At 52.3% G+C, this 57671-nt stretch carries 35 protein-coding genes and 2 tRNA genes; 12 read left to right on the forward strand and 25 right to left on the reverse strand.

Features of this window, described 5'->3' with window-relative positions:
- From LOC67_RS22820 to LOC67_RS27805, 4 genes are all read right to left on the reverse strand, one after another.
- A partial coding sequence (locus tag LOC67_RS22820) for a hypothetical protein (protein ID WP_230265150.1) occupies nucleotides 1–1778 on the reverse strand: 1778 nt, incomplete at its 3' end.
- Nucleotides 1779–2062: 284 nt separating this feature from the next.
- Nucleotides 2063–3088 (reverse strand): hypothetical protein, encoded by a 1026-nt coding sequence (locus tag LOC67_RS22825; protein ID WP_230265151.1) that lies wholly within the window; start codon nucleotides 3086–3088, stop codon nucleotides 2063–2065.
- 119 nt (nucleotides 3089–3207) lie between these two features.
- Nucleotides 3208–4425: a hypothetical protein gene (locus LOC67_RS22830; protein ID WP_230265152.1), complete on the reverse strand. Its 1218-nt coding sequence runs from the start codon at nucleotides 4423–4425 to the stop codon at nucleotides 3208–3210.
- A 692-nt stretch (nucleotides 4426–5117) separates the two neighbouring features.
- Complete coding sequence (locus LOC67_RS27805; protein ID WP_410001170.1) at nucleotides 5118–5432, reverse strand: dockerin type I domain-containing protein; 315 nt, start codon at nucleotides 5430–5432, stop codon at nucleotides 5118–5120.
- A 363-nt stretch (nucleotides 5433–5795) separates the two neighbouring features.
- On the opposite strand from LOC67_RS27805, the gene LOC67_RS22835 reads away from it, so the two are divergent.
- From LOC67_RS22835 to LOC67_RS22850, 4 genes are all read left to right on the forward strand, one after another.
- Nucleotides 5796–8771, forward strand: coding sequence for a kelch repeat-containing protein (locus LOC67_RS22835; protein ID WP_230265153.1), 2976 nt, complete (start codon nucleotides 5796–5798; stop codon nucleotides 8769–8771).
- A gap of 107 nt (nucleotides 8772–8878) precedes the next feature.
- Nucleotides 8879–9610 (forward strand): PEP-CTERM sorting domain-containing protein, encoded by a 732-nt coding sequence (locus LOC67_RS22840; protein ID WP_230265154.1) that lies wholly within the window; start codon nucleotides 8879–8881, stop codon nucleotides 9608–9610.
- Between the two features lie 129 nt (nucleotides 9611–9739).
- A complete protein-coding gene (locus tag LOC67_RS22845; RefSeq protein WP_261367085.1) occupies nucleotides 9740–10783 on the forward strand; it encodes a dockerin type I domain-containing protein in 1044 nt (347 codons plus the stop codon).
- 143 nt (nucleotides 10784–10926) lie between these two features.
- Nucleotides 10927–13101, forward strand: coding sequence for a dockerin type I domain-containing protein (locus tag LOC67_RS22850; RefSeq protein WP_230265156.1), 2175 nt, complete (start codon nucleotides 10927–10929; stop codon nucleotides 13099–13101).
- A 16-nt stretch (nucleotides 13102–13117) separates the two neighbouring features.
- Here LOC67_RS22850 and LOC67_RS22855 read toward each other — a convergent pair whose 3' ends face one another.
- The 5 genes from LOC67_RS22855 to LOC67_RS22875 form a co-directional block, all read right to left on the reverse strand.
- Nucleotides 13118–16222: a serine/threonine-protein kinase gene (locus tag LOC67_RS22855; protein WP_230265157.1), complete on the reverse strand. Its 3105-nt coding sequence runs from the start codon at nucleotides 16220–16222 to the stop codon at nucleotides 13118–13120.
- Nucleotides 16219–16794 (reverse strand): RNA polymerase sigma factor, encoded by a 576-nt coding sequence (locus tag LOC67_RS22860; RefSeq protein WP_230265158.1) that lies wholly within the window; start codon nucleotides 16792–16794, stop codon nucleotides 16219–16221. The genes LOC67_RS22855 and LOC67_RS22860 overlap by 4 nt, the downstream gene beginning before the upstream one ends.
- 669 nt (nucleotides 16795–17463) lie before the next feature.
- Nucleotides 17464–19284 carry a LamG domain-containing protein gene (locus tag LOC67_RS22865; RefSeq protein ID WP_230265159.1) on the reverse strand — a complete coding sequence of 607 codons (1821 nt, stop codon included), beginning with the start codon at nucleotides 19282–19284 and terminating at the stop codon, nucleotides 17464–17466.
- A gap of 283 nt (nucleotides 19285–19567) precedes the next feature.
- Nucleotides 19568–22885 carry a protein kinase domain-containing protein gene (locus tag LOC67_RS22870; RefSeq protein ID WP_230265160.1) on the reverse strand — a complete coding sequence of 1106 codons (3318 nt, stop codon included), beginning with the start codon at nucleotides 22883–22885 and terminating at the stop codon, nucleotides 19568–19570.
- Between the two features lie 188 nt (nucleotides 22886–23073).
- Nucleotides 23074–23679, reverse strand: coding sequence for a sigma-70 family RNA polymerase sigma factor (locus LOC67_RS22875; protein ID WP_230265161.1), 606 nt, complete (start codon nucleotides 23677–23679; stop codon nucleotides 23074–23076).
- 703 nt (nucleotides 23680–24382) lie between these two features.
- Between LOC67_RS22875 and LOC67_RS22880 the strand changes: the two genes are divergently transcribed.
- The 4 genes from LOC67_RS22880 to LOC67_RS22895 all read left to right on the forward strand — a co-directional run bounded on the left by LOC67_RS22880 (nucleotide 24383) and on the right by LOC67_RS22895 (nucleotide 28753).
- Complete coding sequence (locus LOC67_RS22880; RefSeq protein ID WP_230265162.1) at nucleotides 24383–24979, forward strand: hypothetical protein; 597 nt, start codon at nucleotides 24383–24385, stop codon at nucleotides 24977–24979.
- A 546-nt stretch (nucleotides 24980–25525) separates the two neighbouring features.
- Entirely contained in the window at nucleotides 25526–26746 is a 1221-nt protein-coding gene (locus tag LOC67_RS22885; RefSeq protein WP_230265163.1) for a hypothetical protein, read from the forward strand.
- A gap of 240 nt (nucleotides 26747–26986) precedes the next feature.
- Nucleotides 26987–27802: a hypothetical protein gene (locus tag LOC67_RS22890; RefSeq protein ID WP_230265164.1), complete on the forward strand. Its 816-nt coding sequence runs from the start codon at nucleotides 26987–26989 to the stop codon at nucleotides 27800–27802.
- 249 nt (nucleotides 27803–28051) lie between these two features.
- Nucleotides 28052–28753, forward strand: a complete 702-nt coding sequence (locus LOC67_RS22895; RefSeq protein WP_230265165.1) for a PEP-CTERM sorting domain-containing protein — start codon at nucleotides 28052–28054, stop codon at nucleotides 28751–28753.
- Between the two features lie 359 nt (nucleotides 28754–29112).
- Here the strand turns inward: LOC67_RS22895 and LOC67_RS22900 are convergent.
- The 6 genes from LOC67_RS22900 to mutS form a co-directional block, all read right to left on the reverse strand.
- Nucleotides 29113–29197: transfer RNA gene (locus tag LOC67_RS22900), tRNA-Leu, on the reverse strand.
- 177 nt (nucleotides 29198–29374) lie between these two features.
- The gene (locus LOC67_RS22905) at nucleotides 29375–30343 is read right to left on the reverse strand and encodes a hypothetical protein (RefSeq protein ID WP_230265166.1); all 969 of its coding nucleotides are present in this window, start codon (nucleotides 30341–30343) and stop codon (nucleotides 29375–29377) included.
- 325 nt (nucleotides 30344–30668) lie between these two features.
- On the reverse strand, nucleotides 30669–31718 hold the full coding sequence (locus LOC67_RS22910; RefSeq protein ID WP_230265167.1) for a potassium channel family protein: 1050 nt from the start codon (nucleotides 31716–31718) through the stop codon (nucleotides 30669–30671).
- Nucleotides 31719–31996: 278 nt separating this feature from the next.
- Nucleotides 31997–32215 carry a hypothetical protein gene (locus LOC67_RS22915; protein ID WP_230265168.1) on the reverse strand — a complete coding sequence of 73 codons (219 nt, stop codon included), beginning with the start codon at nucleotides 32213–32215 and terminating at the stop codon, nucleotides 31997–31999.
- A 653-nt stretch (nucleotides 32216–32868) separates the two neighbouring features.
- Nucleotides 32869–33684, reverse strand: a complete 816-nt coding sequence (locus LOC67_RS22920) for a hypothetical protein (protein WP_230265169.1) — start codon at nucleotides 33682–33684, stop codon at nucleotides 32869–32871.
- A 1039-nt stretch (nucleotides 33685–34723) separates the two neighbouring features.
- Nucleotides 34724–37357, reverse strand: coding sequence for a DNA mismatch repair protein MutS (mutS, locus tag LOC67_RS22925; RefSeq protein WP_230265170.1), 2634 nt, complete (start codon nucleotides 37355–37357; stop codon nucleotides 34724–34726).
- A gap of 340 nt (nucleotides 37358–37697) precedes the next feature.
- Here mutS and LOC67_RS22930 point away from each other — a divergent pair, with 340 nt between their 5' ends.
- Nucleotides 37698–39203, forward strand: a complete 1506-nt coding sequence (locus LOC67_RS22930) for a DUF5685 family protein (protein WP_230265171.1) — start codon at nucleotides 37698–37700, stop codon at nucleotides 39201–39203.
- 215 nt (nucleotides 39204–39418) lie between these two features.
- Nucleotides 39419–39492, forward strand: a tRNA-Arg gene (locus LOC67_RS22935).
- Here LOC67_RS22935 and LOC67_RS22940 read toward each other — a convergent pair.
- The 5 genes from LOC67_RS22940 to LOC67_RS27810 all read right to left on the reverse strand — a co-directional run bounded on the left by LOC67_RS22940 (nucleotide 39466) and on the right by LOC67_RS27810 (nucleotide 42662).
- Nucleotides 39466–39762: a hypothetical protein gene (locus LOC67_RS22940; protein ID WP_230265172.1), complete on the reverse strand. Its 297-nt coding sequence runs from the start codon at nucleotides 39760–39762 to the stop codon at nucleotides 39466–39468. The two genes, LOC67_RS22935 and LOC67_RS22940, sit on opposite strands and share 27 nt — an antisense overlap.
- A gap of 262 nt (nucleotides 39763–40024) precedes the next feature.
- The gene (locus LOC67_RS22945; RefSeq protein WP_230265173.1) at nucleotides 40025–40801 is read right to left on the reverse strand and encodes a PEP_CTERM-anchored TLD domain-containing protein; all 777 of its coding nucleotides are present in this window, start codon (nucleotides 40799–40801) and stop codon (nucleotides 40025–40027) included.
- A gap of 282 nt (nucleotides 40802–41083) precedes the next feature.
- On the reverse strand, nucleotides 41084–41620 hold the full coding sequence (locus tag LOC67_RS22950; protein ID WP_230265174.1) for a hypothetical protein: 537 nt from the start codon (nucleotides 41618–41620) through the stop codon (nucleotides 41084–41086).
- 131 nt (nucleotides 41621–41751) lie between these two features.
- On the reverse strand, nucleotides 41752–42243 hold the full coding sequence (locus tag LOC67_RS22955; RefSeq protein WP_230265175.1) for a terminase gpA endonuclease subunit: 492 nt from the start codon (nucleotides 42241–42243) through the stop codon (nucleotides 41752–41754).
- 41 nt (nucleotides 42244–42284) lie between these two features.
- Complete coding sequence (locus tag LOC67_RS27810; protein WP_410001171.1) at nucleotides 42285–42662, reverse strand: tyrosine-type recombinase/integrase; 378 nt, start codon at nucleotides 42660–42662, stop codon at nucleotides 42285–42287.
- A 765-nt stretch (nucleotides 42663–43427) separates the two neighbouring features.
- Between LOC67_RS27810 and LOC67_RS22965 the strand changes: the two genes are divergently transcribed.
- Both LOC67_RS22965 and LOC67_RS22970 read left to right on the forward strand, forming a co-directional pair.
- Complete coding sequence (locus LOC67_RS22965) at nucleotides 43428–45908, forward strand: ATP-dependent nuclease (protein ID WP_230265177.1); 2481 nt, start codon at nucleotides 43428–43430, stop codon at nucleotides 45906–45908.
- A 1192-nt stretch (nucleotides 45909–47100) separates the two neighbouring features.
- Entirely contained in the window at nucleotides 47101–47355 is a 255-nt protein-coding gene (locus LOC67_RS22970; RefSeq protein ID WP_230265178.1) for a hypothetical protein, read from the forward strand.
- Between the two features lie 650 nt (nucleotides 47356–48005).
- Here the strand turns inward: LOC67_RS22970 and LOC67_RS22975 are convergent.
- The 5 genes from LOC67_RS22975 to LOC67_RS22995 all read right to left on the reverse strand — a co-directional run bounded on the left by LOC67_RS22975 (nucleotide 48006) and on the right by LOC67_RS22995 (nucleotide 57269).
- Nucleotides 48006–49148 carry a hypothetical protein gene (locus LOC67_RS22975; RefSeq protein WP_230265179.1) on the reverse strand — a complete coding sequence of 381 codons (1143 nt, stop codon included), beginning with the start codon at nucleotides 49146–49148 and terminating at the stop codon, nucleotides 48006–48008.
- 194 nt (nucleotides 49149–49342) lie between these two features.
- Nucleotides 49343–49864, reverse strand: coding sequence for a hypothetical protein (locus LOC67_RS22980; RefSeq protein ID WP_230265180.1), 522 nt, complete (start codon nucleotides 49862–49864; stop codon nucleotides 49343–49345).
- Nucleotides 49865–49989: 125 nt separating this feature from the next.
- Nucleotides 49990–50802, reverse strand: coding sequence for a hypothetical protein (locus tag LOC67_RS22985; RefSeq protein WP_230265181.1), 813 nt, complete (start codon nucleotides 50800–50802; stop codon nucleotides 49990–49992).
- Nucleotides 50803–50955: 153 nt separating this feature from the next.
- A complete protein-coding gene (locus tag LOC67_RS22990) occupies nucleotides 50956–55071 on the reverse strand; it encodes an SHD1 domain-containing protein (protein ID WP_230265182.1) in 4116 nt (1371 codons plus the stop codon).
- A 386-nt stretch (nucleotides 55072–55457) separates the two neighbouring features.
- Nucleotides 55458–57269: a methyl-accepting chemotaxis protein gene (locus tag LOC67_RS22995; RefSeq protein ID WP_230265183.1), complete on the reverse strand. Its 1812-nt coding sequence runs from the start codon at nucleotides 57267–57269 to the stop codon at nucleotides 55458–55460.
- Nucleotides 57270–57671 lie beyond the last annotated feature (402 nt).

Below are 57671 nucleotides of genomic sequence, written 5' to 3' on the forward strand. Positions count from 1 at the left end.
GTTGTTACCGATGGAATCTCGATGCTCACTCCACCGCTTACATAAAACGATGCACCATCGATCGATTCAACTGAGTCAAGATTCAAATCACGACCGTCAATCGTAAACACCGCGTGATCAGCATCACGTAGATTCGACAGGTCAATATCCGGGCCAGAAGTGACAAAGTCCGTCGAATATCCGGACTCTAGTGCGCTCAAATCAACCGATCGTCCCGCTTCCACAAGCCCATGAGACAGACTCGTGATCGTGGATAAATCTATTGTCCCCAATGCGTCCACCGGGAAATAAACACCGCGAACCGTGGAGAGAGCACCAAGGTTTACAAGACCACCTTGGGTTGCGTGTAGTCGCGAGTACTCACCGTCACTATCACTTGTTGCATATCCTGCGTAGTCAACGAAGTTCTGCAGCGATGACAAGTCAACCTCGCTGCCTACTCCTTCTGCTTTTACCTGAACCGAACGTTGACGCAAGTCACCTGAATTGGGGTCGATGATCTCTGTCACCCTACCAAGGTCCAGCTTGCCACCTTGAAGCGACTCTAAAAACGCATCCCAATTCCGACCCGTACCATTATTTACTGACGTTAGGTTCGGAAAACTCAGTACACTTCCCGAACCGGTCACGCGCCAGTACACGTCGCCATAGGTGTTGCTTACCGTTGTTACCGATGGAATCTCGATGCTCACTCCACCGCTTACATAAAACGATGCACCATCGATCGATTCAACTGAGTCAAGATTCAAATCACGACCGTCAATCGTAAACACCGCGTGATCAGCATCATGTAGATTCGACAGGTCAATATCCGGGCCAGAAGTGACAAAGTCCGTCGAATATCCGGACTCGAGTGCGCTCAAATTAACCGATCGCCCCGCTTCCACAAGCCCATGAGACAGACTCGTGATCGTGGATAAATCTATCGTCCCGGTTGAGTCCACCGGAAAGTAGACACCACGAACAATTGAAAGCTCGCTCAGTTTTATATGCCCTCCTAGGGTCGCATGTAGTCGCGAGTACTCACCGTCACTATCACTTGTTGCATATCCTGCGTAGTCAACGAAATTCTGCAGCGATGACAAGTCAACCTCGCTGCCTACTCCTTCTGCTTTGACCTGAACCGAACGTTGACGCAAGTCACCTGAATTGGGATCGATGATCTCTGTCACTGCACCAAGATCTAACTTTCCACCCTGGAAAGACTCTAAAAACGTATCCCAGTTACGCCCCGTACCGTTGTTGATCGTTTTCAAGTCTGGAAAGCTTAGAACGCTTCCTGCCCCCGTGGCACGCCAGTACATATCGCCAAAGGTGTTACTGACGGTTGTCACTGATCCAACGGTCAGCATCCCATTCGAACTAGCGACAAAGTTCGCACCATCAATTGCCGTCGCTGCGTTCGCTACAAATTCGGAATTTGCACCTTCAACTACCAATGTAGATCCAGGCGCAATAGCAAAGCCTTCAGTGAACAAGCGTGCATTTTCGATTTGAAGATCACTATTGAGATCAATTGAACGCACCGAATGTGTGCCTGACCGAATCTCAATTGCTTCGTTACCAGCGTCGATTGATACATCGTCGGATGCTGTAGGCAAGCGATCGGATGACCAATTCAATGAGTTACTCCAGCGAAGGTCCCCACCACCGCCATCCCACGAAATCGCTGCGAGCATATTTCGGTCTTCGAGCGATTCAGCCAACAACCGCCGAAGTTTTCGAAGTCGTGATTTGGCTTTTGCTTTCTTAACCTTTTGACCACCGATCAAACGCATCGCAGTATCCCTCCGTTCAGCAAGAACACGCCCCAAGCAGCCAGGATGGTACCACACCTAGCGTGGGGAGTGTGAACGCAAGAAACTCGGTAGTTCTTATCAACAAGAACCGAGCGAGAACACACCGTTTCCCATTGACGTAGGGGCTGCAGCTGCGCCTTAGCTGTGATTTTGCAGCGCGAAAAATGGGATGTCTAGCAAAGCGAAGTTTTGGAGACTCGCGTGAAACAAAGGAGCATCCGTCGCTAATGCGGCGGGTCGCTTTACCAAGAAAAGCCTCTGCCTTAAGGCCGTTCCCAACTGATCGGGGCGAGGTAGATTCCGCGTGGGTCGCGGCCTCGCCATTGGTAGGCGACTAGATAATCTTGGCCGTCGTGACTGACGATCTCTGGGGCTAATCGCTTCAGCGGGTCCCTTGGTGCCAAACGCGCGATCGGCGGCCCTTCCCACCGCAGCGGATCCGTCGATGCAAACACTTCCAGCTGCTCAAACCGATAGTAGGTACCGCTGCGTTTGATCACAAAAGGACTTTCCGCGTAGACGAAAGTGTAACCTTCCGCTGGCGGAGTAATTGGCGGGATCTCGATCGCATCATCACTCCATGGCCCTTCCAACTTCGACGCCGTTCGCGCTCGTATCGTATGGTCCCTGGTGGCTGGGTTGATACCCTTTTCTGGTGACGTGTAGTAGGCAATCCATTTTCCGGACGCTTCACGATCATCAAGAATGCAGACGTCTCGTCCCATTGGAAAGATTGCCTTCTTGCCGACCGGTGAAAACGTCAAACCGTCTTCGCTGGTTAAGAGGTGCCCGCCTCGACTGTTATAAAACAAGTAGTGCTTGCCTGCATCTTTGACGTAAAAAGGCGCCTGCACAGTGCCTTCGGCGTGATCTAAGTCAGCTTGCGATGACAGGAAGATTCCTTCTGGATCCCAGTTGTCTTTCGTGAGCGAATCACTCGACCAACGGTACAGCAAACGTGTTCCACCAGGGTGCGTCGTATGGCGGATACAAGAGATCAGTTGCCATCGTCCGTCATCAGCTTGGAAGACTGTGAAATCCACGGGTTCCGCCTTCTCCGAAGCCCACTTCTCCAGCGGAGGACGGCCAACCAACTTGATCCAGTCGCCTTGGATCTTCGGCACTAAAAAACTTTTCGCAGGATCATCTCCTTCGGTTGAACTTTCGGAAGTCCCGCGAGCACGCTGAACATCTTCCTGCGCAGCAACCTCGATGCCTGAGCAAATACACAATGCGACCACAATGGCCAGTCGCCACGGGAGTCTTGATTGACATTTCAGATCATTCATCGATTCGACTGTGCAGGCTAGATTTACGGGGAAAAGGAAGACACCAAACAGGTTTATCATAATCCGTTCTTGCTTTCCAAATTTAAAAGCTCAACCGCAGTTTGATTTCGGTCCAGTGATTACTCGTCTCCTGCGGGAGCTGTTCGCAGCGAATTGTTCCAGCGCGACCATGACGACCAATTGCCATCTCGATCACATTGCCTGACTCGAGCCGCGTAGACTTTGTCAGGCTGAAGGCTTTTCATACCGAGATGGCTTCCCGAAAATTTTCCACGCGATGAATCGACGCGAACTTCTAACCCTTGGCCCTCGATCAATCCGGAACTCCAAACCACGTCAACGCCTCTCGTATCGGTTGCAAGCTGAAGCTCCCATCCGGATTGGATATCGTTGTCATCTGCGTCAGCGAACTCTGTTTTCCATACGGTCGGGTTCGGCGGCGACTTTGCGAGCCCGATCGGCGAGGTACTGATAACGAAGTCGTCAAAAAAACGTTCTTGTTCAACAGGACTTCCGGAGTTCCAGTAATTCTCAAGAAACACCGCATTGATACCGTACTCGCCATAGCTGTAAACCCAGTTCAGATTTTCATGGCTGGCTTCAACTTGCCCATCAATGTAGAGCCGAAAGATCCCGTCAGATTTACCTGGAGTATTAAGTCTGACGTAGCCCTCCACGCAAACCCAGCGGCCCGTTTCCGCCGAATCAAAAACACGAGTCTTCCCTTGCTTGAGCCCGAGCCATTTGAAGTTATCGAAGTCGTTGTACCTGTGGGTGACGACTTGCGAATTTGAGTTCACACCGCGAACGGGATCAATCGCCAAGTTTCGTTGGTGTCCGCCCCAAATATGCGCAATCATCGCTTGCGACCAATCGCTTCCTGCAAAGCATGTTGCTCGACTTAGCTTCGCAGGGTTACCGACCCATCCGTTCTGATGTTTGACATAGTGACGCCAATAGACCTCACGAAAATCCTCACCTTTGCGGACAGCGTGCCCACCATAGTCCATCGGATTGCGACCAAAGGTCTGCTTCAGCCCACCGGCTCCGACTTCGCCTTTCTGAAATCGAGCTCGAACGCTGTAGCCAGAATGACCGAGAGACTCGGCGTCCGTTACTGCAAAGTCACCACCATCATCGCCAACTTCCAAGTACTTGGACGTCAGTGGCTTCGAAACGTCAAAGTCGTCACACCAGATGACATTTGGATCCCGATCCCAACCTTGGTTCTCCGACAGTTCGACTGTATCGATCCGTGGTGCGTTCGGTGGTGATCCGCTAGCGCACTCAGTGACGAAAGCCAGTGACGCAAGAGAAAAAAGAACGGTGAATTTCATACGGCTGTCCAACGACATTGGAACGTTCAGGCGACAGGAAATCCGGCAAGTGGCTGGGCAACCAAACTGGGCAACCAAACTGGGCAACCAAACTGGGCAACCCAAATTGTAGCGTCCGAACTCTCCAACGTGGCTTCTGAGCGATGATAGACCAAACCGCGAGTATGCCTGCTTCGCCATCCAGTTGCGGACCAATGAGCTGACAGCGATCTGGTTGCTAGAAGAACAGAAAGAATTTAAACACGGAGTAACCGAGGGCACAGAGTTCATAGCTGACGATCAGCCACCTGATATCACCACATTGAACGGGAACTGCAAATGATTTCCCGACCGCTCCAAACAAAAGCTCTGTGTCCACTGTGCCTCTGTGCTTAAAACTGCCCAGATTCCCCTCTGCTACTCACCGATTGCAGTTTCCTTTCCAGGACCAGCACCCTTGCGACGCTGCATCAGTCAGATGAAGCCCTAAATTCGCCTCGGCAGCGGTGATGACCAACGACAATGACATGTACTCCCCATGCTGCCTTTGCGATGCAGATCTTGCCTTCGAAGCGCTTTTTGCATTCAGTGACTAAGTTTGCCAAGTTTGCAGAAACAGTCATATGGTCACTCACACTTAAGCGCAGAACGAGCGAACACGGAAGGTAAAATGAAAGATGCAGCCATTTGCTCGTCCCACCTGTGTACTGCCATCAGTTCAATCCAATCAAGCTCTTCGATAGAATCGATTGCCCCCGCTTCGAACCAGCCACTGAAAGCCGAGTCGGTTTTCCGAGTCGGTTCTCTTCCTGCGTCAAATGTTTGATGACCAGCAGGGCATCGTTTTGTGCAACAACATCATCCCCCGAGACGTCAAAACGAACTCGATCAGAATCCGACACAGTAATTTTCGAATGTGAAGCAAGATGATTCAGTATTAGCAAGACATCTAGAGGAGTAGTGTCTGTGTCGCCAGAGCCATCAAAAAAGTCAAGAGACTTTCGATTGATCGTGACTTGTGAATCCAATTGTGTCGCCGCGAAGAAAAGAACTCGATCATCTGCCGATTCAAGGATTGGCCAGTATCTTTCCAGCCATCCCCTAATTTGGACAGCAACTATCCACAGGTCTGATCAACGCGACTTGATGAAAGTAGCGTTTCACTGGGCGAGGCCAAGATAAACCCTCGAAAGCGGGCATTGGCACGGCGCGTGCTTGCAGCTGCGGGCGTCAAGCACATCAAAACGAAGCAAACCGCGGCGGCTGGGCGGTAAGACAGAAAGTCAACAGAAATGCAGACTTTGCTGGCGGCTGAGGACAATGAATTCCACTCCTTATCTCGTCCGTCGTCTTTTCATTAAGACTGTTCCGCTTTGCCCTGCGGCCGAGATATGATGAAATCGATCCCTTTTCTAAAGTCATCACGCAAGCGAACTCGCAAAACAGGCAAGCGAGTCTTTCGTAGGAATTTGTCTACGGAGCGGCTTGAAAATCGTGCCCTACTAGCGGGAATCGTTTGGTCCGAAGGCCCGACACTACTGGAGCCTAGAGCGGAAGCCGTTGCGGTACAAACGGGTACCGATCGAACCTACTTACTTGGAGGAGGACTCAGTACAGTCGAAGTCCTTTCGAGTGCGACCGATCACTGGATCGCGGCACAGGGTTCCCCTAAGAACCCGACTGGCCCCGCTGCCACGTTTGTCGGCGGCAACGTTCTTGTTTTTGGTGGTCGATACGGCGATCAGGCGACCGAAGAAGCCTTCGACTACGACTATCTTGCCGGTGATAGCGAAGACATCGCAAACTTGCCAACTCCGCGGTATGACCACGCATTTGCGACCGATGGCCTAGGAGGCGCATTCGCGATCGGTGGCATCGAACGCTCCGGTGAACCGGTATTTGACATCGTCGAACGCTACGATTTGGCAGCAGACACTTGGACAGAAACGGCTCCTTTGCCTGAGCCACGAGTCAATGCGGTTGCAACCTATGATGGCAACGGCCACATCCTAGTCTTCGGCGGTTCGAGCGATGAAGCGGGCACAGCGCTGCAGTCCTCCGTTATTTCGTATGACGTCACGTCCGACCAGTGGACCACGCGAACATCGATGCCGGTCCCAACGACCGAAAGCGCGATCGCGGTAGATTCCGACGGGGTGATTTATCTGGTCGGAGGAAAGGATGCATCGGGTCCGACGGGAATCGTCCAAGTCTACGATCCACTCTCCAATTCCTGGAGCACTGAAACTGCGCTTCCGGCCCCGATCTACTCGGCAGCCGCCATGGTGGATTCGGATGACCGGCTCAATGTTATCGGCGGCTATTCTGATGACGGAACGACTCTCGGCGATACCTGGCGATCCCAACCGTTGCACCTGCCTGATGAAGTTCCCGTCATCACCACTCATGCGAAAACGTTCGGAGCTGCAGACCAAAGCTACGTCTACGACGTGAACGCCACAGGCAATCCCCCGCCAACCTACGCGCTGGTCTCTGCACCTGCAGGAATGAGCATTGATGGTCAAACGGGAATAATCACCTGGGCGCCGACCGATGCTCAGGTCGGAACACAATCCGTGATCGTTAGAGCGGAAAACCGAGCTGGCAGTTTCGACCAATCCTACGACATCAATGTGGCAGGCGATACAACAGCCCCGACGGTGCCGCAAAGTTTCCAAGTCACCAATGTTTCCGAAACAACAGCGGATCTTACTTGGGACGCGTCGTTCGATGCAAAAGGCGTCGACCACTACACAATCTATGTCGGGTACCGGTGCGGCTGGCGTGGTCGCAATACCTGCTACCGCGTCTTCGAAGATAACGTCATCGGAACCGGAATGACGCTTGCCGATCTAACCGGTTCATACAAACTGCGAGTCGCCGCATTTGATGCTGCCGGGAACAAATCCGGACTTTCAAGTCTAGTTGCCTTTAGCATGCAGACGCCTCCGCGATTGCTAAAGTACGATGTTCCAGGCTATCGAACCGCAGCCGATGCGACTGCCAACTTCGAGATGCGAACGCGGATCTATACGTCCGGCAATCCAGCCCCAACAATGCGTCTGGTGTCTGGACCAGAGAATCTTACTTTCGATCCCGCGACGGGACTGGTCAGTTGGACGCCGACTGCGACGCAACTTGGAACACATGAAGCGATCATCGAAGCAACAAATGAAGTCTCGACCGTTTCGTTGTCTCTGCCGATTACGGTAACAGCTGACTTGCCCGTTCTGAGCTTTTCAGCGTCTCCCGCTAGTGGTGTTGGTAGCATCGTCCCCAGAGAACCTGTCGTCATAACAACATTCGATGCCAGCAGAACGCCGTCAACATTCGAGATTCTGTCAGGGTCGACCGGTGCTGTGATTGACCCGCTAACCGGAGCCATCACCTGGACTCCGGAGTATGGAGACGTCGGCGTCACATCCATTGAAGTAAAGGCAACCAACGCCGCCGGTTCAACGATCAGCAATGCGTTGGTACATACTTCCTTCGTTTCGGAACCGACGAGTATCACCATTGCGGGCGATATGACGTTAGAGCCAACGGTGAGTTGGAATGCCCCGTCCGCAGGCGCCGTCGAGGAGATCGCAGGCTACAAAATTTTGCTCTATCGCCGCTACCGCTGGGGGCGTGCTTGGCGAACCGAACAAATAACAATTGACTCTGCAGGCACTTCAACGACAGCAGCTTTAACCGGAATGAAAGAGAATGTTCCGTATAAAGTTTATGTAACGCCATACGACGCTTTGGGCAACAATGGCATTCGAAGCAGCGAAGCTATCACGTTTTCTTATACGCCATCACTTCCTCGTCTGACGTACTCCATTGCCGGGTTCAATGATACGACATCAGTCGTGGCGCTACAGCCGATGACCATTCAGATCAGTGATATTAACCCAATGTCGGTGGGAACAACCTTTGAACTGGTGGCGGGCCCTTCCGGGCTTGCCGTTGACCGAACCACTGGGTTGGTCAACTGGACACCTGACCTCAGTGCATCGGGAACCACCATTAACGCGACAATTCGCGCTACGAACACGCTGGGCTCGCGAACCATCACCATTCCGGTCAACGTGCTCTTTTCTGGCTCGGTACTCAACCTGAGTGCTGTCCGTGACGGGAACACCGTGCATGCCTCATGGGATCCTCCGTCAACAAACGCGGATCCGGTAGCCTCGTACCGAATCACCAGATACTACCGCTGGAGCAGTCGTCGGCGATCAGTGACGTGGACGGTTCCCGCGACAACCACTTCGTTAGATTTCTCGCTGTATCCGACGGGTGCGGTTTGGCACACAGGGATGAGTGTCACGCCAATCCGAGCTGATGGCGCAGCAGGAATCGGCGTCAAAGTTTCATACATATGATCGAGCCGTTTCACTCCTCGCAACACGAAGTCATCCTGCCAAAATCTTATCCGATAAAAATTTCAGAACACCGCCGCTAAACAAACAATCTACCTGACACATTTCAAATGACTTTTCGCGTTCTATCCCTCGGAATTGCAATTCTGGGATCCTTCATTGCAAATGATTCGACCGCTGACGTGGTATTCAGTACTTTCGGTGAAGGTTCCCAATATGGAAACGACGGAGTTGTCGTTGGTGGCCCTTCATCGACCTTTTATGATCGATATGCCGAGCAGTTCTTCCTTGACGAAACAGGTTCAGATTACCTCCTCGAGACAGTCACGTTTGCTGTCCTTGGAGACACACCGAATATGAACGCGATTGTTTCAATTCTTGAAGACAATGGTGATTTCCCTGACACCTCTGCGGGGATTGTCGCCCAAATCGAAGTCGACCTTCCATTGAATGAAATTAGCAATCAGGCGATCGTCGTAGCGGACTTCAATGAACCGACCGCATTTTTCAGCGACATTGGTCTGCTTTCCAAGGGGCAGTCCTACTGGTTGACGATCGAAGCGAAAGGCTCAGACGAGTTTATGTGGGCAGACACGACAGACTTCTCCAAAGAAGGCTTTCAAGGTGTCAGTCAGGACGGTGGCCCCTGGCAGGTTCTATTCCGCGACGCCTCGGGACCGTTTCCATTGGCTGCCTATTCCATCAGCGGAGTAACGGTCATCCCAGAGCCAAGTGGAGCACTCGCAATCTTTCTGGGTGTCGCGATGTTTTCTTGCCGTCGCCATCGCCGTCGATGCCCCCGACAACGCGAGCTGAAGGTCGATAAATACTATTCGGAATAACTTCACGAAACGAAGATTTCGGTGGCGTACACGCGGGCACCTTTCCACTCACAACGGTGAGGACAAATTTGAACAGGATGAGCCGAAAGGCGTCATCCCTTCAGTGCACCGAAAACTAGACGAGCCAAGATGAGACACCGTCGCACCAGATTGTATCGTTTTGAAACGATGGAAAACCGTCTGCTTCTGTCCGCTGATGCGGGACACAATTTTCTGCTTCCAGCTGATGTGAATAATGATCACCTCGTAAAACCAACCGATGCGCTAGCGGTCATTAACCAGCTATCTCAAGAAGAAGTCAAGCAGGAACAGAACGTCTCAAGCGATGTAAGAACCGCTGACCAAAGCATTCTGGAAATGTTCTATGACGTCAACGACGATGGAATGGTTTCTCCCAGCGACGCCTTAGCAATCATTAACCAATTGGCAAACGATTTCGGGTCCGAACATTCGAGCACACTGTTGTCGAGCGAACTCGGATTTCAAGCACGTGCGGAATTGGAACGACGCGATAGCGGATCGGTAACATTTGAAGTTCGAATTGTCGGTGCACCTGCAGGTGCGCAATACGACGTGATGATTGCCGAGGAACCTCTGGGAACAATGCGAATCAATTCGCGAGGTCAAGGCGAGTTTGAAAGAACGTACGCTGCAACGGACGTACCTGCCGCATTGCTAGCCGCAGACACATCAACAAGTATCTCGATAGGCGATCTGGTTTCGAGCCCTCTTGGTGAGCTTGCCCAGATGGAGTGGTCCAGCGATACAGCTGTGAACGATTCTCATGAAGAAACCGAGGATGAACCAGAGCATCGACATGGCCACCGTGAAGATCAGTTTGAGGATGAACTCGAACACGACGATGACTCCGGGTCCGATTCAGTTCAAAACCATTTGTCATCCCGTTTGGAGATCGAATTCAATCTGTCGCTGTCGGAAAAGTTAGAGCTGCACGTGCAAGGTGGACCGGAAAACGACTTACTGGACGTTACCGTGAGCGGCAATACGATCGGCCAGCTCGCTACCAATGCTTTCGGGAATGGTGAACTTGAACTAGAATTTGATGATGAAAATGCCCCCTTGCCGGAAGTACTTTCGAACGTGAGCGACTTGACCAGCATCACTATCGAAAATGTTTTCGAAGGAACGCTTGGCGAGTTACGATCTCGCTAAATCGGGCGGCGTGAGAGATTGAAATACCTGAGACGTTGGTTAAGACAAGCGTTTGCCAATGTTCATTGGACTGACATGCGAGGTAACCGCATGCAACGTAAAAACAGATAACGTACAGATAGATACTGTACCGACGATCTCGAATGAGCCCCATGTTTAGCAAGCGACGACTTCCTAATCATTCACCACGCAGTACTTGGCGCCGCAAACTGCGGTTGGAGTCGTTATGCGCGAGGGTCGTTTTCGATGGGGCCGGGTTAGGCGTTTCAGATCCTCTTCCTTGGTTCGATCCAGGAACATTGACGTTTAGTTATGCCCCTGACGGTACGGAAGTCGCCGGCCAACAAAATAGCCTGTTTGCGACACTCGCTGGTCTAGCAACCGAATCGGTTTGGAAGCAGGAATTCGAATCTGCGTTCGCAGCCTGGCTTGATCCATTGGGAGCACATTTGTCGGAGTCTGCTGATTCGGGTGAGTCATTCGGGATAGCCGGCCGAACTCAGGGTGATACACGATTTGGCGATATTCGCATCGCCGCGGTTCCTCTTTCTAACAGTGTGTTAGCGACTTCGGTTCCGCACAGCGCGATCGCTCAAGGAACATGGGCGGGAGACATCCTGCTCAATTCCGATGCTCAGTGGGATAACTTGGAAACCCTTTTCACCGTTGTTCTTCATGAGATGGGACACGTCTTAGGGCTTCCTCATAGCTCAGATCCTGACTCTGTCATGTTCCGCCATGGTATTCAAAATGTGTCCGCGCCCTCACAAGCCGATATCGATTGGCTGCGCGATCTATATGCCGGCGTCAAATTTGAAGACGCTGAAGGCAACGAGACCGACTCAGAAGCGTCCACGGTAACCTTCACTGATACGACAGGTGCCTTCGATCCGTCGTCTGCAATTGTTCTGGCCCCAGCGGTCAGTTCCGCTATCCGATACTCGGCCAACGGAAACGTCGTCGACTTAGAGACGCCTGTGGTATTTCGGCTCGCCCCCACACCGAACCCGGCAAAGGATTTAGAGAATCTGACAATTACGCTACATCCGACTTCCAAGAGTCGTCTAGTCGCTGACATCAAAGTGCTTGATGCTTCAGGCCGAACGGTGGAATCACAAGTATTGCATCATAGCCACGGCGATGTTGTTGTTCAGGCACAAGGTATCGAGGATGACCAACCCTACTATATTGTGGTAAATCAGTCGCAGACAATTCATGATGTTGCAACAGGTGGTGCATTTGAATTGATCGTGGACCTGTCACCTGAATTGCGGCGCTCTCGCCATGCGGGCGATGTCGAACTTGATCACGAGACACCTATTCTAGAGCAGTCATTTAGCGTGCCTACACCACGTTTATTGCACGTCCATCTTGTCTCCGAAGGAAATATTAATCTCGACAATTCGATCGTCGCACAATTGGTCGATCACACAGATCAAGTTCTCTCACAAACATGGGTTAATTCAGGTGAATCACGATCGGCGCCACTAACTTTTTTGCCAGCCGGCGACTACCGAATCCGATTTATTCACGTTGGTGGAGACTCTGAATCCTCGTCGGTAGCGGCGAGTGTCTATTTGGATGATTTGTCACTCGACGTCGGCCCCCCAGTCGTCGATCCAACTGGAACCCCGTATCTTCCATGCGATGAACCGGGCGCCGATCCTCTCTATTGCTATTCCTACGGTCCGGTTTCAACCTATCCGCCCTATCAGCCCATTGATCCGGTCTCCTTCTACCCTGAAAGCTATCCTTGGTGGTACGAATACGACTTTGCTTGCAGCGACTATGCCGGGCAAGACCTAGAGAATGCCCAGACGCAAGATCCACTATGGTGGGAGTTTTATCTGGGGCAGTGTGCAGACCCCGGGATGCCGCCAAGCCAACAACCCACGCTACCCACCGATCCTGGCAACGATCCAAGTAACTCCGGTTCGACAAATGGTGCTACAACCGGATCAGGCCCGACCGAAAATGGGACACCAATTCAACAAGGTAGCCCACTGCAGAACTCTGTTTATCCCTTTGACGTCTCAGGTGACAACGTTGTTTCACCCTCCGATGCTCTTCTAGTGATCAATGAAATCTCACTTCACGGATCAAGGAACGCCGAAGTCATCAATGCCTTCACCAGCTACTATGTTGACGTCAATGGCGATCTCTTCATCACGCCGATTGATGCACTACTGATCATAAATTCTTTGGCCAGACAACTTAATTTGCCCGAAGGTGAATCGGCACCGCTCAGTCGAACGCAAGCTGATCTTTCTATCGGGTTGAACCAGAACCTCGACGTCGCGATCGGTCAGCTTTTTTGATTCAGGACTGTTTATCTTAAGGTCGATTGCTATTGGCGTGAATTAGCATCGAAATCTCGATCATCGGTCGGAACCTTCGGTCGTTTTTCAGCGGCTCGAGGTCTGGATCATTTCGGGCTAGAAGCACAATCGCGATATCCGATTTGAGCGACTTTGAAAGCCATGAAAAAGCGCGATCGACATTCACTTCACGGTCCAAATGCTGGCTCGTGAGAGCAAAGATGCCCGCAATTTGCAACTCTTCTCGTGCACCAATTTCTATCAACGTCGCAGCGTGGGCATCCTCCATGGCCAGTTTTGTTTGGCCCTGTCGGGCGTAGAGAATCCCGCGTGATGTAATCGCTGACGCTAGGTTCGGGCGATGATGGATTAGCTGTGTCAACGTACCAATCGCATTTTCTGGTTGATCGAGAATTGCAGAATAGACATGTGCCGCGTTCATTGAAGCCTCAGCATTCGAACCATCAATTCGCAGCGCCGCTTCGAAGTCGTCTAACGCCCCCTGGGGATCGTTGCCCAACCTTGACACGCCTCTAGAATTCCAATCATTCGCATCGCGAGGTGGAACACTCCTCGCTAAGTGCCGATCCACCTTTGCCAATTCGATTTCCCCCAGCTCATCGAGCACTTTGGCACGCATCAAATAAATCCGTGTCCTGACATTTCCGTCGTCAATTAGCCGATTCAAATCCTGACGAGCTTCCTCTAGCTTTCCCATCCGATCATAGGCAGCGGCACGGTTGAATCTCGGCACCATCATTCCAGGGTTCATCGATAGACAGGCTGAAAAATCGGCAACCGCGCGTGTCAAATCACCTATTTTCATTTGGTGAATTCCGCGGTTCAATAGAATTGCGACTGAATCGGGCCGCAAGCGATTTGCGATATCGAAGCGGGAAATAGCGGCGGCGTCATTGCCAAGACGCGAATACGCAAACGCGAGGTTTACCCAGTAACTCACATTTGTGGGTTGTCTTTGAAGTTGTCGTTCAGTCAACCTAATCCATTGCTCAGCATCTGCTGACTTGCTTGCCCATGTGGTCGCAAGCCGCATGTCTTCCTTCCAATTATCAGGCAGAGCGATTCGGACTCTAGTTTCCTCGGTGTCTCCAGACAACATGTCGAATTGCAATTTAGCCAGCGGTGCGAGACCATAATCTAGCTGAGTTGCAAGTTGATTTAGCGACTTCGCACGTTCAAGCATTCGACCAGATAGTTCGGATGAACTCTGCCGAGCGACATGAAAGCTCGCGTCTGCCATTTGAAATGCAAGCAGTCCAAGATCCCGTCGAAGCTTTAACCGAGCCTCCGCACTAAGTCCTTGAACTTCGACATTGGCGTCCCAATTCGTTTCTCGGGCATGCCAAGCATCTAACAACTGGTTTCCTTGCTCAAGCCCGTTGAGCAAAAGTTCGGATTCTCGTCCTGGAGAAGTCAAATTGATGGTGACCAGCGGAAGCTCTCGATCCAATTCTGCAACTTTTGCTTCCAGACTCATCTTGGCGATCCTGCCGGAGCGTTGCCAAAGCATGATCAATGCCGCCAAAAGCAAAATGGCGGCCAATGTCGCGACGGTAGAAGTAGAATAAATGACAGGATGCCGTCGCGTCAGTTTTTGAATCCGTTCGGCAGTCGATCGCTCCGGCGCGTACTTCAGTTTTTGATTCTTCTGATGGGCCTGCAAATCTTCGAGTAACTCTCCCGCATTCTGATAACGACCGCTTGGCTTAGCGACCAAACAATGAAAAACGATCGATTCCAGTCCCGGAGATACATTGGCATTGAACTTGCGAATTGACGGTGGAGCAGTCTCACGTTCCTTTGCCAGAAATTGCAAACTGATTTCTTTCTCGAAGGTTGGTGACCGAAATGGCAAATGCCCTGTCAACAACTCGTACAGAATGACTCCCATTGAAAAGACATCGTCACTGAAATCGGCTTCCGCGCCAGACTCAAGAGACTGCAACTGTTGCGGCGACATGTACGGCAATGTCCCGCCAACAATGCGAGACCTACTTTCCAACTTCGAAACCGCGAGGTTAAAGTCCAGAAGGACCGGGTTCCCGTCGTTGGTTACAAGGATGTTTGCCGGTTTGAGATCGCGATGGACGATACCACGTTGGTGTGCGTAAGCGAGCCCATCGACCGCCTCCGTTACCAAGCTAACCAGCGCGTCAACATAGGTTAGCCCAAGATAGCGTCTCAGCTCATCGTTGGGTCCATATTCGGTCGCCTCCGGCCAACTTCGTTTCGCATCAGTTTCGGAACTGACATCCCGTGTTGAATGGTTCAATTCTTGGATCGAACGAATTGTTGAATAGCGTTTTTCTAAAATGGTCGAAACCAACTCTTGAGCAACTCCGTTTTTCGAAGCCCACTCATTTCCGCACGTGGTTAGATCTGCCAGCGTGGTCGCTCCGAGATAAGGCATGCAAATACCAAAGAGATTTCCATCTCGATGGATCGAAAAGACGGGAACAATCGCAGAGTGCTGCAGTGACGCAAGCCGATCTGACTCACGGTTCGGAGACTGAGTTACTTTCAACACGACGTAGCGTTCCGCCAAGTCCGGCTGTCGCGCTAAAAAGACCTTCGAAAACGCGCCTTCTCCCAATTGAGAAACGATGCGATAACCGGCGAAAGTGTCTTGCACACGGGGAAAGTTATCTTTCGGAACTTGATTGAGACCTCTTTGCTCGAGCGTTTGAACTGAGCCTTGCAGCCTAAATCCGCTATCGGTTCCGACTGGCAATTCTGGCCAATGGCTTCCATCGACGCTATACCTTTCACCAACGGCGTTCTTTGAAATGTCGTCTCCACGTCGACGTCGCAACCGATACTCTTCAAACGCGACCTGCGTCCGCCAATGCAAGTCTTCGTAGACCTCTGGAAACTGGTCAATGTACTGCTGGGCTATCGGTACCAAACCTTCATTGAACCGATGCTCCAAATCGATACGGGACAACTCGGTTACGACCGAAGCATAGCTTTCTGCTTCTTTGTCGGGCACATAGTCGATCAAGGAAACAGGCCCTTCGTTCCGAGCAGTTTCGAAACGTTCCAACAGCAACTCAATTTCGTGTGTCGCGTCGGACGTGATGGAATAATGATTCTCGTTCACGGGAGATTCAGCACTTTTTGTAGTCGCTTCCGAAAGGTTTGCAATATTCTCTCAACGCTTCGCTGAGATACCGAAACTCGTTTTGAAATTTCCGCGATCTCATGTCCATCGATTCGTGCTCGGATCGTCTGCTGATGCGATTCCGGCAATGTTGACAACAGATCATCGATGGTCATGCGGAGGATTTCGATCGACGTTTCAGCAGCAGGGACCTCGGAGTTCGGAAACCGCTGTGTCTGGCTGACATCTCGTTTTCCGGCCCGGTGGTATTCGGCCACCATACGGACCTTATTTAGCGCTATGACCAACAACAATTTCCACAGCTCATCTCCCTCCGGAACGAGGTAGTGACCATCGTTGACTCGTCTGAAAAACGTACGAAATACCGACTGAACGATGTCCTCCGGGGCAATCCGAGGTGCAAGGTCGTCACCACTTGCTCGCTGCGCTACACCGAGCAACCTTTGCGCATAGCGTGCGTAGAGCGCAGTCGCAGCGTCTTCTTCACCCGCTTGGAAACGGACGAGAAGCGAGGAATCACTTGATGCTATCGGACGGGGATCGTTTTTCATTTCCGGACGCCTACTCTCGTCTTAAGGAGTGGGAAAACGCCACGCGACACGCCAAAAAAGTTCGGGAATCATGATTCCCCATGGCTGCCGTCTTTCCCATTAGAACAGACAGCCAGAAGTTCACGAACTGGTAAGGCTATGTCCTCAGTCGGCACCCGAAACACCCGAAACACCTGAAATATGATAGTCGACAAGAATTCGTCGCGGCCCCGACGAACACTGACAATTCGGAACCGATGGCTCGTAACGCGAATCCGCTGAGATCTCACCTCCGTTCGAATATGAAAATCCAGACTTTGAAGAGCATTGGCAAGGCTGCGCGCGGCACTGGTGCATCAATCAAGTTGTGTGTCTATCTGCCCACCAGCGCGAGGCTGCAAAGACTGAAAAGAAATTGAAACACAGAGTAACCGAGGGCGCGGAGTGCGTAGTCGATAGCAAGCCAACTGACCGGATCGCATTGAACTGCAAAGACCAAAATTTTTCCGAACGGAACCCAATGAAAAGCTCTGTGGCCTCGGTGCCTCTGTGTTTAAAGCCGTCTTCTCCTCGACGCCACCTACATCAAACGACTTTAAAATCGTTTTGAGAGTCGATGGCTATGTCCGACACGGCTGAAAAACGCGTTCGTGGTGCTCTGAATTTGAGTAGCGTGTGGTTGATTGCGGGTTAGCGATCGTTGCTCAATGAAGCGGAATCGTTTTTCTTCAATGCCGCAATCGTCTGCTGAAACTCCGCTGCTGTCATCGTGCCTTTCAAGATTGTCAATTCATCGACCAGACCGTAGAACATATTGGCGTACGAATAATTCGTAAACGTCCACTTCTTGTCGCTTTCTGCGTATTTCGTATTCGCCACCTCGAACTGGAAGCCCGTCGGAAGTCGGAACACTTCTGCGCGATTCTTGTCGACAACGACCGCAACAATCCCCTTTTGGACATCAACGGCGCACGCGATCTGATGCCAGCGTCCCGGGTACAACTTAAGATTCTTAAACGTATGAGTGACGCGTTGATTGTTTAGCTCGATGTGCACAGCGTTGCCCTGACCGACGCCGATGTTAAACCAACGAGAAGATGTGCCACCGCAAAGAATCGTTCGGTTGCGATCAGAAAACGCTTGTGCTTTGAATCGAATCGCAAACGTGAACGATTGGTAATTCTGGTCTGGCGTTGACGCAATAGCCCGAAACCCGGTCCCTCCGTGAGAACGGTCGTACTGCCCGTTCAGCACAAGCGATCCGTTGTAGAACTGCGTATTCTCTAAGTCGAATGCAGATCCGGTTCCGTTTAGTTCGTTGGCATTGCCATTAAACTCGTAGTGAGCGATGACATTCGGATGCCGATGATCGCTCGCCTTGGCGCCAACGTCGGAGGACACCTGCTCGCCAGGTTCGACCTTTCCATCAATCTCCACATGAAACAGCACGGCGTGCTTCCAATGCTGCTGGTTCAGCAAGTATACGTTCCCCGAAGTGACTTTCATGTCTCGAGGAGAGTCCTTCGCGGCTTCCGGCAGAGCATCAAGGTGATCGTCCAACGTTCCGGGACCGAGATCCTTGATTCGACAGGGAGCGTACGAATAAGCAAACTTTACTTTGCCTTCCGATTGAGTGAATTCAAGGTCCCACCCGTAAATGTCCGGAGTGGCCTTCCAGCGATGACCCGCGGGAAAGGTCTTTACGATTTCCTCGCTGTCAGCGAATGTGCCCTCGCCTGTATCAAGTACCCGATAAGTGATCTTGATTTTCTGAGGCAACTCCAAGCGGACAGGTCCAAAATCGGCGTCCTCTCCGGCCTTCACCGTCACCCGGCGACTTGCGCTGACATAGCCTTTGGCCATTAGACTAATGTAGTAGTCACCTTCGCTTACAGGCTCGGACTGGAGTGTTCCGTCCCGACCGACTTTCATCGTCATCGTCCTATACTTTCGGCCAACACCCTCGGAACCATTCGACGGCGTATTCGGCCGAGGAGTTCTGAGTGTGATACTGATTCTGGCGGCACGAGCATCGTCCGTCGCTTCCATCGACAAGTTTCCAGAAATGCGACCCTTGTCGGCCGCCGAGGCCTTGGACATCCTCACGATTCCTACATCGACAATGCCATTTTCGACTTGCGGGGCATCGTTCGGAATTGTGAAATCCAAAGGTTTGTAGTCGAAGTGCCGGAAGCCAATCGGAATGTTCAAATCACGGATCACTTCTACAAAGAATCCTTCTTCCACGATGATCATTTGCGATATGACAGTTTCCGGATCATCGTTTCCGTGCAGCTGTACCCGACCAACAATCAAGTGAGCGTCGCGGTTCGCGTCGCGATAGCGATCACGTTCCGCAATCGCGCGTTCCATGCGTTTCTGAAACGCCTTTTGCGCTGACGGATACCGCTTCAATGCGTCCATCGTTGGCATTTGTCCGATAGCGACGGCAGGCAAAATGGCTGCGAAAATCAATACGGCGCGAGCAAAGATGTAAAACTGGGGAATCATGGCGTTTGAAGTCCTGCCGAATAGTTGAAATGAGATCTCCACAGTTATCCCTGAACCGTTTTGCGACCAACGCGTCAGGAAATCTCAAAGATTCGGCTCGAGAAGATGAATTGCCATGATCACGCACAATTCTGATGCTCGATCTAGGATTCTCGCATTGGACGAAAACGCAATGAAACGATTGCGACAAGAATTGGGATCTGGAAAAGTCACAGCGCATTGAATGCTCTATAAAGCACTCGTTGCCCTGCGTTTTGCCGACCCTCTATCACTCGGGAAAGCTCTAGCGAACTTCCGCGTTTTCAAAAGTGTTTGAAATGGAATCTCCGCAGCCCTGCGTGTTCCAGATGTAGACGGTTCCCTCTGCCGACGTGGACCACAGCTCTGAATCGTTTCTTGAAAAGCACAGGTCCGTCACCGAATCGGTATGCCGATCGAGCAGCAGTTGCTTTTCCCCGCTAAGCGTGTCCCAAATCGCGATCCTGTGGTCTGCACTTCCGCTGGCCAGCGTTTCACCATCGTGGCTGAGCGTCAAAGTCAGGACTCGGCCCTGGTGTCCCGACATTTGTCCGCGAAGCTTGCCTTGGAAGTCAAAAACCCGAATCACGCCGGACGCCATTCCGCTGTAGATCAGAGATTCTTCGCGATTGACTGCTAGTGAGTAAATGCGCCCTGCCCCGGCCCGCCACGACTGATTGATCGATCCATCGCTGACGTTGATGAGGCGGATTCGACCGTCCGCTCCGCCGCACAAGATTCCCTCAGATGCCGCAGCCATTGAAAGACAAGCCGATTCTCCATCAAGCTGCCTACAACGATGAAGGATCTTTCCGGTCAGCGCATCAGCTGTAAACAACTCTCCATTGCGAAGCGCCACCAGAAGCACTTCTTCACCTTTGGAAAAGCACAACGATGTGACGTTGGCGTTGCATTCGATTTCGAAACAAGGCTTCGGAGCAAGGCAGACCGGCCCCGTGGATCCTGACAACTGTTCTGAAGACAGCTCCCGATCGCTGAAGCCTCCGTCCTCGCGTCTTTGGATAGCGACAACCTTGCTTGCAGGAGTTCGAAAGCCCAGAACGGCCATCTGTTGTCTATGTGAATAGGCGAGCCTCGAAAACTGGGAGTGGCTAACCTGAAACCCTTCTTTGATTTGGCAGGTCTTTCCATCGACCACAGCGCACCAGCCTTCTCGATGACAAACGAGTGTTTCACCCGATTCTGCCAATTGGACGGTACGCACTGGGGGCCCATACCCAAGATCGACTCCAGCAAACGTTTGTAACTTTCGTATCGTATCGTTTGGGTCACGGATACGCCTTGCAAACAGCTTGCCCTTGCTACCACCAGTAGCAATCCATCGGTTATCAGAAGAAACAGCCGCAGCAAGAACGCTATCCGTTGCCGGACCGATCGCTTCCTGATCCGAGGGATTTAATACGGAGAACAGAAGCCCACCGCGACCGTCCGGAACGACGCATTGCGATCGCGGCCTAAATGCAAAATGGTTCGTTAGCGGCGAGGATCGTGCGATCAGTGACAACCTTCGTTGCTGGTCGGGCCATGTGGCAATTGCTAATCCGTTGTCGAGTCCAAGAACAAGACAAAAGCCAAAATCCATTTCATAATTTGCTTCCGCTGCCCTTACCATTTGGGTCCCTGATCCGGTATTGATGAACTCTGGATCGAGGGTATCCAAAACATTGCTTCGCTGCATTTCGTCGAGCGACTTTGCGTCCCAACGATGCCAAACTCCTTTTCGGGTCACACAATGGAGGACTTTGTCATCTGGAGTGAGCCACAAACCGGCGGGGATTCCTTCAATCGGATCTCGTCCATTCACAGCCGTTCCCGAAGACAAATCAAGTCGAAATGGATCTCCATCTTTGGTAATCCCATAGATTTTGTCGCCCACCGATGATAACGCCATCCTTGCGCGGGTTATCAATGGCAACTCGATCCGGCGTAGGACTTCACCGGAATCCCAGGAGATCTCTAACAGATTGCCACCAGAATCCTGGCAGAAAAAACTCGTCAACGCAGCGTGAGAAAGCAGGGTTCCGGCAAGCCGGACATTACAGGGAATGACCTTTCGTGTTTGATCGAAAATGTCGACGAGTGAAAGGCATCTTGGCTTGCTACAGACGATCAGTTTTCTGTTGTCAGGCGAGAACTTGACTTGGTGTATCCCACCAAATCCGACACCCAACTCGGACAAGTCAAACGAATCGTTGGTCACCTCCGAATGCAGAAATCTCCATGCGAAACCGCGATCTTGAAGAGGAAAGAGCGATTCATCTTCCAGTTGCTCCTTTGCCACAACCCGATTGCGTCCCAGAAACGATTGAATCGATCGGAGACGCGAACTGACCGTTCCCCTCTTGAGTTGCTTTTCTTTGGCCAGAAGCTTTTGGTTCTGCTGGTCGACTTCCCGTGCGTGCTCATACCTTGAAACAACGTTGACGCTCAGAAGCACAATAGCGATCAGCAATGTCGCCACGATGACGCTCCAGAGACCAGCCAAAGTTGGATTTCGTCTCACCCATCGAGTGCTGTATTCAACCAAAGAAACTGGTCGAACCGCGACCATATCACCATCAATTAAGCAGTCTAGCTCTGCACAGAGTTGTGCAAACGACGAATACCTTTCCTCTGCATTCTCCGCTGTCATCCGTGCCAAGACAGCATCCAGATCTCGCGACCGCCATCCCACGAAATCGCGTTCTTCACTGCGGGTGCGAATGTCTGTTGTACTTGCCGGTGTGTCAGATGATCGGGACAACAGATGTCTAAGCACAATTCCCAAGCTGTATATCTCAGAAGCCACACCAGGGCGTCCGCCCCCGTCTCTAAGTTCCGGAGCGATGTAGCCTGGCGTTCCTATAGGAACACTCGGGCCTTCCACGACATGACTTCCCGCGATCCTTGCCAAGCCAAAGTCTGTTAAGTGTGGCTCTCCGTTTTCTGAAATCAGAATGTTGGCGGCTTTGATGTCGTGATGCAGGATTCCTGATTGATGAGCGTCTGCCAACGTAGACGCGACACTTCTGATAAGCGCAACAACCTCAATCTCGGACGCGTTCGTTTTGGATACATACTCGTCGATTTGGCCTCCAGGCAAGTATTCCATTGCTAACCAGCCGACCACGATTGATCCATGGTCCAGAACGCCACTGTCAAAGATGGTCGCTATCCGGTCGTGACCGAACTCCCTGACAACCTCAATCTCGCGCACAAAGTGAACTTCGGCGAACGGGTTGCCATCGGACAGAACGACGACCTTCACCGCTGCATCACGCTGCAGATGCTTGTGCCTACACCTGAAGACGGTTCCGAACCCGCCTTCGCCGAGAACTTCAACAACTTCGTAAGAACCGTAGACAAGGGGAAGTGGCGAATCCAAGTCTTCTTTGAGTGATTCGAAACGACGTTGACGATCGATCGCATTGCGGAGCGCCGTCCGTAGGTCGCTGCTTCCCTTACAGAGTTCTTCAACCGTTACCGGCGAACCTAACTCTTCAGCGATCAAGAACTCGTCTAGCAACTCACCCACCTTGGGGTCCTGAAGCGCATCCGGATTCTTCTCGTAGGGCAGATTCATGCGAATGATTGAAGCGAAGCGTTGTTGGCCATGCAAGTCACCATTTTTCGATCTCTCTGGATACGCTCCTGGACACGCTTTTGGCTACGGTACGCTTGCTTGACCGCGCCGCAACAGCAACGCCGCTTTAGCCGAAGCGACAAACTCCAATCTGGCGGAACAGCGTCGCCTGGGATCCTCGCCCATCCTTAATTCGCCAAACCGTCGAAATCACCCAATGCACAGATTAGTTGATCGCAAGCGAGTCGGTAGTTTCGCTGCACGGTTCGGATGCTGAGCCCCAGCTGATCAGCGATCTCCGACTTCTTCATCTCATCGTACCAGCTCTTCTGAAATATCTCTCGTTGCAAGTCGGGTAGATTGTCGACTGTGCAGTGAAACAGCATCCAATCGACTCTTCGTGATGCAGGAGTCAATTCAGACGGATGCGATTCCTCGGGCCTGTGATCTTCGTCACCGGCGACCGGTGTCGCGTGAGCCGTGCGAATCGACCGCCGATGCTGCCGAGCCAACCGCAGAAAAGTCCACTTCACATGAAGAACGACGATGCGGCGCAAATGCTCTTCGGAAGTTGGGCTAACCTTCTTCGAATTGATAGCCTCAAGCAACGATAAAGTCGCTTGCTGAGCCACATCCCCCGTCATTTCCCAACGACGAAGTTGTGGAAAACGCAAAAACGAGAGCCGGCACGACTCGGCAATCCAACTGCTCACCAGCTCTTGCCAATTCGGAAGATTTTTCACATCTGCTTCCAGCGATGCAACGTTCCGCTCCAATGATCTCTGCTCAGCCATGCGAGCATTTTGGTTTCCGAAGCCGCATTTTTCAAGAATACGTGTCGTGAATCATGCATCAACACGCCGTTCCAAGTCCTCGTCAAACGTGTGACGAACATGGAACGCTCTCGATCTCCCTGCTGTCTCAAACAGCATTGCCGAGGCGAACGTCATGCTACAGAGTGCACTTGCATATTCGCACCGCATCCGTCCGAAAAGGTATGCCAGTACAAACCTGCTCGAATGTCTGGACACACAGCCGCCTGCGGTGCCGACCGATCCGGTTTAGTCGCCGGATTCGAGGTTTGGAGTCGTGTCGTCGTAGGAAAGTGTGAAGAGCAACTCGTCGCAGCTTTGTGTGTCGCTCATACTCCAAGTCAACGAGACCCAATCCTTCATTCGAACAAATTGTGGTTCTCGGAAATGGAGACTACTACGCCCCTAGCAGTAAGCCGTTTGGCTAACTTCACTCTTGATATTTAGCGGCGAAGAATAGTTCGGCCAGTGCCTACTGAGGTCTCGCTCCGCAGCCACAGCCGCAAGAGGGTCGTTCCTGCCCCCGCACAGAGCGGGCGTTTTGAATATACTGCTTTCCATCAATCTTTGACGAGTAGTTCCGAACTTCTTTACTCTATATGTCTGTTTCATGCGCAGCTCTGTTGTCCCACTATTTCTAGTCTTACTCGCTTGTTTCCCGGCCAGCATCGTAAATGGAGATGCTGTGACAATCCTCAACCCTGGCTTTGAACAGTTAGTCATTGGCGGTAACGGCGGTGCCTTCGGCTATGTCCTCTACGACATACCCAATTGGACGTTCACTGGTGAAGTCGGAACGTTCAAACCGGATGGTGGGCAATTTCCTGGTGGCGTCCCTGAAGGCGTTAATGTCGCTGCTATTGGGAATCAATCAGGTAGCGGATCAATCTCTCAAACTCTTAACCTGGCACTGCAACCCCACATGCGATATTCGCTAATGGTCGATGTGGGGAGACGACTTGACTTTCCTTTTACGACATACAGTGTCGAGTTGCTTGCGGGAAGCGAAGTGATTGCCACAGGTTCAAATGTTGATCCTAGTGCAGGGAACTTCCAACTAGAAGAACTTTCCTTCACAACCGGAGAGACGCACGCACAAATAGGGCAGGACCTCGGCATTCGTCTAACAACGAACATCGCTGGTGGCCAGGTTGACTTTGACAACGTCAGGTTGAACGTCAGCGCTATCCCGGAACCTTCATTCTTCGCATTCGGGCTATTGTCATCTGTCGTCGTCGCCACAAGACGAAGGCGATGGTCGCCAGAGAACCGCGTCCAATAATCGAACTGGGTTGGGTCACCATTTCCATTTCGAGATGTAGTGCTTTAGGCATCCTCTCACCAAAGTTTCTTGCTTCAGGGTCTGAATCCCGAGACGAAAATGATTCCAACAGTTTGGTCAGCTGCCGCGCGTCTTGTCGTTTGTCATTGTGTTCCCGTTCTGCTCTTGTTGAGTTCAGCGAACTGGGGCTGCGCACAGAACGCGATTCATTCCTGGACGAATACCGCCGGGAAAACAATCAGGGCAGAGTTCATCCGCCTTGAAAGAAACAAACTTGTCATTCGGAAAGGCGACCAACAGTTCAGCGTGACGCTCAGCCAGCTTTCTGCTCAAAGCCAAGACCAGGCATTGGCTTTGGCGAAGTCCCAGCATTCTCGCCACTCTTCGCCGACCGCGAATGAGATGTCAACTCTATGGGACCATCTCTTGCCGAGCTATTCGAACTCTACGGAGAATAGGTTAACGGCCGCGCGAACGCTGATACAGTTCGCCAAAGAGCCACAATTGGCGACGGAATTCCTGGCAGGAAAGGTCAAACCTGTTGCCATGACTCAGAAAGAGCTACTTACTGTCCTTTCCGCATTAGGCAGCGCCGACGAAGCGGAGTGGAGACCTGCCTACGAAAGATTGCTGGCTTGTGACCCTCGCCTGTTTATGGACGTCGAGAAAATCTTCAAGTTGCCGCAACTTAGCGACTATCCCGCACGCAATCGATTCGCTGACTTTCTATTTGCCCTCCCCGCTGAAGACGTGGGGTTTAACGTATCACTGACAAACGGTCGCAATGAGGAACTTACCATTGTCACTCACGAGGACGGCCTTCGGCTGACATTCAAAGTGCACGTTGGTGATGGTTCGGGAAAGACGATCGAAGCATATCGAGGAGTCTCACGAGACGAAGGATTTACCACTGAGACAATGCGGCTCATGAAGTCATTGCTGTTGCTCGCGAGCTTCGATACCAGGGAATCCGGCGAAATCATAATGACCGTGGCCTCGGGGCATCCAAAAGCGATGTTGACGAAGCTTGCTCAAGCATTGATCAACGAACGCAAGAATCCGAGTGCACGCGAAAGCCTCTCCAATCTGTGGGATGATCTCCCTGTAGGTGGCAATTTTGAGCTGCTGAAGATTCCGCCAACGCAAACCATTCTCCAATCCCTTGTCCAATCTCATGTATCGCCCGCGTACGCGATGATCCGCTTGACGAAAGAACCGGATGCGGCAACACAATTCATTGGCGAGAAATTACACCCCGCAGAGATGTCGCCAGAGCAATTTGAGTTACTGCTTGAACAGTTAGCCAGCGATGATGAAACACGATGGCGAGACGCCTTCAACAAACTTCACATCTTTAATCGTGTATGGGAGCTCGAAGAGATTGAGTCATTGCTCGCGCGTGAACAATTCCAAAGCTACCCTGCCCGACATCGACTCGTCGATCTCATCACTCTCACACCGTTGACTTCCAGTCAGTCAGCACTTAGGCGACGATACAAAGTGGTCACCGTTGTTGAGGCAGACGGTGAAGATAAGCCAAGGTTCGTCGTCCAATGCGGACCTGACGACAGATTTAGAGGATCATCCTCCATCTACTGGACGGAAGAGAACGAGCGCACGGCGATGTCCCTGCTATTGCTGGACAGCTTCAAGACCAGCCGCGCTAAGGAAATTCTCCAGTTGATGGCTTCAGGACATCCCAAGGCGAGTATCACTCAGTTTGCTCGATCAATTCTGGATAGCAATCAACCCGACCTAACACGGTGAATAGCGAAACGCACCGGTGGGTGACATCACACAAACGAGCGAACTCGCGCGAGGGCTTGGCGGTGATGAAAAGCTCGCCACAGCATGTCCTGAGATATTGCTGCGTGGCGGCAATTCGGAGAACGCTCGTGTCATACTCAAAATCGCACAACCATTTTCGAATACAATGCCTAGCTTTGCGTCAATCCTCGACGAGCTGTTCTGAACATCTTCGCTCGCAACACCCGTTTTCGATTTGTTATGTCAAAGACGACTACTCATTCCGGTAAGTCTATTCTCGCTGCGGCATGCGTGGTGTTCCTCAGTATGTCGTCCGTGTTTGGACAGGGCCCCTCTTCCGCGACCGTGAGTGATCCGATTTCCTCCTGGACGAATTCAGAAGGGAAAAACATCAGAGCGAAGTTTGTGAATCTGGATAGCGACAAACTGGTGATACGGACTGATGCCGGTTACTTCGGCATTGCGATGGATTCGCTTTCCCTGGAAAGCCAAAAACAAGCGGTCAAACTCGCAAAGCAGAATTCCGGAAAGTTCCGAAAGGTGCCTTCGTTGTTATTGGACCTTGAAAGAACAGGGACAGTCATTGCGGCTTACTACGACCAACTAATTGGCCTTAAAGAGAGTGTAGATGGCGCCTCGGCAAGAGTTCGTGACTCGAAATTGCCGGAGGCGCAGTCGCGTGCTTTGATGCAGAAGGACATGCAGAAAGTGCAAGCTCAACGCCAAGAGATCAAGCAACGTTTCGAAAAGGTCAATCTGGACGCACGTCAATTGCGAATACAAATTGCTGCGTCTTTGCTGCAAACTGAATTATCCGGACTCGAGCCTGAACTCATCGGTCGAATTAAGGGTATCGCTAAACGAATGATGGAACTCGAGAGCATCAATGGTACGCCCGACCCCAATCTCGTGCGTAATGCAGAATCACTTCACACGGTTGCTAGACTGCTTTTGTCGTCGGCTCATCTCCGGAGCCTTGGTGAAACGGATGCGGCCGACAGAATTCAGGCGGAAGCCGATTCTCTTGAGAAACGATCGCTGTCTAGCGGAAGATAACCAATGAATATTGGACGTCGTGTGAATATTTGTAGCTGGCGCAGCCTACCAATTTGAGCGATGGAGCCGATGGTGAAACTCTCTGACTTAGAAAAACGTATTCGGTGATGACACCGCTTAGGTATTGCTGTGTATTGGGTAGGCTGGCAGGTTCCCGGGTTCAAGAGTCGATTCGGACTATACTGTCGAGCTTTCTGTCAATCGCGTGATCGTTTCGCCCCTGTATTGCTGTCCGGAGAATCAAGCCCAATGCGTTTTTCTACGATCTCCTGTCTTGTAATCCTTACACTGATCTGGAGCGAAATGTGCCCGGCAGATGTGGTGGTCTCAGCGGGGGCGACTGGAGGATTCGGAAGATACGACGACGACGTATCCGAAGGCGGCGGAGACATGGTACTTGGTTGGGACTTTTCAGGTCCGAATCAGACGATTCTGATTTCCGCGACGGGAACGATAAGGATCGGACCCGAATTTCCAAGTAACGGCCCCGGTGGTGTGGCAATCACGGTTGATAACATTTCTGTATTGCAGCAAACCTACACCCCTCTCGAACAGCAGTTCGTCGATTCTGGAGTATTGACGATCCCGAGACCAGTTGGCGACAGCCTTTCCGATACGGGGGCGCTCATCGGTGCGTTTGTTTCATCAACGACCGCATCGTTCTCAAAATTTCAACCTCGCGATCCAGACACACTTGGCTTAGACGGAATTGGTATAGCTCCCCAAGACTTGATGCTAATCGGTGATGGTGAATTCAGTTTTACCTCTACCGAAGCAGGTCGACTCTATTTGGGAATCAATGACCTGTTCCCGTCGAACAACTCTGGCTCATTCACGGTTACAATCACTGCCATACCCGAACCGACTTCGTGCTTTGCGTTGTTCCTTGGCTGCTCCGCAATTGTTGTCCGTCGCAAACGCGAGCGACTGTACGCAACAGGCCCTGTTTGATGAATTGCTTTCCAAAGTGCCGACGGCGATACGTGGCCTGATATACCAATCCTGTCGTACCTCGCGCCGCACAAGTATTGCTTCCTATTGAATTCCTTTCCCCAATGACCATGGAGTAGGAGAACAAGGGGAACTCTGGATAAGGCTTTTTGGGCTTCGTGGTAGATTAGCAGACAGACACCTTCAGCCTACTGGCTCGCAGGTGGTTTGCTTACCTGTGTCGGTGCAACGATTCGCGTGGGCGATTCTGCTTTGTTACCAGAAGATGACTACGAGGCCGCGTCATTCGGTGTGCCAGCGGGTGTGCCAACGAAAAACGGGCTCTTCGGTACGATGCCGAAAAGCCCGTTATTTACGAGTGCGGATGAGAGGATTTGAACCTCCACCCTCTTATCGAGGACTAGAACCTGAATCTAGCGCGTCTGCCAGTTCCGCCACATCCGCTTGGTTCTACTGAAGAGTCACTCAACTGCTGTTGGGTTCGCTCGTCAGTGGTGCAGAAATGTATCGGGTCGGTTGGCTCCTTGCAAGTCGACTCGGTGGATTGTTTTTGTACAGGGATCCTTTGTCGCTGCCACAGCCGCAAAATCCTTCTATCTCTACTCGCCGTGACCAACGTCACTACGGCGAAAGGTATCGCAACCAGTTCCGCAGCCCTTGCCCTGGAACATACGCCACTGGCTGTCCCCAAAGCCCCTGACCAACCTGGACCATGTAGCGATCTTGCCCAAGCGAAATCAATGCTCGCGCCGGGGCTGCCGTTGCTGGGGCCCCGAGAGGAGTTCCCACCACAGGCGCGGTCACAGCTGCGGGTGGCATCGCGACCGGCGCGGCGACTTCGGGTGGCAAAGAAACAGGTGCCACGGCTGCGTAACCCATCGGTGCGACCGTTCCGCACCCGCCTCCATAGACGCTCGCGGCCATGTATTGATACTGGCTTGGCGGCGTGATCAATGCGCAGTTGTCCATCCGCGCGTAGCCATTGGACTGCAGCGCAGGAGCTTCCATCGGCACCAAATCCGATGGCGATGGAGTAATCGTGTTTGTCAATGCAGACGATGGTCCTGGTGATGGCAACGCTCGCGGTGCCGTTTCGGTGTAAGGCGCACTTTCAGGAATGTTGTCCTGTGCCATTCCAGGTGCCACGGGATCATTGGGCATCGAATTCGATGGAAGCCCCATGCTGGGAAGGGAGATACCGCCACCAGCTGTGTTCCCGCCGGCCGAGTTGTTAAACGGTGGTGCCTCCATCTGCTGCATCCAGACGGTCTGCTGAACCGATGAAGCCGGTCTGTTGAACGCGTTTTGATCTACCGCCGAATCACGCAAAGCATTGGTCGGGACGACCTCACCTCGGTAGCCCGCCGCTTGGTAACTGGCTGCCGGGTAACTGGCCGAAGTCGCATTCGATTGCATACCTAGACTTTGTCGCGGCTGATTCGCTTGAGGCTGCACCTGAGACCGATACGCTTCGAGCAACCCGCTGGAACCGATCGACTGCATTCGCGAAGACGCCGTGCGAGCACCGGCTTGTGTTTGTCCATGTGAGGTCCCGGCAAGTGTTGCCGAAACGACCACAAAAGCAGACAACTTGATGACAGTTGAAACAGGACGGGGGCGCCCCGTGAATCTTTGAATATCGCGCATCTTTCACTCATCTCTATCGTGCGTTTACTTTTTGCTTATCAACGATGAGACTTCAGATGCAAGATCGATGCCGAACGATCAGCCACAACACCGCGTGAAACTCGAAACTTTTTGTTTCACACCGATTCCCATCCGCAAAGCTTCTGCGAGCCTTGGGATCTAAGGCAATCTTGGCCAAATCAACGGGCACTAGTTCGGCGAATCCGCTTATCTACTGAATGCCGACGGAATTCCGGCAGAAGAATTGTCATCGCGTGAAGAAGATTTTTCACGCCGAGGAAGCGATCTCGTGAACCGACGCGTTCTGATGCAGCTTGGCTAAGTCTTCGCGATGCGACAGGACGATCAGGTGATCACCCGAGACGATACGACGGTCGGCCTGCGGGTTGCGAACGATGTCGCCATCAGCACATCGGATCGCGACAATGACGTTGCCGCCATCACCGCTGCCTTCGATTTGACGCACAGAACGGTTTAGGAAGACAGAGGTTCCATCGATTGGGATTTCCAGCAGGTCCAAACCGAAAATCTTTAGATCTTGATGCAAACGATACAGCGAACGTGAATCGTCCACGATCGATTCGATCGTCGGACAAGTGATCAAGTGGGCGATTCGCGAAGCACCGATCATGGTCGGAAGCACAACACGGGTCGCACCACTTCGATAGAGTTTGCGTTCGGTAGATTCCGTTTCGCAGCGAGCAACAATCTCGATCGATTCGTTCAGCTCTCTCGCGGTCAATGTCGCGAAAACATTTTCGGCGTCACTTGGCAAGACTGCCGCGAAAGCACTGGCGCGGTCGATCCCGGCCGACACCAACGTCTCTTCACAAGACGCGTCACCGCAAATCACTAGATGCCCTTCACGTTCGGCTTCGTTGAGCCGCTGGAGGTCTCGATCGATTACCACAAAGTCGACACCGAGATGTCGCAACTCTTTGACAAGATTCTGGCCGACTCGTCCGTACCCACAGACGATCACGTGACCGTTGGTTTCCTTGATCCCAAGGCTCATGCGATGCTCCCCGATCGCGCGTAGAACTTCGTCTTCAGTAATCATCTGGATGAACGCACCCAAGACGTAAATGGCTGAGCTACAGCCTGCCACAATTAGGGATGCGGTGAAAAGCTTCAGCGCCGGTGAATCGACCGGATGAACTTCGCCATAGCCGACACCGAAGATGGTGATCACGACCATGTACAGTGCATCGACGTAGCTCCAACCGGCAACAACATAACCACAGATCGCAATCAAGCAGGTCACGGTCAGAACCGTGATGCCGACACGCATTTTGTGAATGGCTGTGGAGTTGAACATTCCTTTAGAGGTCGCTGAATGGTCGCCAAAACGACGTCAGCCGAAGTAGCCGCGTCCCTGCTTCAGGATTGGTCGTCAAATGCACAGGGGCAAGACGAATGAGGGACAACGTTCGTGAATGGTTTCAGACAGCACAAAGCGTGCGCGACCAAGAAACGAACGGTTTTGGGATCAGATGCCTGCACCAATCACAGGCTTGAATCGGCCAATGAAACAGACTTCAACAAAGGACCGTATCCCTCAAGGGCGTTGAAGCGTGACGATCCATCACATCGCCGTTACTGGAAGTCGGCGAAGGCGTCATCGCCCATCATTTCGCCTTCCACGGGTGCGGCACCAAAATCGTCTCCCACAACGGCTGCGTCGCCTTCGCTGAATTCTTCTGGATTGTTGTTGCTAGGTGCCGGAGCGGAAGCTGTCGGAGCAAGCTTGGCTGCGACAGGAACCGCGATGATCGAAACGACGATTAATGCGATCCAAGGAGCGACGAACAGCATGGGACAGAATTGGTTCGGGGGAAAGGATGAGACTCGCGTCTTAGTTTACTCCGCAATTCGCAAGAATTCAGCACAATGTGTTGTGGCAAAGACACAAAACACGCCCCCCCGTCCGGTTGCACCACGAAGTCGAAAGGATTTCGGCAGCAGATTGGATTGGTGATCAGTGAAACGAGAAACCGACGCTAGGGCGTTTGCGGCTCAGTAGGACTAACCCAATGAGCCGTTTTGGCGCTAGCCACGGTTGGGTGTTGCTACAGACCCGTTCAAGAAACCGACGCTAGCGCGTTTGCGGCTCAGTTGTACCAACCCAATGAGCCGTTTTGGCGCTAGCCACGGTTGGGTGTTGCTACAGAGCTGGTCAAACAACCGACGCTAACGCGTTGCGGCTCAGTAGTTCTAACCCAATGAGCCGTTTTGGCGTTAGCCGCGGTTGAGCGTTGCTACAGAGCTGGTCAAGAAACCGACGCTAACGCGTTTGCGGCTCAGTAGGCAAAGGCGACGACTACCCTTTGGCGCATAAAAAACGGGACAGGCATCCGATGGATAATCCTGTCCCTGGTCGTCCGCAGCGGAGCGCTGCGCTGCAGTCAACGTTCGTGCGGCGAATCACCTTGTTGGCGACTACAACGCAGTCTTCTTTAACGCTTCAATCACTCGGCGTCTGGACGGCCTTCACCGCGTGGCCGACCGCCACGTCCGCCGGGGCCGCCTTGTTGGCCACCAGGACCGCCGCGTCCACCGCGACCGAAGCCTCCACGTTCTGGCATTTCAAAGGGTTTGCCTTTCAGTTCTTCGAACTCTTTCTTTTGCTCACTCGTCAAATTGCCCATGACTTTGTCTTCCAACTCTTTGCGAGCCGATTCCATTTTTTCACGGATACCCTCACGATCACCCGATTGGAACATTTCACGCATGCTGGACATCATGTCTTGTGTTCCGGACTGAATGGTCTCTTCAATCTTTTTCTTGTCCGCATCTGACAACTTCAGTGCGGTTGCGACGCGATCGATTTGCAGAGCACGGATGCCCATCGTTTGGACTTCGATTTGTTGCAGACGCTCCAATTGCATTGGGTCGAGAACTTCTTCGAGTTGCTCGGTCGCCTTCTTGTCGAACGCGGTCATTTCTTCGCGGAACTTTTCGAATTGCTCACGCATTGCGTCGCGATCCACGTCAGCGCCTCGTTCGGGACGTTCCATGCGAGGACGTCCTTCTTCGATCTTGCCGACAGCTTCCTCTTGATCTGGAAGCAGGTCGATCTCTTCTTTGACTTCGTCAATGCGCAGCAATCCAAGTACGCTGCCACCGCCAAAACCACCGAAACCGCCGGGCCCACCAGGACCGCCAAATCCGCCACCGGGAAATCCACCGCGGCCGCCACCACGTCCACCGCGTTGGGCTGATGCGTCGGTAGCGATCATCGAAAGGATGGCTGCACAGAGGAGCGCCATCGAAATCTGCTTCATCTTCATTGGTTCAAATTCCCAGGATTTGGAACAGAAAAGAGGGGAGAGTCTTTGCGTGAACGACGGTCGCAAGTTCCATCAACTGGCGATCTGGTTCATCACGGCCAACGCCCGCATCAGTCAGACCAGACTGCACGAGTGATTAGCTTACGATGTTTGAAACCACGGCATTCCTCATTGGTTTCCTACCCATTCAAAATTTTCTACAAAATTTCGAGTTTCAGCTGTTTACGCGGCTCCCGGAGGAACACCAATCACTTGGAACGGCGAAAGCACCCAGAAGAGAGGGACGCCATGAGAGAGTCCAATACGAATCCACACGAGCCGTTTTGGCGTTAGCCACGGTTGAGTGTTGCTGCAGAACTGGTCAAACAACCGACGCTAACGCGTTGCGGCTCAGTTGTATCAACCCAATGAGCCGCTTTGGCGCTAGCCGCGGTTGAGTGTTGCTGCAGAGCTGGCCAAGAAACCGACGCTAGCGCGTTGCGGCTCAGTAGTGGCGACCCAATGAGCTGTTTTGGCGTTAGCCACGGTTGAGTGTTGCTGCAGATCTGGTCAAACAACCGACGCTAACGCGTTGCGGCTCAGTAGTGCGAAACCTCCTGAGCCGTTTTGGCGCTAGCCACGGTTGGGTGTTGGTGCAGAGCTGGTCGAGAAACCGACGCTAACGCGTTGTGGCTCAGTAGTGCGAAACCTCCTGAGCCGTTTTGGCGCTAGCCACGGTTGGGTGTTGGTGCAGAGCTGGTCGAGAAACCGACGCTAGCGCGTTTGCGGCTCAGTAGGACTAACCCAATGGGCCGTTTTTGTGTTTGCCACGGTTGAGTGTTGCTGCAGATCTGGTCAAACAACCGACGCTAGTGCGTTTGCGGCTCGGTAGGACTAACCCAATGAGCCGTTTTTGTGTTTGCCACGGTTGAGTGTTGCTGCAGAGCTGGTCAAACAACCGACGCTAGCGCGTTGCGGCTCAGTCGTATAGACCCCAATGAGCCGTTTTGGTGCTTGCCACGGTTTCAAAAAAGAATCCCCAACGTCCTTAACACTAACGTAACGTCGGATGGCTTTCGATTTGTTTTTTGGCCTGCTGTAAAAATGCGATCGCGTCGACCGGTGTCATTTGATTCAAGTCCAACTTGCTGATCTGCGTTAATACCGGATGGTCCGCAAACCCAAACAACGTCAACTGATACGCCCCACTTGCGATACTCTCATGTCCTTGAGGCGGCGCAATGGTGGGACGGTTCAAGGAATCGAGGTGATCGGCTTCCAGTTGGCTAAGCACCTGCTTGGCCCGTTCGTTTACTGCTGCCGGGACACCTGCTAAGCGAGCCACATGGATGCCGTAGCTCTTGTCCGCACCACCGGGAACGATTCGATGCAAGAACACAACTTCGTCGTTCCACTCTTTGACCGCCACATTCAAGTTCGCAACATGAGGCAACGTGTCTTGAAGCTGAGTCAACTCGTGGTAGTGAGTTGCAAACAAAGTTCGGCAGCCGATCTGCTCATGCAAATGCTCGGTGATGGCCCACGCAAGCGACAAACCATCATAGGTGCTGGTACCTCGTCCGATTTCATCCAAGATCACCAAAGATCGCGATGTTGCGGTATTCAGAATCCGCGCCGTCTCGACCATCTCCACCATGAACGTACTCTGTCCACGACTCAGTTCGTCACTCGCGCCGACACGTGCGAAGATCCGATCGGCAATCCCGATCGTCGCCGCTTTCGCCGGGACATACGAACCGGCCTGAGCCAACAAAGTGATCAATGCGACTTGTCGAATGTAAGTACTTTTACCGGCCATGTTGGGCCCGGTAATCAACAAGATCATGCCAGTTTCAGGAGACTGGATGCAGTCGTTGGGAACAAACTCGCCTTGTGGCAACGTGACATCCAACACAGGGTGGCGTCCGCCTTCGATACGTAGGACCGAATCATCGGTCATCTCGGGACGAACCCAATTTCGTTGCGCGGCGATTTCGGCAAGCGACGCCAGCACATCAAGCTCAGCCATCGCCGAAGCGACTTCACCTAAGGTCACTAGGTGTTGGTGAGTCAACGCGACCAAATCTTGGTAAATCAGCTGCTCACGCGAAGTCGCTTTCTCGTCAGCCGAGAGCACTTTCTCTTCGTACTCTTTCAAGTCCGGCGTGATGTATCGCTCGCAGTTCTTTAACGTCTGTTTACGAATGAAGTCCTGGGGAATCTTGTCCTTGTGAGCGTTGGTGACTTCGAGATAGTAACCGAACACTTTGTTGTAGCCGACTTTCAAATTTGGAATGCCGGTTTCATCCATCTGCTTTTGCTGATACTCGGCAATCCATTGCTTGCCGCCAGCGGCCAACTTGCGCAACGCGTCAAGCTCTTCGTTGTAACCTGGCTTGATGAAATTGCCGTCGGACGCATGCAGTTTGCAATCTTCGGATATCGCGTTTTCGAGTTCGCTGCGAAGTTCCGGGCACAAGTGCAGATGCGATTCAAGCTGTTGCAAACGCTTTGGATCACGTCCGGCAAGTTTGGCTTTCAGTTCTGGTAGGCCGGAAAGCGTTTGTGCGATCTGCAACAAGTCACGCGGTCCGGTTCGTCCTGTCGCGACACGTGCCAACAAACGCGTGATGTCGAACGTTTGCTTTAACGTTCGACGAACATCGCTTCGCAAGTTTGCGTGTTTGACGAACTCGTCAATCGCATCGTGTCGTGCCTCGATGGGTCCGATCGAAACAAGCGGCGCCGCGATCCAGTCCGCAAGAACGCGAGACCCTGCCGAGGTGCACGTCAAATCGATCGCATCGACCAATGATCCTTCGCGTGATGCGGTGCGCAGCGTTCGCGTGATTTCCAAACTGCGCCGCGTCGACGCGTCGATTTCAAGAACACCGCTTCGATGGTGTGCCGCGATGGTGCGAAAGTGATCCAGTCCCGACGTCTGTGTTTCTTGCAAATAAGTCAACGCGGCGCCTGCTGCTCGGATGGCAGCGGAGTCATCGTCGGTGAATCCAAAGCCTTCCAACGAGCCGACTTGAAACTGGTCGCAAAGTGACTTCGCTGACGCGTCTTCGGCGAAACTCCACGCCGGCCGTGCGGTCCAGGACCAGGGTGCTGTGGTGTCGGGCGAGAATTTCGCATCATCCTCGCGGTAGATCACTTCCGCCGGACCGATGCGTGCGAGCTCGTCTTCGATTCTGGCGACCGGGAAGACGCCCGCACAGAAACGACCACTCGAAAGCTCAGCCCAAGCGATCCCGGCAACCGGTTCGTCACCCTGTTTGCGGCCCTGCGGATTGTGCAAGACCACCGCCGCTAAATAATTTGCCTCGCGTGGATCTAGTAAACCATCGTCGGTCAATGTCCCTGCACTGACCACACGAGTGATCTCGCGTTTGACCAGACCTTTAGCCTGCTTTGGGTCTTCCACCTGTTCGCAAACGGCGGCCCGGAAACCGGCACGGATCAGTTTGCAGAGGTAACCGTCCAACTGGTGGTGCGGAAACCCGGCCATAGCCGTGGGATTGGCGCTATCCTTGTCCCGACTGGTTAAAGTCAGCCCCAAAACATCGGCGGCCGCTTTGGCGTCTTCGAGAAATAGCTCGTAAAAATCACCCATGCGAAACAAAAGCAATGCGTCGCCGCACGCTGCTTTCGCTTCATGGTACTGTTTCATCATCGGTGTCATGGGCGAAATCGTACCGCCAAACCGCCCCAATTAACACCCTTCAAGACGCTTCGGCGACCGGCAAAATGCTTGAGCCATCGCCGTGCATAACGGTCAGCCAAACTCTGCCGATTTCGTCAGATGCAGCCGCGGCCAGTCTCGCGAGCCTCTCCCCCCCCGCTTTCAATTTGGCGGACTACCGATTGAATAAACGCGGCTTTCATAGAGCGTTCCTCAAGAAGCCATCCCCACCGCCGCTCGCGTTTAATCGCAATTGAAGCGGTAGCACGCAACAGTCGCGCCCTCTGGGCGGTTCCTTTCAACCTTGCATAGAATTGGTGCTCTACCGTGGAACGGTCCTATGATTTCCACGATCGATTTAGGTTGCCTCGGAGACGAAACATTGTTCGGGTTCTTGCGCGGAAATCAGTGCGATCGCCGATATCGCCAAGTCTATGCGACAGTCTGCAGCTCCTTGCGTCATCGCCACGGTTTTCGCCTGCTCCCCTTTGTCAGCTACGAAGCCGTCTGGCTTCATTGCTTGGCAGTCGACTTGCAACTGATTCCGGCTCCGGCATCCGACATGGTGACTTGCTGCAAAACGCAACGTCGGCATTCACCACTGGCCAAGACACCAGTTCCATGTGCTAGCCAAGCGGTTCCGGGATTGGAACCCACAGCGATGTTGGAATTTGATCTCGCGTTCACGGTTCTTTTGGTGCAGACCAAACTGGACGATGACGTTCGCGACCGAAATTCGATTATCGCGAAACTGTTGCGTCGGCTTTATCGTTCGGCTTGGAATCAAACGAAGGACTTTTTTGCTGCGTTGGATCCCGAGTTCAATGACAAACTGCAAGGTCTGTTTTCAGATCATCTGAAACTCGAACGGCAAGAACGCCCCATACAACTGGAGCAATACTGCGGTCCAACAGGTGCGGCCTTTGCTGAAGTCTTCGAGCTGGGGGCCAAGGCGATCGCTGCTTCGACAGACTTGGCAAACTCTGAATCGATCCAGCAACAGTTTCGACAAGCCGGCGAACAAATCGGCCGGGCTTTGATCGCGTTTGACTGTGCAATGGATTTTGACGCCGATCAGCGACGCGGCGATTTCAATCCGCTTGCAGATGGAAACGCGATTTTCGATGCGCTCAACTATTCGCAGCAGCAACTCTGCCAATTGGGATTCCAGATTGATCAATGGGTTGCAGAGCGCTGTATTGCTGGGCGTTCGCTTGCTGGGTTTCGGGTTGCTGAGGGTTGTGAAGTGGCAAACCCGATGACAACAACGGTACTGAAACAATTGATCCGCAAGATCGGTCGCCACAAGCAAACGCGGGTTAAGAAAGAATTCTCGAGTTCTTACAAACAGGCCCGTGCTGATCGACATTGGATATCGTTATCGCCAAAGCGATTGCAGCATGGGTTTTGCGATTGTGACTGTTGCTGTGATGTTGGCGGATGCGATTCCTGTTGCGGTGCAGGCGACGCGGGCTGTGTGTCCGAAGGCTGCGGCTCGGATGGTTGTGGAATCCTCGTTTGTAGCTGTCCTTGTGATGCGTTTTGCACGGATTGCCAGAACGACGACACCAAACGAAAAGCCAAGGGCGGTGAGTCTGATGATTCAGAAGCGGACATGCCATTGATCAACATGGGGACGGAGGCGATTGCTCGGACAAAGCTTTCGCCATACGGAACGATTGGGTTGGGTGAGACGTTTGCGGGGATGGACAGAGCTTCCGATTGTTCCTCTGCCGACGGTCAGGAATACCCTGCGAAAAGTGATCGAGGGGTGATCGAACCGGGGAGCCGGGTGCGAGTGATTGGTCGAAAACCCTTTGGATTTTTGGTCCGTGAGGTGGAGTAAAATAAAAAGTGAAGTCCGAACCTTGGGGCGTCCGATAGAGTCCCAAACACCGCGAGAGACAGGTGTTCGGAACGATTGCAAACTAAAAATTAACAACCGCGCCGACGCGGCTTGCAAAAGAACGGACCTCCGCTAAACTCTCGCATCCAAGGCCAAGACAGGTCAGAAAGACAAAGACTGGCCCGATCGCCAACCCAGGCGGCCAAATGACCCAAGCACCCCTAGCTCAACTGGATAGAGCATCGGTCTACGGAACCGAAGGTTAGAGGTTCGAATCCTCTGGGGTGTACTCAATACGGCCAAAGCTGCTCAACGCGAGCGTCTTTGGCCGTTTTTTATTGGGTTTTAGCGAATCGTCTTTGCTTGCAGATTCGCCGGTTATCGCATGTTTGTTACCGCCCGCGTTACCGCCAGACGCTTCGGTGAAGTCTGCTTCGGTCGTCTGCAAATAGTGATTCTCGGCAACCGCCCCACTATGGCCGAACCAGTCGTTTAATACGTGGTTGGGAAATCGGCCGGTCCGCTCCAATTCGGTCCGTCGACTGGCACGAAGCGCCATGAATGGCTTTGGGAACGGTTCAACGCCAGCACGTTCGACGATCGCAACAAATCCGAATTAGCCCAGGCCAGAGATCAAAGGAAGAAACCGAGTATCGAGTATTCGACCTTCGAGATCCCAACAGCTTCGAGAAAATCAACGCTCTCTTCGAGCAATACGGCATCGACATCAGCCTGCCCTGATACGCCAAGTGGCTGACCAGGATTTCTCCCCGTGCGCCTCTCAGCTTGCTGTTGCAGTCCAAAGACCGGTTGGACTAGCTCTATCTACGACGTCGAGCGATCGTACCCAACCCAAGCAAGCCAAACAGGGCAACGCTCGCGGGCTCCGGAACAGTGCCCGCACCGGTCGGAGGCGAAGCCGGAGCAAAAGTGAAGACCTCAAACTCATCGACCGAGAAATCGGTGAGGCCGCCAGTCGCCATCGTTCGGGTCGAGTTGTAGAGACTATCGCCGAGCAAATTCTCGCCAAATCGAGAAGCTGCTAAAGAGCCCGAACCCGCCACACCATACGAAAACTGTCGCGTGTAGCCGTGAGTCAGGTCATTTCCCAAAGTCAAGTCATGACCACCACCGAAAGCCGGGCCTCTGCCACCCCAATTGAAAGTCTGGTATCGACCAAAACCGTTCTCAAAAGGATCGGAGGACGTGCCGCTCAACCGCTGGTCGAACTTCGTGTCTGTTGACAGATTGAAGATGAACCCCGTCCGGTCCGCGTTGTTCGCAGTGATGTTGTAGCTGTTGGACGAATTCCAGCTCTGCGGGTTGTAGCCTCCTAGAATCTGCCCGACCGCTCGGTCGTTTGGGTTACCCTCGACGTGGGACAGCCGCATCAGGGTAATCGTCGGTCCAAGGCCATCCACGGCAGCGTGGAAAGCGTACGAATCCGAGCCCGACGTCTTCGTGAAGACGTTCGTGAAATCCAGGTTGCCCTGCCCAAGCCAGGACTCAATCTTGGATTCGTTGGTCGCCGATAAAAGGCCCGCGTTCGCCAGAACGAATAATGTTGCTAATAGTCTCATGTTTGCTGCAGTAGGCATGGGGGGATTTGCCATCCAGCGTACGGGCCGATCACGCACCGGTCAATCAGGTGTGTTCTGGATTGTCACCCTTCGTCGATAAACGGAAACGAAAAGAGGGCGAGCCGCTAAGCCCGCCCTTTGGGAAAATCGTCGTGAAAGGACGCTAATATTTGCTCGGCAAACAATATCAATCGATAGATTAGTTCGACAGTTTTCTTTTCGGCAGACCCAAATCCGCCGGATGGCGAGCTGTAATTGGTAAGTCCGATTTTTTAAGACGTCGGACGTCCGATTTCACGACTAGGGTGCTTTGGTTGTTGTGTCGGTTTTGTCAATACGTTTCCCATTGATGCCAGGGTTCTCAAATAGTTCAATATGGTTTGGGTAGAAGGATGTAGCGTACCATTTGAGTAAAGGATCGGCTGCAACAAAGCCCTTCGCCCAGTAGTCTAAGTAAAGGTCATTCCATAGCCCGTGTGCGTGCTTATCACCCACCTCATGGTTCACAGCTAAGATCCGTATTACAAGATTTAAAAACCGATCTAGCTTTTCGATGAATTCGTAATCGTCGGGTGTTACTGACACGGCCTCTGGGTTTTCATGTATGGCTTTTCGATTTTCGAGTGCTGATTTTGGGCCTGCTTTGAATGCCTCCGGGCATGCAATCCAAAGTCGCACTTCTTGCATGACCGGGTCATTCCAGAACTCACTGTGAATCTTCGCAAACTCCCGCAACCAGGATTCAGACTGCTGTTGCCGCATGAAACGAAAGACAAGATACGCGATCAGCAGTTGTGCTAACGCTGCAGTTGCGGAAATGTATTCGCTTGGTTGCATGCTTGGTATCGCTAATGGGCAGTTGATTCTAACAAACGCGTAGTTGCTAGCAGGTCTGATCACAGTAGTTTAGCAAAGAGTAGCATACGCATGGTTGTCGTTTTAGATTGTCTCGGTCGCGTTCTCTTGCTCTATCTCGCAGTGACCCAAAAACTTCGGTGTCCCTTCGGGCTTCGGAGAGTTGGGCCGGTTTGTGGACTTTGCGGCTTCTTCTTCACTGGGGCCTTTCTCGTCGGCATCGCGAATCCCGGAAGCTGTATGCCCTTCACCAAAGCCGCCACCACGCAGCCAACGAACGTATCGAACCAGTGGTTCTCACGTTTCGGCTTCTTCTGCCAGATGATGCCCGTCAGTCCTTTCTCGCTACGCTCAATCGCCTCTTCCGCCGCCAAATGATCCGCGTATGCACCATGATCCGTCCGATGATTGCCCCATAGCGTCCACCTCCCCGGAGTCTCGCGGTCCTGTGTCAACCTCGCAGCCGCTATCGACTTCCAGTAGTTGGCATCGAACGTGATCGTATGGACGCCATTGATCGATTCGGGCGGAACATACCACCGCGGACGCCTTGGATTCGGACCACAACGGAGCATCCTCTTCTTGCTCCTGTCGTAATCAGCCATGGCCATCCGACCCAATTCGATGAAGCGACCACGCGAGCCCATCAGCACATTCGAAAATTCCGAAGACCGAATCCCCGCCGCGACCTGACCCGGAAGATAGCCAACGTCATAAAGACCAAGACCAACAGGGACGCTCTTCCAACCGCTTCGGCCTGTTCTTGGACCGCCACGTGGCTGTAGACGTTCATGGTGAGGTTGACGTCGGAGTGTCTCGCCAGCGTTTGCGTGATCTTCGGATTGGCCGAACTAGCCGCCAGATTCGTCACGAACGTATGCCGGTTGCTGTGGAAGTCCGCGAAGACTCCGTCCCCATCTTTGTACTGAAGGAAATCCGAGTTCCTGCGGCGTTCTCGTTCCTGATCGGTTTCCGCTTCATCGATCCACGTTTCCCGAGCGTTCGCCAGATCAATACGCATCATCTTCGCGGTCTTGCGTGGATAGCCGCTGACGTTGAAGTCAGTTAAGATTCCACTCTCTTCTATAACGCCGTCGATGGCTCAGGGTATCGCGGGCCACCATCCACCGTCACCCCATTCAAGTTTTTCGAATGCTTGCTCACCGACGGTGAATATTAAACGCGGAAGGAATGCGGCAACTGTACCGACACGATTGATCGGTTGGCTATTGAGTCTGCAGACTTCAACATTAGGATTCTCGAATCGTGTGAGTCATGAAAGCCTGTAGCTTCCCATGTTTCGGCGTGGCCACAGGGCGACTGTTAACGCGTGGAAGCGGATAGCACGTGAAGACAACCGCATGCGATATGATCGCCACGGAATGGTAGCAACGGGGCATTGTCAGTGGGCGTCCGATACGTTGCGTTGACTGTCTCCACTCTATGTCTGGCGTCGAAGGGAAATCAAGTCGCGAGTCGCGGTACTTGATGACTCTGGCCGACGGGCTCCGGTTGTCTTCCGTCGCCGTGACGCAGACAGCAGCGGCTAGCCGTGTACAACGACTGACCGGGCCCGGTGGGCTATGGGTAGCGGGTAGATTATTCCGGAGCTGTGATGAGCAGCCGTATTTAGGTGTGTTCGGGCGGCCCCATCCTTACTTATGTACCTGGAAACGCAGATGCACTGGATTTTGGTACTGTATGCCTTGGAAAGCTCTCAGAAATTAGAGTAGCGAACAGTAAACCTTTCCTTCCAACAGTCCCAACTTGATTCGCAGCGAACGAAAATATGAAACTTAACGCCGTCAAAATCGATTCTTTTAAAAGCCTGATAGACGAAGAACTTGAATTTACACATAACTGCCTTTCACTTGTTGGCATCAACGAATCTGGAAAAACCAATCTGTTAAAGGCACTCTCCTGCCTGTCATCCCACGAAGCGTTGGCAAAATCAGATACGCCAAAAATGCAAAAGTCTGACCCGAGAGTTCGGTTTGAACTTAGCCTTACACCAGAAGAATTAGAAAAGGCACTGGCGATTCTCGCTGAAAAGCAAAGTCTTCATCAAGTTGACAGAAAAAAGGCTTCTGAAATTGATGTGACGTATGAAGTCCATTTTGATCGAACGACAGGGAAGGAACACAGGAGCTTCACCGTAAGTGGCTTGCAGCTACCGAAATCCGCGAGTGCACTCACCGATATCGAAGGCACAGAATTTTGCGTGGTACTCAAAGAGGATCAGTTTGTTCCTGTTTCGGAGGCAGTTATTGTCGACGATAAGATCCTGAAGGACACACAAGCCGCAGTAGACGCGTCAATTCAACACTCCGAACTCTCGGTACAGTTCCGGCAGATCGAAATGAGATTGGCAGCCCTCACGAGGAAACAGGCTGAGAACCAAAAGCTAATTTCGGAAAAAAGAGAAGAGGAAAGCGCCCCAAGTCAGTCGCCGACAAAGCCCGCACCACCTGATGATTCGGAGGACAAGTCCATTGATGAGCTTGCTGCGGAAGTTGAATCATTCGCCACAAAGATAAGCAAGTTAGAAGTCGAAAGAGCACAGACGGCGAAGACGCTGGTTACAGCAGAAAAATCCGCTAGAGGTTGCCAGATAGGAGCGGTCATTCTCAAGAAGGAGGTAGAACTCGAAAAGCTGCTCGAAAAAAATGAACAAGCTCGTGCTGCGCTCGGTGACCTTGACACTGATTCGGACGATGACGAGATAGCCGCTACAAAGAACGAATTAGAGCAAACCATCAAGAAAAATGGCGTTCGCATCGGGGAGCTGAAAAAGATGCTCAAGGTAGCAAGTCAACCAATAGCCTCGATCTATTCCAAGGATCCGAAAGTCTTTACTTGGCGAGTCGGAAATACTCTGGAAGGACATTTAGAAGACTGGCTACCTCGCGTTGTGTTCTGGAAATACAGCAACGAGTACATTCTTAGTGGAGAAACAACATTTGACGTCCTAAACAATGCTGAAACACTCAGTAGCATCCCTCGTCCTCTGGTAAACCTTTTCCGTATTGGTGCAGAAGTCCAAAGTCTCAATGAACTGAAGTTGCTTCTTGATGAAATCGCGACCGACTCCAGTGAGCGGAGCAGAACTCAAGTAAAGGTAAACAAGAACGTTGATGAGTTCCTGAAGGGCGTATGGGAAGACTACGACCAGGAGATTCGCGTCACGCTTGAGCATGATCGAATACGAGTGGAATTCTTTGATCCCAACACGGATGATGCGAGTTTCTACAAAATGCAGGAACGAAGCCAAGGATGCCAAACCTTTGTATCGTTCTTGATGACGATCGGAGCTGAGTCGCGGAAAGGAGTGATCAAGAACACCTTGTTACTCTTAGACGAGCCAGAGACCCACCTTCATCCGTCTGGAGTCAGGTTTATGCTTAAGGAGCTGATCAAGTCGGCTGAAAACAACAACCGTGTTGTATTCGCCACTCATTCGATCTTTATGATCGACAAAGAAAAATACGACCGACATGTCATCGTAAAGAAGAAGAACGAAAGGACACGATTGCAGCCCTCAACAAGGTCGCGTGTCGGGTTCTTTATGCAAGAAGAAGTCCTGTATTCGACGTTGGACGTTGATGTCACATCCGAGATTGCTCCACGTCTACAGCACAACTTCGTATTCGAGGGCCATGGAGACGCCGTGCTGTTCGAAACGTACTACAACAAAGTCTTAAATGCAACAGGGCGTCCGTTCCCGATAGGCAAGACGAGCTTCCATCATGGTGGAAAGTGCTCTGATATTAGGAAGTATTTTTCTCAGAAGCCGATCCAACTAGGAACGCACTGGGTCTTCGTACTGGATTCGGACGAACCAGCCAACAACTTGAAGAACTTCATTCAATCGAAGTACAAGGATTTTATCAATAAATATATCTACGTCTTTCAATATTCAAAGTCAGATTTGCCAGGGGAGATCGAGCTGGAAGATCTGCTTCCGGTGCAGATGATGCAAGAGGTAGCGAGCGAAGCTGCCCGTAAGGCGGGCGAAGACATCACCGGAGTAAATTTCGATACAGGTAAATCGTTCGCCACGTATTTTCCAACCATCGTGAACGGACTTGAAGACGGAGATGTATTCAAACCTATCTTTAAAGAGTTGCTGAACCTCAAAATCGAAAAAACGGTTGCCCAGGTCAAGGATGATGCGACTTTTTCCGAATTGTTTCCGGAGTTCGCAGCATGGATAAAGACCGTGATCCCGACTCTGCTCGTCGGAAAGACTTCGCGGACAAAAGTAAAATGAGTCACGTTCGTTTATGGTTTCACCGTCAGTAACCTGGAAGTATTGGTTATTTAGACTCTTGCATTTCAGTCATTCTCCAAATCCACGATCACCTGCCCGCACGACTGATCGGTAGCTGCAGAAATTCTGCAACGCTTTCGAGACCAGCGGCTCAGGGAATCTGGATTGCTTGCTCTGAGTCTTCAGATGACACCACATTCCCGTCTGACGCCCTTTCCTCCTACGTTTCCGGTGGATGCTCACCCCGTCGAGGGTGCACGTCAGGTCCGATCGTTAGCCGCAAGCTGCTGTAAATGCCTCGTTCAAAGTTTTTTTCGTAATGATGTAGCCGTAGGTTGCTCGGGACGCCCCAGGGTTTGCCCTGCCAATTGTCCCAGGGAACCAGCGCGTTCGCCCATCGCTGATTCGGCGAAGCCTGAGGTGGTGACGTGTCTCTGATCTGCGGATTCGAAGGCTAAACGCTTGAATCCTCTGAGGTGTATTTGGATCGAGCACGCAAATTGCAGACGTTTTTGGATTTATACTTTGCCGTCTGAGGCCTTGTTTAAGGGAAATTTACCAAGCATCAGACTTGGATTCGCGGTTAGACGCCAACGAGTTCTTCGATTGGAATGGCAGGCGTTCGGCTTTCGCTTCGTTATCTGTTGATCTTCACACCGTCCAGTAATGAGCGTCCAAGATTTCGAAGCTGAAAAAGACCACACCGACGCTTCATGTGAACTCAAAGACCAGCTGATGGAGTGTGCGTTTTCCTGGCAAAAACAAGTGCTACAGCAAATCCGATTTCGGAACCCCTAAATGCGAAGCAGAGTTTGTTCGATCGACTCGCAGTGATTCTGGGAATACCTTTGTGGATTGGTTGATGGTGCGGATCGGAGTGGTTGAAACGCAAAGGGGCGGAGGACACAGAGGTGACGCTGGATGCGTATCCGGTGAATGTTTGGCTTGGTTTTGGGCTGAAGTATGTCGATTTTGTTTTGTGTTCGCGCGGAGCAAAGAAGCTTATGATTTGGTTGATTTCAGTCTGGTCGCTTGAGGCTTCCGAGTTTTGCGTCCCACAGTCTTGATTCAATAAAATTGCTCGCTTGGCTGGTTCGACTGTTTTTGCTTTGATATGTCTTCAAAGTGCGGATCGCCGCACCGATACAGCACCTTCCGTGCAAACCGCTCACGCAATACGTTTCCCACATCCATGGCAACCACAACCGAACTGCAATACAAACAACTCGAACGCATGATCGCGAACCTTGATTTCGCTATCCCGGTTCACGTTCGACGACGGGACGATGGTGCAATCCAAATTGATGCGGGAAATCCATACGTCATCGACGACTCCGATTCGATGGACTCGTTCCTGAACGACTTGATGGATATTGATGGGTCGCTCGAAGGCGATGAAACTCTCGACGAGTTCCTCACGATGCTTGATCCCTACTGCGAGTACTGATCGCTGGTCAACTCTCATCAAACCGGTAAATACGCTAGTGCAACGTTTTAAAATCTTCCCGAACCGAGACTTCGATCGTCCAAATCGATTCGCCGTCAAACAGGCCAAGTCCGCTTGAAGGGCATTCGCTTCGGCTGGAGCGGAAGCTTGGGGGGACCGGGCAGTTTGAAACACAGAGGAACAGAGGACACAGAGGTAGTGCCGGTGTGTTGCAGTCGTAGGGCTGGTCATCAGTAATGGACTCCGTGTTCTCGGTGTCTCTGTGTTTTAATCCCCAGTCTTTGCCGACCAACGTTCATCATGGAGTGTCCACCGCGAAGACCGATGTCTGTTGCTGATCACCACATATCAAACCGGGCTTAGAGTCCAGGGCAACGCTTTACCTCTGCGAACTCGACGTCTCTGCGTTTTACAATCTTCCCGAACCGAGACTTCGATCGTTCAAATCGACTCGCCGTCAAACAGGCCAAATCCGCTCGAAGGGCATTCGTTTCGGCTGGAGCGGAAGCTTGGGGTGACCGGGCAGTTTGAAACGCAGAGGAACAGAGGACACAGAGGTGGTGCCGTCATAGGGCTGGTCATCAGTGATGGACTCCGTGTTCTCGGTGCCTCTGTGTTTTAATCCCCAGTCTTTGCTGTCTGCTGCTTGATCAAATCCGGTAGACAGTCAGGCAGCCCAGGTCGGTTCGCACAGCGAAATCATCGCCCCAAAAGCCTACACCTGAATTTTTCACGACGTGCTCCAGCACAATCGTGCGTTTAGGCTTCGGCTGATCCAAGTCGAACACCGTCAGCTGGTCCATCGAGGTCACCGCGAACATTCGTCGTTCCGGATGCAAGGCAAAGTGCGTTGCCCCGTCACTCAGCGAAGGTAACTTGATTGGCGGGTCGATCCGAGACATTGACTTTAGATCGAAGAAGATCGGTCCCCATGGGCCGTACTGTCCGTTTCCAACTAGGAGCGTTCCTGAACTGTCGAATTGCAGCTCCTCTATAAACTGAAAGTCGGCCTGGATGTCGCCAATCTTGGTTCCATCGTCGACGCGGTAGACGTCGATCATGCCCGATTTGGAACAGACAGCTAGCTGGTTACCGTCTTGGGTCAGGGCGACGCATAATTGCGGTGTATGTCCGCCATAGGACTCCGGCTTGCACTCGATCGCCATCACGGAATCGCTTGTTTCCACATCCTGCACAACGATGTTCGGTGCATCGTACAACGCAATTCGACGTCCACCGACAGCCATGCAAGATGCCGGTGCTGCCTTGCCCTTATTGAGTGCGTTGAACTTCTTGGGCGCCGCCGGGTCCCACGCCAAAATATGGTGATCAGCGTTAACACAGAGCCGCTGAGTCTCTGCGGAAGAGCATAGGTCTAAGACCAGCGATTGCTTCGGCACCTGAGCGACCGCTGACATTGATCCCGAAGACGTCAACTTGACCAGCGAGTCCGTTGACGCGTCATATCGTGTCGTCAGCAGATCTTCGCCCACCTGAACCAATGGCAATTGACCGGTTGACGCTCCGCCCAGAAGGACTCGGTGTAGGGGCTCCCCAGGTTTCGCATCAGGGTTCTGCAACGTGTAACCGGCTTTGAGCTTCTTCCATTCCTCTTTGACCAAGTAGTCGTTCGCTTGATCAGCGGTGCTGAATTTCTTTGCCCGCTGACGCGGCTTTGCGGCGGTACCGGATTCGATCGTCGCTTCGAGCCCTTGCAACGTGTAACCCCAGACCTTTCCGGATTCTTTGTCAGTCAGAGATCGAGTTCGCTTTGTCTTGGCAGCGGCTGGCATATAGAAAGTTTTCTAACAAGATGAAAAGGCAGTGCGGAATCGCGGCACTAGCTAGGAGAACGGACCCTAGGAATCATTTTATTATTCAGCACCGCCGCACCAACGGGTATCCACGATACGCAAAACTGAATCCGAAAGAAGCTGACTCGGATTATCGGGCACTGTTGCCAAAAGGACGACAACGTTGACCGATCCTAGGTTTCGATAAATTGCAAAAACCGGTTTGCACGTGGGATCAGGATTTGCAATCCGCCACCAGCCGCAAGAACCTTTTTCTGCTGCGACCATGTATCTGCGGCCGGAGCACAATAGGACATCAGCGCGTCGTCTTTCGGGACAGGAACCAAGACCTTGTATCGGTGGATGACCTTGGCCAAAGTCACGTCAGCGGTGAACCGCTTGTGAGTGACGCGGTCTACAAAATTGGGGCGACTGTGAGTTGAAACACCAAGACGATGTGCCGGATGCCCGGACAACGTGAAATAGGAAGCTCGGTAGGGCGAAATACGCGGATCCTTGAAGCCGACAAGAATCATGCCGCGATCAAGGCTTACCTGAGCGACATCTTTTGAGAAGTCAATGCATTTGACTTCGCTGAGGATCTTCGAGTCTTTCTCACCATAGTGTCGCCTCAAAAACGCGATAGCAAGGTCCACTTTCGCCTGGACTTCCTGAGACTTGCTCCGCTGTTGAGACAACCAGTCTGCGAGTTGCATGATGCTGCCGGACAAAGTGATCTTACAAAAAGGTGATTCGCGAAAGCGTATGCCATCGAGATTTAAAATAGGAACACCGAAGAACACAGGATACCATGTTTCGATCTCGAATCACCTGATATAGATTAGTCCAGATGCTCGGCTCGGAAGGTGACGTATCGTTCTTGCTGATAATCGGGGCGTAGCGTGATATCGCCTAGCAAGTTTTCAGAGCTCTCCACTCGCCAAACTTCTGCTTGTTTATGCTTTGCCGACAATGCGTAAAATGTGAACCTGGCCCACGCATAGCTCCATTGTGGTTCCTGGCCTTCCTTCTTCGTTGTCTCGATCACCAAAATTGCCTCGGGATCAGTGCCCACCGCGAATGAGAAAAGACTTCCTGAGCGGTGCTCCGATTCGTACGTGTACAGCGGCTTTGCCATGAGCCGGCATTGCTCGACGCTGCCGTCACGATTGGTCACTGCTAAAGAAAACTGACGCGACAAGCTTCGAGCTTGAACCTCGCGAAGCCGCTGATTTCCCGCCGGCGTCGGTGCACCAGGGATTGGCTTCAGTTGCAAACTATCCTGTGGTGGTGTCCAAACGGTTTCGCCGGTGATCGTTGCTTTGATCGGTTTATCCGTCAGCACGTTAAAAGCGTTTTTACGATTGGTACGATCGCGATAAACGTACGTGAAGCATGTTCCCACCACCATCGGTACCGAATCATGCGTCCAAAGGAAGACGGCTCCGTTGTTTCCCAGACGAGCTGGATTGGTGTAATTGAGGATCGGCCGATCAAGCAGCTCACACTTTTCCTTTGAATCGCGGATCGTGATCTCGTAGCGCTTCGCCTGAGCCATGAAACGCTCGTCCCAATCTTCTTGCGCAACCAAGGCTCCCGATGTCATCGATGCCAAATAGCCCGCAACAAACACGACAAGGATTTGAAAACGCATCTTCCAGTCTCCAGAAACGCAAAGGCCGAACCGTTGCAAGCTTTCAAATTGCGAGCGAATTCACATCGCCGGCAATATCGACAGCTTGTCTATTGCGGTCCTATGATAGCACTTCTGCGGACCGCCGCGTCAATCATCCATGATCGTTCTTGGTCAATTGGCAGATTTCAGCCGGTCGATGTCCTTCTGGTAGCGTTCCTTGGAAAACTTGCTACGCGTTTTGGCCATCGATGCCTGCAATGATTGGATCGCCAACTGCTTCTCGCCAGCCTTTTCGTAGAAATCTGCAGCACGTTTAAAATCGTGCTCGCTGGAGTGTTCGTCTGTTTGGTGATGTAGCATGACGTGCTTATACGCCGCCAACGCCCTTTCATTCTCTTCAGCAGATAGCCATTCGTCTGCAGCTTGCCTCCAGGTCAAGTAGCTGAACGAGGTGCCTCGGGCGCCAAGTCGTTTGTCCATATCGATCGCTCTTGCTTCCGTTGCGGCGGCTCGTAGTCTTTTTTCATGCCGCGGGTCCAGCATTAGCTCTGCTTCGGCACTTAGCTTGGGCAGTGGGACTCCACTCGCCTTGCTGATTTGCTTTGCCGCATTGTGGTAGCGTTCGGCGTATGCATGCGTGGAACTGTAGGAGACGGCATCCAAATAGCAGTCGATCGCTTCGACAGACAGATCCGCTGAGTTGTAGACCTCTGCTAGCCTTGCCGAGTTGTGCTGTAACGTTCCCTTGTGCGTAGTAAGTGGCAGTGTGCTCATTGCCTTTTGTATCAACGCGCCAACTCGCTTTACCTCGTCCTTTTCGCCAGCTTTGCTCCACGCTTCGGCGGCGTTTATCAATGTTGATGCTGTCGAGACCGAGTTCGTCCTTGGCATCGCCTCCACCGCTCGCGCCGCAACTCGATACTGATATTTCGGATCGAGCATTGCTTGGGTCTTTTCGTCAAGCGACTGGATATCGGTTCCCAGGTCGGCCATGAAGGAGTTTGCTTTTGTTTGCAGCTTTGGCACATCATATTCGTTGGAATTTACCTCCAACGCGCGGAAGACCTGCTGAAGAGCCTCTTCCCGCATTCCGATTTGATCGTAGAGGTCCGACAGCTTGTCATAGTCACGGTGGACGGTGGCGCCCGATTTCCCGCGCAATCCTGTCATCGCCTGTTCGATTGCCTTTTGCGCACGTTCCTTTTCGTCAAGCTGAATCCACAATTCGGCGGCTCGAACCATGCCGTTGAAACGCAACGACTGGTTACCTCTGGCTAGGCGTTCTTGCTGTTCCGCCTCGGCACGCAGCGCGATCTTCGGATCAAGCATCGCTTCCTTGTCAGCGGCTCGGTCATCAGCCATGGGCATCTCTGGAGCAACGTTTTCTGCTGCGTCGGCGACCGCTTCCGCCGCAGGCTTATCCGAATCCGTTTCGAACGTTGCTTGATTGTCTTCGAGCTGTGAGTAGTAATGCAGTTTGGCCTGCATCGATCGAATTCGGTTCGGCTCGCTTTCGGTTCGTAAAGCGTCCAATAGCACCCCACTTGCAGAAATGTAGTCGCCAATCGCGGCGAACTGCGTCGCCAACTTGCTGACGTTCAGGTGTGCTGTCGGAACAGTCACGAAACCCATTTCCTTTTTCGCGATGAGCAGTGATTTACGTGCCTTGTTGATGTCACCTGCTTTTCGCAGCGCATCGGCCTCCTCAATGCGATGTAGAAACCGATCTTGCGGAGGCAATTCGTCGACCACAGCAGACATTACCGCGGCACCTTTGAACATATCACCGCTGTTAATTAGCAACGTTGCGAAAAGGATTCTGGATTTGTGGTCCATCAGATCAGGTGCTGTCTCGTGCAGTTTCGACAGTGCAGCGAGACGCTGGTTGGTGTTGTGGATCAGTTTTGTCGCGTAGTACTGCAACACCATGTGTGTTTTCACATCGCTGCTGTTTTGTTCCAGGCGGCTCAAGATTTTTCGAAAGACGGCATCGTTGGTTGACTCTGAAAGGCCGAATTCCCCAGAACTGACAAAACGTCTTGCTCTAGAAATGGGTGAGCTTGCGTTATCATCGAACGTTTTCAGCGACATAAACATCTCGTTGATCGCTGCCTGAACAACGATCTCGGCATTGCCCATATCGACAAGAAAAAGATGTGCGTCGATCAGGTCATCGGGTGTTTCGGAATGTTCATAGGCTTGAACCAATGACCGAATGATGCCAACCTTCAGTTGCAGATTAGGAGCCGCCGCGACGGCGTTCTCCAAGATGACTTGCGCTTTATCCCAGTCACGATCATTCAACAACTGCTTGCCTTCGTTAAAGGCGGTCGCCCATCCGCCCGAAATTCGGCTTTGCGCCGCGCGACGATTGGAAGAATTCGCCAGTAGCGCGCGAATCCGGCTTGTTTGTCCAGAAACGTTTCCCAGGCCTAGCATGCTTGCCAGTGACGCGAACGATCGGTCAAAGGTTTCTCGTTTAACGACGCCTCCGGCAACTTTTAACGCGCCAAGAATCCTCAGCAGATTTTCATCGTTTAGCCGAGATAGTTCACGTTGAAACTGCCGGACGGACAGTCCCAGTTCGGCCGCGGCCGTGTTCAAGTCGACTTCTCGCTGATATCGGCCCGAAGTCATCGAGATCGGCTCATCGGCCTGCGACGGATTCTTGATCCCAACTTCGTCACTTCTCAGAGCGACTAGATAGGCGTCAGTGTCTTTGTCGATGGCTCGTTCGACTTCGCCTTGATCTTGATAGACCGCCAATATCTCGTTGATTTGCGGATAGGCGGTACGATTTGCCAGAACCAACCTGCGGACTTCGTCGGATTTTTTGATAAACCCACTGTAATGACAAGACATGCAAGAGACGCCGTTGACAACCGTTTTGTCACCTTGGCGTGGGTCACTGACAATTTCGATCGGCCCCCGATCGATTCGGTTGCCGTCTGCATCGGTCAACATGTACCCGAGCATCCCGTTGGGAAGCTGAAAGATGATTTCGCCCCCGTCGTGCAAGAAGTGGCTGCGGCCGTTCCCCGGCCCCAGCGGGTTCCGGAAAAGGTTTTTACGTCCTGTGTTGCCGGCAAAGTCATAGCTTTTCCAATAGGCGCCAAAGACTGAATCGTGGCGCTCGATCAAGCGATTGTTCTGGGAGACGCCTGAACGCGCAAAGCCGGCCCGTACAACACGTCCGTTGGAAATATTGCGTTGTACGTCGACGCGAAGCTGTTCTTCCAATTCGTCATCGGTCTCTGGAATTTGCGCGAGCGAGTGATACAGCGGCGGTCGTGAGGCGTGGTGCAAAAACCAGTCGGCACGAACGACCGGAAAGTGCGTCTCCGTCACCTTCGCTGCGATTTGGGCTTCAGGAATATTGGGAGCAATACCATGGGGGTAACCAGCAAGGATCTCGTCCCAATTCTCACTATTCCACCCCAGATCCCGAAGATCGAAGCGGAAAGTACGCTGATCAGTTTTTAAGGGGTGAAGCTTTGCGAGTTCGCGATTCCAGGAAAGGCTATTGATCAACTTCGCAAGCGCGACTTCGTAAACTTTCAAGCCTTGTTCGGGCATGCCGCCGTTAGCAAGATTGCTAAGCGTAAAATACCGCAGGTAGGCTCGATCACCTGGCGTCTGCGACCGAAGATCAACTGCGATTGCTTTGTAGAGGTCTGCATGCGAAATCAGTTCGACCGATCGCGAAGCCTTGCCCGTCGGTGCACCGCTACGAATCCAATCTCGGATCGTGTTGACTTCGGTTTCAGACAATGTCGATTCGCCCTGCGGTGGCATCGGGGAATCTTTGGAAACGATACGCTGAAATAGCTGTGAATTGTTTTCGTTGCGAAGCGTGACCAAGCCTGATGAGACCAACTGATCACGGTCAAGCACATAATCAAAACCGCCTTCATCGGATTGATTCTGGCCATGACATCGATGGCAATGCTTTTTTAGGATTGCCAATGCTGCCGTCGAGTTTGCAATCGGACTTCGTTCGACGTCTGCCTCGTCTGCATTTGGCTGATCCGCAACCGGCTTGGCAGGCTTGTTCTGTTCGGCGAGGTGCTGCTGTAAGAATTCTTGATCAGCGTTGCTGAGTCGATTAATCGGAAGGCTGACGATTCGACCATCGGCCCGTTCCAAGACGACGTTCTTTCCTCGAACGGCAACTAATTCTGCTTCGACGCGGTACTTCCCGGTCTGATCAGTCCATTGCCTAGCAGACGAAACCGACGGTGCGAGCGCGAACGACGCCACCACAATGACTAGTGCGAGCCAACGCATCCCCTAAACCTCTCATCCAATAATAGAGATATCATGAGATCGAAAGGCTTATCAGCCTATCTGATCAGGGCGCGTCTTTCCATCGTATTTCGTGAATCAAACCCCCTAGCGTCTAATCGTTTTTAGTTTTGGTCTCGTGTGAAATCGCCTTCTACTCTGAAAAACCGCCTAAAGGAAACGCTTCTTGCGCGAAGTTCAACACGTGAAAAGAAAATCAGCCTCATCCGTCAGTGACGAACGAGACTGATTCGAATAGGTTTCTTACTGGGCATCCAAACACGTCAGTGATTCATAACGCTTGCGTTTGTTAGATCACTTGCTGAATGATTTGCCGATCCACGGTTTGGGAGAGGCTGTTGATACAGCTGCGTAGTAATCACAGCTGCTTAGAAATCCATGAACGCGTCGGCAGCTTGCGTCAACACGGGAAACGAGGCCACAGGAGCGACGGGAGCAACAACAACCGGCTTGCCAGCATTCTTCGGCTTCGGAGCGACGTCGTGATGATCGCTTTCCACGTCACCGGCATTGCCCAGTTGGAACCGGCTGACCATGATGTCCAATTGCCTTGAGTGATTGAATACGGAACCCGAAGTTCCGGCGAGTTCCTCGGTCTGGTTCGCGTTTCCTTGCGTCAGCTGATCGATTTGAGTGACCGCTGCGGTAACCTGTTTGATCGCCGACAATTGTTCCTGCGATGCGGCGGCAATTTCTGCGACGATATCCGTCACACGTTTCACCGAGTCAACGATCTCACCCAGAGTCTCGCCGGACTTGTTGACCAGTTCCGTACCGCGTTCAACCTTGCTGGCCGAATTCTGAATCAGACTCTTGATCTCTTTCGCCGATGAAGCGGTTCGCTGAGCCAGATTTCGGACTTCGGAAGCCACAACCGCGAATCCACGTCCTTGTTCGCCAGCACGGGCGGCTTCGACCGCGGCATTCAAGGCCAACAGGTTTGTCTGGAACGCGATTTCGTCGATGGTTGTAATGATGTCAGAAATCTGTTTCGAAGACTCGTTGATCTCATGCATTGCGGTGACAGCGTCGCCGACAACGACGCCGCCATCGGTCGCGATATCGCGTGAGCTGTTTGCAAGGGCGCGAGCTTCCTGAGCGTTGTCGCTGTTCTGCTTGACCGTCGAAGTAATTTCTTCGAGGCTGGACGCGGTTTCCTCTAAACGGGAGGCCTGCATCTGAGCGCCACGAGAGATTTCTTCGGCTGCGCGTGACATCTCATTAGAAGCAGTCGCGACCGTTGTAGACACCTCGCGAACCTCGGAAAGCGCGTTGCGGATCGAGCTTACCGCTACGGAAAGTGCTTCGGAGACTTGACCGATACCATCGCTGCCGAGGTCAGGGAAATCGACTTCAAAATTCCCGCCGGCGATTCGGTTGACCAATTTCAACACCGTTTCGACTTTGGCCTCCGTCTCTTCGGATTGCAAACGGTCCTCTTCCATTTGAGCTTTGATCTGTGCTTCCATCTCGGCACGTTTCTGATCGGCGATTGCCTTTTCGCGTTCCTGGCGTCGAACCGAAACCGACAACCAGAACGCAAACGCCGCCACGCTAGCGGCGACCACCAACCCGACGATCCACATCATCGACAGGCGATTGCTGATCAGCTCCCGAACTTCGTCTTCTGTGTCGGCGGCGTTCTGATTGGTCGTTGCGACAATCACGTCAACAGACTTGCGGTGATCCGCAAAGAGCGGCGCCAACTGCTGTGTCAAAATGTCTTTCGCCAAGTGGTATTCACCGGCTTGGATTGCGGGGATCAGCTCGCTATCCATCACCGCAAAGAACGCTTCAGCTGGAACACGTGACGTTTCATTGATCTCTGTTTTTAACTTTCCTTCTGGAAGACTGTTGCGCCAATGCTCCTGACGGTCCGCGTATTCTTGCTTCAGTCCGGCGTACCGATCGACCAATTGTTTCACCTCGGCAGGATCTTTCTCGCCAGCCAACAAGTGGGCGGTCAGATAGGTTTCGACAATGTAGTTAGGAGGCGGCAAAACGTCTGCGAGCAAGTCTTTGTTTAGAACAACGCGTTCGTAGTGTGGGCCGTGAACCTTAGCGATGTTCAATGTGGAAACAGCCAACGTTCCGAAGACCAGAAACCCAATGGCAAAGACCGCTGTCAGTGCGACAAGCTTGCCAATCATTGATTGTGTCAATTGTCGAAAAAGATTCATCAAAGCGTGCTCGTGGTAGTTTCGTAAAAAAAGGTGAAGATGTGCAGTTCGAAAATTTCCGCCACGCGAATACCCGCTGTGTTGGCGCACCGCAGGTTACGGTGCCTGAACGGACAGCAGTTCAAGGGCGGTATAGTGAGATAAATTGTTGGTGCCGAAATTCCTTTCGCCTGAACGGCGTTTGCCATGTTTATTGGTTGGCGTCGCGGGCGGAGCAGCCACACCGCGGTGCAAGGTTTAAATTCTCCGGCCTGTCACTTAAGAGAGAAGAAGCGATCGTGTGACGACTTGTGTTTGGGAAAATATCGCGTCCCTGACTTGATGCCGATTTATCCGGTGAACAATCAAGGACGAAGGTTTAGTCATTCAGTTCTTTCATTGTTTTCATAGATCCATCAAACC

The sequence above is a fragment of the Stieleria sp. JC731 genome (assembly GCF_020966635.1).
In the GTDB taxonomy this organism is placed as follows: Bacteria; Planctomycetota; Planctomycetia; order Pirellulales; family Pirellulaceae; genus Stieleria.

What these genes read in the sequence shown, in the direction of transcription:
- LOC67_RS27810 (WP_410001171.1), bottom strand. Translation starts at nt 42,662, where the DNA reads ATGATGCGTATTGATCTGGCGAACGCTCGGGAAACGTGGATCGATGAA.
- LOC67_RS22845 (WP_261367085.1), top strand. Translation starts at nt 9,740, where the DNA reads ATGAGACACCGTCGCACCAGATTGTATCGTTTTGAAACGATGGAAAAC.
- LOC67_RS22920 (WP_230265169.1), bottom strand. Translation starts at nt 33,684, where the DNA reads ATGAAGCAGATTTCGATGGCGCTCCTCTGTGCAGCCATCCTTTCGATG.
- LOC67_RS22995 (WP_230265183.1), bottom strand. Translation starts at nt 57,269, where the DNA reads ATGAATCTTTTTCGACAATTGACACAATCAATGATTGGCAAGCTTGTC.
- LOC67_RS22890 (WP_230265164.1), top strand. Translation starts at nt 26,987, where the DNA reads ATGTCAAAGACGACTACTCATTCCGGTAAGTCTATTCTCGCTGCGGCA.
- LOC67_RS22825 (WP_230265151.1), bottom strand. Translation starts at nt 3,088, where the DNA reads ATGAATGATCTGAAATGTCAATCAAGACTCCCGTGGCGACTGGCCATT.
- LOC67_RS22830 (WP_230265152.1), bottom strand. Translation starts at nt 4,425, where the DNA reads ATGAAATTCACCGTTCTTTTTTCTCTTGCGTCACTGGCTTTCGTCACT.
- mutS (WP_230265170.1), bottom strand. Translation starts at nt 37,357, where the DNA reads ATGACACCGATGATGAAACAGTACCATGAAGCGAAAGCAGCGTGCGGC.
- LOC67_RS22965 (WP_230265177.1), top strand. Translation starts at nt 43,428, where the DNA reads ATGAAACTTAACGCCGTCAAAATCGATTCTTTTAAAAGCCTGATAGAC.
- LOC67_RS22865 (WP_230265159.1), bottom strand. Translation starts at nt 19,284, where the DNA reads ATGATTCCCCAGTTTTACATCTTTGCTCGCGCCGTATTGATTTTCGCA.
- LOC67_RS22885 (WP_230265163.1), top strand. Translation starts at nt 25,526, where the DNA reads ATGACTCAGAAAGAGCTACTTACTGTCCTTTCCGCATTAGGCAGCGCC.
- LOC67_RS22950 (WP_230265174.1), bottom strand. Translation starts at nt 41,620, where the DNA reads ATGCAACCAAGCGAATACATTTCCGCAACTGCAGCGTTAGCACAACTG.
- LOC67_RS22910 (WP_230265167.1), bottom strand. Translation starts at nt 31,718, where the DNA reads ATGTTCAACTCCACAGCCATTCACAAAATGCGTGTCGGCATCACGGTT.
- LOC67_RS22955 (WP_230265175.1), bottom strand. Translation starts at nt 42,243, where the DNA reads ATGGCTGATTACGACAGGAGCAAGAAGAGGATGCTCCGTTGTGGTCCG.
- LOC67_RS22870 (WP_230265160.1), bottom strand. Translation starts at nt 22,885, where the DNA reads ATGAATCTGCCCTACGAGAAGAATCCGGATGCGCTTCAGGACCCCAAG.
- LOC67_RS22835 (WP_230265153.1), top strand. Translation starts at nt 5,796, where the DNA reads ATGATGAAATCGATCCCTTTTCTAAAGTCATCACGCAAGCGAACTCGC.
- LOC67_RS22930 (WP_230265171.1), top strand. Translation starts at nt 37,698, where the DNA reads ATGATTTCCACGATCGATTTAGGTTGCCTCGGAGACGAAACATTGTTC.
- LOC67_RS22895 (WP_230265165.1), top strand. Translation starts at nt 28,052, where the DNA reads ATGCGTTTTTCTACGATCTCCTGTCTTGTAATCCTTACACTGATCTGG.
- LOC67_RS22980 (WP_230265180.1), bottom strand. Translation starts at nt 49,864, where the DNA reads ATGCAACTCGCAGACTGGTTGTCTCAACAGCGGAGCAAGTCTCAGGAA.
- LOC67_RS22945 (WP_230265173.1), bottom strand. Translation starts at nt 40,801, where the DNA reads ATGCCTACTGCAGCAAACATGAGACTATTAGCAACATTATTCGTTCTG.
- LOC67_RS22970 (WP_230265178.1), top strand. Translation starts at nt 47,101, where the DNA reads ATGGCAACCACAACCGAACTGCAATACAAACAACTCGAACGCATGATC.
- LOC67_RS22850 (WP_230265156.1), top strand. Translation starts at nt 10,927, where the DNA reads ATGAGCCCCATGTTTAGCAAGCGACGACTTCCTAATCATTCACCACGC.
- LOC67_RS22940 (WP_230265172.1), bottom strand. Translation starts at nt 39,762, where the DNA reads ATGGCGCTTCGTGCCAGTCGACGGACCGAATTGGAGCGGACCGGCCGA.
- LOC67_RS22990 (WP_230265182.1), bottom strand. Translation starts at nt 55,071, where the DNA reads ATGCGTTGGCTCGCACTAGTCATTGTGGTGGCGTCGTTCGCGCTCGCA.
- LOC67_RS22985 (WP_230265181.1), bottom strand. Translation starts at nt 50,802, where the DNA reads ATGCGTTTTCAAATCCTTGTCGTGTTTGTTGCGGGCTATTTGGCATCG.
- LOC67_RS22860 (WP_230265158.1), bottom strand. Translation starts at nt 16,794, where the DNA reads ATGAAAAACGATCCCCGTCCGATAGCATCAAGTGATTCCTCGCTTCTC.
- LOC67_RS22875 (WP_230265161.1), bottom strand. Translation starts at nt 23,679, where the DNA reads ATGGCTGAGCAGAGATCATTGGAGCGGAACGTTGCATCGCTGGAAGCA.
- LOC67_RS22915 (WP_230265168.1), bottom strand. Translation starts at nt 32,215, where the DNA reads ATGCTGTTCGTCGCTCCTTGGATCGCATTAATCGTCGTTTCGATCATC.
- LOC67_RS22840 (WP_230265154.1), top strand. Translation starts at nt 8,879, where the DNA reads ATGACTTTTCGCGTTCTATCCCTCGGAATTGCAATTCTGGGATCCTTC.
- LOC67_RS22975 (WP_230265179.1), bottom strand. Translation starts at nt 49,148, where the DNA reads ATGCCAGCCGCTGCCAAGACAAAGCGAACTCGATCTCTGACTGACAAA.